Annotated in this window: 65 protein-coding genes, 4 tRNA genes and 3 rRNA genes (2 of these 72 cut by a window edge); 11 read left to right on the plus strand and 61 right to left on the minus strand. The window is 44.0% G+C overall.

Annotated elements, in window-relative coordinates; genetic code table 11:
• The 26 genes from INP51_RS13790 to INP51_RS13915 form a co-directional block, all read right to left on the minus strand.
• A 23S ribosomal RNA gene (locus tag INP51_RS13790) occupies nt 1-2,740 on the minus strand (it extends 308 nt beyond the left edge of the window).
• A gap of 447 nt (nt 2,741-3,187) precedes the next feature.
• Nucleotides 3,188-3,305, minus strand: a 5S ribosomal RNA gene (gene rrf, locus INP51_RS13795).
• A 111-nt stretch (nt 3,306-3,416) separates the two neighbouring features.
• Nucleotides 3,417-4,951: ribosomal RNA gene (locus INP51_RS13800) — 16S ribosomal RNA — on the minus strand.
• Together the 16S, 23S and 5S rRNA genes with 2 tRNA genes alongside form the textbook arrangement of a ribosomal RNA operon.
• A 379-nt stretch (nt 4,952-5,330) precedes the next feature.
• Nucleotides 5,331-5,420: transfer RNA gene (locus INP51_RS13805), tRNA-Ser, on the minus strand.
• A gap of 91 nt (nt 5,421-5,511) precedes the next feature.
• Nucleotides 5,512-5,597: transfer RNA gene (locus INP51_RS13810), tRNA-Ser, on the minus strand.
• A gap of 112 nt (nt 5,598-5,709) precedes the next feature.
• The gene (gene ispD / locus INP51_RS13815; protein WP_193735379.1) at nt 5,710-6,417 is read right to left on the minus strand and encodes a 2-C-methyl-D-erythritol 4-phosphate cytidylyltransferase; all 708 of its coding nucleotides are present in this window, start codon (nt 6,415-6,417) and stop codon (nt 5,710-5,712) included.
• Nucleotides 6,418-6,523: 106 nt separating this feature from the next.
• Nucleotides 6,524-7,549, minus strand: coding sequence for a tRNA (adenosine(37)-N6)-threonylcarbamoyltransferase complex transferase subunit TsaD (gene tsaD, locus INP51_RS13820; RefSeq protein ID WP_193735380.1), 1,026 nt, complete (start codon nt 7,547-7,549; stop codon nt 6,524-6,526).
• Entirely contained in the window at nt 7,542-8,468 is a 927-nt protein-coding gene (locus INP51_RS13825) for a ribonuclease Z (protein WP_193735381.1), read from the minus strand. Before INP51_RS13825 ends, tsaD begins: the two co-directional genes overlap by 8 nt.
• 9 nt (nt 8,469-8,477) lie before the next feature.
• A complete protein-coding gene (locus INP51_RS13830) occupies nt 8,478-9,146 on the minus strand; it encodes a GTP pyrophosphokinase (RefSeq protein ID WP_193735382.1) in 669 nt (222 codons plus the stop codon).
• A gap of 424 nt (nt 9,147-9,570) precedes the next feature.
• Nucleotides 9,571-10,572 carry a hypothetical protein gene (locus INP51_RS13835; RefSeq protein WP_193735383.1) on the minus strand — a complete coding sequence of 334 codons (1,002 nt, stop codon included), beginning with the start codon at nt 10,570-10,572 and terminating at the stop codon, nt 9,571-9,573.
• Between the two features lie 121 nt (nt 10,573-10,693).
• On the minus strand, nt 10,694-11,890 hold the full coding sequence (locus tag INP51_RS13840; RefSeq protein ID WP_193735384.1) for an N-acetylmuramoyl-L-alanine amidase: 1,197 nt from the start codon (nt 11,888-11,890) through the stop codon (nt 10,694-10,696).
• Between the two features lie 26 nt (nt 11,891-11,916).
• On the minus strand, nt 11,917-12,135 hold the full coding sequence (locus tag INP51_RS13845) for a holin (RefSeq protein ID WP_193735385.1): 219 nt from the start codon (nt 12,133-12,135) through the stop codon (nt 11,917-11,919).
• Nucleotides 12,132-12,440 carry a hypothetical protein gene (locus INP51_RS13850; RefSeq protein ID WP_193735386.1) on the minus strand — a complete coding sequence of 103 codons (309 nt, stop codon included), beginning with the start codon at nt 12,438-12,440 and terminating at the stop codon, nt 12,132-12,134. The genes INP51_RS13845 and INP51_RS13850 overlap by 4 nt, the downstream gene beginning before the upstream one ends.
• Before the next feature lie 43 nt (nt 12,441-12,483).
• On the minus strand, nt 12,484-12,678 hold the full coding sequence (locus INP51_RS13855) for a hypothetical protein (protein WP_193735387.1): 195 nt from the start codon (nt 12,676-12,678) through the stop codon (nt 12,484-12,486).
• Nucleotides 12,679-12,699: 21 nt separating this feature from the next.
• Entirely contained in the window at nt 12,700-16,443 is a 3,744-nt protein-coding gene (locus INP51_RS13860; protein ID WP_193735388.1) for a hypothetical protein, read from the minus strand.
• A gap of 1 nt (nt 16,444) precedes the next feature.
• A complete protein-coding gene (locus tag INP51_RS13865) occupies nt 16,445-17,974 on the minus strand; it encodes a distal tail protein Dit (RefSeq protein ID WP_193735389.1) in 1,530 nt (509 codons plus the stop codon).
• A gap of 1 nt (nt 17,975) precedes the next feature.
• Nucleotides 17,976-21,617: a tape measure protein gene (locus tag INP51_RS13870; protein WP_193735390.1), complete on the minus strand. Its 3,642-nt coding sequence runs from the start codon at nt 21,615-21,617 to the stop codon at nt 17,976-17,978.
• On the minus strand, nt 21,604-21,897 hold the full coding sequence (locus tag INP51_RS13875; RefSeq protein ID WP_193735391.1) for a hypothetical protein: 294 nt from the start codon (nt 21,895-21,897) through the stop codon (nt 21,604-21,606). Before INP51_RS13875 ends, INP51_RS13870 begins: the two co-directional genes overlap by 14 nt.
• A 53-nt stretch (nt 21,898-21,950) precedes the next feature.
• Nucleotides 21,951-22,364: a tail assembly chaperone gene (locus INP51_RS13880; protein ID WP_193735392.1), complete on the minus strand. Its 414-nt coding sequence runs from the start codon at nt 22,362-22,364 to the stop codon at nt 21,951-21,953.
• 47 nt (nt 22,365-22,411) lie between these two features.
• The gene (locus INP51_RS13885; protein WP_193735393.1) at nt 22,412-22,909 is read right to left on the minus strand and encodes a phage major tail protein, TP901-1 family; all 498 of its coding nucleotides are present in this window, start codon (nt 22,907-22,909) and stop codon (nt 22,412-22,414) included.
• Between the two features lie 397 nt (nt 22,910-23,306).
• Nucleotides 23,307-23,645 (minus strand): HK97-gp10 family putative phage morphogenesis protein, encoded by a 339-nt coding sequence (locus INP51_RS13890; RefSeq protein ID WP_193735394.1) that lies wholly within the window; start codon nt 23,643-23,645, stop codon nt 23,307-23,309.
• Entirely contained in the window at nt 23,642-23,947 is a 306-nt protein-coding gene (locus INP51_RS13895) for a hypothetical protein (RefSeq protein WP_193735395.1), read from the minus strand. The genes INP51_RS13890 and INP51_RS13895 overlap by 4 nt, the downstream gene beginning before the upstream one ends.
• On the minus strand, nt 23,944-24,273 hold the full coding sequence (locus INP51_RS13900; RefSeq protein WP_193735396.1) for a phage head-tail connector protein: 330 nt from the start codon (nt 24,271-24,273) through the stop codon (nt 23,944-23,946). Before INP51_RS13900 ends, INP51_RS13895 begins: the two co-directional genes overlap by 4 nt.
• Nucleotides 24,274-24,286: 13 nt before the next feature.
• Nucleotides 24,287-25,216: a hypothetical protein gene (locus INP51_RS13905; RefSeq protein WP_230406815.1), complete on the minus strand. Its 930-nt coding sequence runs from the start codon at nt 25,214-25,216 to the stop codon at nt 24,287-24,289.
• A 14-nt stretch (nt 25,217-25,230) separates the two neighbouring features.
• The gene (locus INP51_RS13910; protein ID WP_230406816.1) at nt 25,231-25,944 is read right to left on the minus strand and encodes a DUF4355 domain-containing protein; all 714 of its coding nucleotides are present in this window, start codon (nt 25,942-25,944) and stop codon (nt 25,231-25,233) included.
• Between the two features lie 78 nt (nt 25,945-26,022).
• Nucleotides 26,023-26,310: a ribosomal-processing cysteine protease Prp gene (locus INP51_RS13915; protein WP_193735397.1), complete on the minus strand. Its 288-nt coding sequence runs from the start codon at nt 26,308-26,310 to the stop codon at nt 26,023-26,025.
• Between the two features lie 101 nt (nt 26,311-26,411).
• Between INP51_RS13915 and INP51_RS13920 the strand changes: the two genes are divergently transcribed.
• A complete protein-coding gene (locus INP51_RS13920) occupies nt 26,412-26,735 on the plus strand; it encodes a hypothetical protein (RefSeq protein ID WP_331463459.1) in 324 nt (107 codons plus the stop codon).
• Here the strand turns inward: INP51_RS13920 and INP51_RS13925 are convergent.
• The 25 genes from INP51_RS13925 to INP51_RS14045 form a co-directional block, all read right to left on the minus strand.
• Complete coding sequence (locus tag INP51_RS13925; RefSeq protein ID WP_193735398.1) at nt 26,724-26,864, minus strand: hypothetical protein; 141 nt, start codon at nt 26,862-26,864, stop codon at nt 26,724-26,726. The two genes, INP51_RS13920 and INP51_RS13925, sit on opposite strands and share 12 nt — an antisense overlap.
• 277 nt (nt 26,865-27,141) lie before the next feature.
• Nucleotides 27,142-27,300 carry a hypothetical protein gene (locus INP51_RS13930; RefSeq protein ID WP_193735399.1) on the minus strand — a complete coding sequence of 53 codons (159 nt, stop codon included), beginning with the start codon at nt 27,298-27,300 and terminating at the stop codon, nt 27,142-27,144.
• On the minus strand, nt 27,290-28,615 hold the full coding sequence (locus tag INP51_RS13935; RefSeq protein ID WP_193735400.1) for a minor capsid protein: 1,326 nt from the start codon (nt 28,613-28,615) through the stop codon (nt 27,290-27,292). Before INP51_RS13935 ends, INP51_RS13930 begins: the two co-directional genes overlap by 11 nt.
• Nucleotides 28,578-29,924, minus strand: a complete 1,347-nt coding sequence (locus INP51_RS13940; protein WP_193735401.1) for a phage portal protein — start codon at nt 29,922-29,924, stop codon at nt 28,578-28,580. The genes INP51_RS13935 and INP51_RS13940 overlap by 38 nt, the downstream gene beginning before the upstream one ends.
• A 1-nt stretch (nt 29,925) precedes the next feature.
• Complete coding sequence (locus tag INP51_RS13945; RefSeq protein WP_193735402.1) at nt 29,926-31,176, minus strand: terminase large subunit domain-containing protein; 1,251 nt, start codon at nt 31,174-31,176, stop codon at nt 29,926-29,928.
• Nucleotides 31,151-31,615: a hypothetical protein gene (locus INP51_RS13950; RefSeq protein ID WP_193735403.1), complete on the minus strand. Its 465-nt coding sequence runs from the start codon at nt 31,613-31,615 to the stop codon at nt 31,151-31,153. Before INP51_RS13950 ends, INP51_RS13945 begins: the two co-directional genes overlap by 26 nt.
• Nucleotides 31,616-31,673: 58 nt before the next feature.
• Nucleotides 31,674-31,925, minus strand: a complete 252-nt coding sequence (locus INP51_RS13955) for a hypothetical protein (RefSeq protein WP_193735284.1) — start codon at nt 31,923-31,925, stop codon at nt 31,674-31,676.
• Nucleotides 31,926-31,969: 44 nt separating this feature from the next.
• A complete protein-coding gene (locus INP51_RS13960; RefSeq protein ID WP_193735285.1) occupies nt 31,970-32,356 on the minus strand; it encodes a hypothetical protein in 387 nt (128 codons plus the stop codon).
• A 131-nt stretch (nt 32,357-32,487) separates the two neighbouring features.
• Nucleotides 32,488-32,558: transfer RNA gene (locus INP51_RS13965), tRNA-Ala, on the minus strand.
• 210 nt (nt 32,559-32,768) lie between these two features.
• Complete coding sequence (locus INP51_RS13970) at nt 32,769-33,197, minus strand: hypothetical protein (protein ID WP_193735286.1); 429 nt, start codon at nt 33,195-33,197, stop codon at nt 32,769-32,771.
• Nucleotides 33,172-33,450, minus strand: a complete 279-nt coding sequence (locus tag INP51_RS13975; protein WP_193735287.1) for a hypothetical protein — start codon at nt 33,448-33,450, stop codon at nt 33,172-33,174. Before INP51_RS13975 ends, INP51_RS13970 begins: the two co-directional genes overlap by 26 nt.
• Nucleotides 33,451-33,463: 13 nt before the next feature.
• Nucleotides 33,464-33,766 carry a hypothetical protein gene (locus INP51_RS13980; RefSeq protein ID WP_193735288.1) on the minus strand — a complete coding sequence of 101 codons (303 nt, stop codon included), beginning with the start codon at nt 33,764-33,766 and terminating at the stop codon, nt 33,464-33,466.
• The gene (locus INP51_RS13985) at nt 33,763-34,206 is read right to left on the minus strand and encodes a hypothetical protein (protein ID WP_193735289.1); all 444 of its coding nucleotides are present in this window, start codon (nt 34,204-34,206) and stop codon (nt 33,763-33,765) included. Before INP51_RS13985 ends, INP51_RS13980 begins: the two co-directional genes overlap by 4 nt.
• Complete coding sequence (locus INP51_RS13990; protein WP_193735290.1) at nt 34,207-34,920, minus strand: Rha family transcriptional regulator; 714 nt, start codon at nt 34,918-34,920, stop codon at nt 34,207-34,209.
• 12 nt (nt 34,921-34,932) lie between these two features.
• Complete coding sequence (locus tag INP51_RS13995; RefSeq protein ID WP_193735291.1) at nt 34,933-35,493, minus strand: hypothetical protein; 561 nt, start codon at nt 35,491-35,493, stop codon at nt 34,933-34,935.
• Between the two features lie 12 nt (nt 35,494-35,505).
• Nucleotides 35,506-36,378 (minus strand): DUF4373 domain-containing protein, encoded by an 873-nt coding sequence (locus tag INP51_RS14000; protein ID WP_193735292.1) that lies wholly within the window; start codon nt 36,376-36,378, stop codon nt 35,506-35,508.
• Nucleotides 36,379-36,406: 28 nt separating this feature from the next.
• A complete protein-coding gene (locus INP51_RS14005; protein WP_193735293.1) occupies nt 36,407-36,724 on the minus strand; it encodes a putative PDDEXK endonuclease in 318 nt (105 codons plus the stop codon).
• Nucleotides 36,725-36,774: 50 nt separating this feature from the next.
• Nucleotides 36,775-37,506, minus strand: a complete 732-nt coding sequence (locus INP51_RS14010) for a hypothetical protein (protein ID WP_193735294.1) — start codon at nt 37,504-37,506, stop codon at nt 36,775-36,777.
• A gap of 13 nt (nt 37,507-37,519) precedes the next feature.
• Nucleotides 37,520-37,942, minus strand: a complete 423-nt coding sequence (locus tag INP51_RS14015; RefSeq protein WP_193735295.1) for a hypothetical protein — start codon at nt 37,940-37,942, stop codon at nt 37,520-37,522.
• A 100-nt stretch (nt 37,943-38,042) separates the two neighbouring features.
• A complete protein-coding gene (locus INP51_RS14020) occupies nt 38,043-39,017 on the minus strand; it encodes a recombinase RecT (RefSeq protein WP_193735404.1) in 975 nt (324 codons plus the stop codon).
• Between the two features lie 3 nt (nt 39,018-39,020).
• Complete coding sequence (locus tag INP51_RS14025; protein WP_193735405.1) at nt 39,021-39,914, minus strand: DUF1351 domain-containing protein; 894 nt, start codon at nt 39,912-39,914, stop codon at nt 39,021-39,023.
• 9 nt (nt 39,915-39,923) lie between these two features.
• Nucleotides 39,924-40,586 (minus strand): YqaJ viral recombinase family nuclease, encoded by a 663-nt coding sequence (locus INP51_RS14030; RefSeq protein WP_193735406.1) that lies wholly within the window; start codon nt 40,584-40,586, stop codon nt 39,924-39,926.
• Complete coding sequence (locus INP51_RS14035; RefSeq protein ID WP_193735407.1) at nt 40,579-40,779, minus strand: hypothetical protein; 201 nt, start codon at nt 40,777-40,779, stop codon at nt 40,579-40,581. The genes INP51_RS14030 and INP51_RS14035 overlap by 8 nt, the downstream gene beginning before the upstream one ends.
• 31 nt (nt 40,780-40,810) lie before the next feature.
• Nucleotides 40,811-41,014 (minus strand): hypothetical protein, encoded by a 204-nt coding sequence (locus INP51_RS14040; protein WP_193735408.1) that lies wholly within the window; start codon nt 41,012-41,014, stop codon nt 40,811-40,813.
• 21 nt (nt 41,015-41,035) lie between these two features.
• The gene (locus INP51_RS14045; RefSeq protein ID WP_193735409.1) at nt 41,036-41,227 is read right to left on the minus strand and encodes a hypothetical protein; all 192 of its coding nucleotides are present in this window, start codon (nt 41,225-41,227) and stop codon (nt 41,036-41,038) included.
• Between the two features lie 78 nt (nt 41,228-41,305).
• Between INP51_RS14045 and INP51_RS14050 the strand changes: the two genes are divergently transcribed.
• Nucleotides 41,306-41,653, plus strand: a complete 348-nt coding sequence (locus INP51_RS14050; protein WP_193735410.1) for a hypothetical protein — start codon at nt 41,306-41,308, stop codon at nt 41,651-41,653.
• Between the two features lie 53 nt (nt 41,654-41,706).
• Here the strand turns inward: INP51_RS14050 and INP51_RS14055 are convergent, their stop codons facing one another.
• Nucleotides 41,707-41,898, minus strand: a complete 192-nt coding sequence (locus INP51_RS14055; protein WP_193735411.1) for a hypothetical protein — start codon at nt 41,896-41,898, stop codon at nt 41,707-41,709.
• Nucleotides 41,873-42,163, minus strand: a complete 291-nt coding sequence (locus tag INP51_RS14060; protein WP_230406817.1) for a helix-turn-helix domain-containing protein — start codon at nt 42,161-42,163, stop codon at nt 41,873-41,875. Before INP51_RS14060 ends, INP51_RS14055 begins: the two co-directional genes overlap by 26 nt.
• Nucleotides 42,164-42,189: 26 nt before the next feature.
• Between INP51_RS14060 and INP51_RS14065 the strand changes: the two genes are divergently transcribed.
• Nucleotides 42,190-42,804 carry a hypothetical protein gene (locus INP51_RS14065; protein WP_193735412.1) on the plus strand — a complete coding sequence of 205 codons (615 nt, stop codon included), beginning with the start codon at nt 42,190-42,192 and terminating at the stop codon, nt 42,802-42,804.
• 269 nt (nt 42,805-43,073) lie between these two features.
• Here the strand turns inward: INP51_RS14065 and INP51_RS14070 are convergent, their stop codons facing one another.
• Complete coding sequence (locus INP51_RS14070) at nt 43,074-43,289, minus strand: helix-turn-helix domain-containing protein (protein WP_193735413.1); 216 nt, start codon at nt 43,287-43,289, stop codon at nt 43,074-43,076.
• Between the two features lie 114 nt (nt 43,290-43,403).
• Between INP51_RS14070 and INP51_RS14075 the strand changes: the two genes are divergently transcribed.
• Nucleotides 43,404-43,568 (plus strand): YjzC family protein, encoded by a 165-nt coding sequence (locus tag INP51_RS14075; RefSeq protein WP_193735414.1) that lies wholly within the window; start codon nt 43,404-43,406, stop codon nt 43,566-43,568.
• Nucleotides 43,569-43,770: 202 nt separating this feature from the next.
• On the opposite strand, the gene INP51_RS14080 is transcribed toward INP51_RS14075, so the two are convergent.
• Nucleotides 43,771-43,953 carry a helix-turn-helix domain-containing protein gene (locus INP51_RS14080; protein ID WP_230406954.1) on the minus strand — a complete coding sequence of 61 codons (183 nt, stop codon included), beginning with the start codon at nt 43,951-43,953 and terminating at the stop codon, nt 43,771-43,773.
• Nucleotides 43,954-44,162: 209 nt separating this feature from the next.
• Here INP51_RS14080 and INP51_RS14085 point away from each other — a divergent pair, with 209 nt between their 5' ends.
• The 5 genes from INP51_RS14085 (at nt 44,163) to INP51_RS14105 (ending at nt 47,963) form a co-directional block, all read left to right on the plus strand.
• Nucleotides 44,163-44,603 (plus strand): helix-turn-helix domain-containing protein, encoded by a 441-nt coding sequence (locus INP51_RS14085; protein WP_268885832.1) that lies wholly within the window; start codon nt 44,163-44,165, stop codon nt 44,601-44,603.
• A gap of 41 nt (nt 44,604-44,644) precedes the next feature.
• Nucleotides 44,645-45,049: an ImmA/IrrE family metallo-endopeptidase gene (locus INP51_RS14090; RefSeq protein ID WP_230406818.1), complete on the plus strand. Its 405-nt coding sequence runs from the start codon at nt 44,645-44,647 to the stop codon at nt 45,047-45,049.
• A 15-nt stretch (nt 45,050-45,064) separates the two neighbouring features.
• A complete protein-coding gene (locus tag INP51_RS14095; RefSeq protein WP_193735418.1) occupies nt 45,065-45,700 on the plus strand; it encodes a hypothetical protein in 636 nt (211 codons plus the stop codon).
• A gap of 301 nt (nt 45,701-46,001) precedes the next feature.
• Nucleotides 46,002-46,517, plus strand: coding sequence for a hypothetical protein (locus INP51_RS14100; RefSeq protein ID WP_193735419.1), 516 nt, complete (start codon nt 46,002-46,004; stop codon nt 46,515-46,517).
• A gap of 165 nt (nt 46,518-46,682) precedes the next feature.
• Nucleotides 46,683-47,963 (plus strand): tyrosine-type recombinase/integrase, encoded by a 1,281-nt coding sequence (locus INP51_RS14105; RefSeq protein ID WP_193735420.1) that lies wholly within the window; start codon nt 46,683-46,685, stop codon nt 47,961-47,963.
• 96 nt (nt 47,964-48,059) lie between these two features.
• On the opposite strand, the gene INP51_RS14110 is transcribed toward INP51_RS14105, so the two are convergent.
• The 6 genes from INP51_RS14110 to INP51_RS14135 form a co-directional block, all read right to left on the minus strand.
• Nucleotides 48,060-48,133, minus strand: a tRNA-Pro gene (locus tag INP51_RS14110).
• 69 nt (nt 48,134-48,202) lie between these two features.
• Nucleotides 48,203-49,471 carry a PcsB-like coiled-coil domain-containing protein gene (locus INP51_RS14115; protein ID WP_193735421.1) on the minus strand — a complete coding sequence of 423 codons (1,269 nt, stop codon included), beginning with the start codon at nt 49,469-49,471 and terminating at the stop codon, nt 48,203-48,205.
• A 120-nt stretch (nt 49,472-49,591) separates the two neighbouring features.
• Nucleotides 49,592-51,013, minus strand: coding sequence for an RsmB/NOP family class I SAM-dependent RNA methyltransferase (locus tag INP51_RS14120; protein WP_193735422.1), 1,422 nt, complete (start codon nt 51,011-51,013; stop codon nt 49,592-49,594).
• Nucleotides 51,014-51,203: 190 nt separating this feature from the next.
• Nucleotides 51,204-51,503 carry a septation regulator SpoVG gene (gene spoVG, locus INP51_RS14125; RefSeq protein ID WP_193737388.1) on the minus strand — a complete coding sequence of 100 codons (300 nt, stop codon included), beginning with the start codon at nt 51,501-51,503 and terminating at the stop codon, nt 51,204-51,206.
• Between the two features lie 19 nt (nt 51,504-51,522).
• A complete protein-coding gene (gene glgD, locus INP51_RS14130; RefSeq protein ID WP_193735423.1) occupies nt 51,523-52,638 on the minus strand; it encodes a glucose-1-phosphate adenylyltransferase subunit GlgD in 1,116 nt (371 codons plus the stop codon).
• Nucleotide 52,639: 1 nt separating this feature from the next.
• Entirely contained in the window at nt 52,640-53,911 is a 1,272-nt protein-coding gene (locus tag INP51_RS14135) for a glucose-1-phosphate adenylyltransferase (RefSeq protein WP_193735424.1), read from the minus strand.
• A gap of 285 nt (nt 53,912-54,196) precedes the next feature.
• Here INP51_RS14135 and murC point away from each other — a divergent pair, with 285 nt between their 5' ends.
• Both murC and INP51_RS14145 read left to right on the plus strand, forming a co-directional pair.
• Nucleotides 54,197-55,579, plus strand: coding sequence for a UDP-N-acetylmuramate--L-alanine ligase (murC, locus tag INP51_RS14140; RefSeq protein WP_193735425.1), 1,383 nt, complete (start codon nt 54,197-54,199; stop codon nt 55,577-55,579).
• Between the two features lie 324 nt (nt 55,580-55,903).
• On the plus strand, nt 55,904-56,005 hold the 5' end (the start) of the coding sequence (locus tag INP51_RS14145; RefSeq protein ID WP_193735426.1) for a DnaD domain protein. Its footprint extends 975 nt past the window's final position; the window shows 102 of its 1,077 coding nt (coding positions 1-102); it begins with the start codon at nt 55,904-55,906; the stop codon falls past the right edge of the window.

Here is a 56,005-nt window from a genome sequence, read left to right on the forward strand (position 1 = left end):
TTCTGAACCCAGCTCGCGTACCGCTTTAATGGGCGAACAGCCCAACCCTTGGGACCTACTACAGCCCCAGGATGCGATGAGCCGACATCGAGGTGCCAAACCACTCCGTCGATGTGAACTCTTGGGAGTGATAAGCCTGTTATCCCCAGGGTAGCTTTTATCCGTTGAGCGATGGCAATCCCACTTTCATACCACCGGATCACTAAGTCCTACTTTCGTATCTGCTCCACCCGTCGGTGTCGCAGTTAAGCTCCCTTCTGCCTTTGCACTCTTTGAATGGTTTCCAACCATCCTGAGGGAACCTTTGAGCGCCTCCGATACTCTTTCGGAGGCGACCGCCCCAGTCAAACTCCCCGTCTGGCATTGTCCCATGTCCGGTTCACGGACTCTGGTTAGAAATCCACTACTGCAAGGGCGGTATCCCAACAGCGGCTCCAAAGATACTTGCGTACCTTCTTCTTAGCCTCCCGCCTATCCTGTACATGCAGTACCGGGTCCCAGTACCAAACTGGAGTAAAGCTCCATGGGGTCTTTCCGTCCTGGCGCGGGTAACCAGCATCTTCACTGGTACTTCAATTTCACCGGATGCATTGTTGAGACAGCGCTCAAATCATTACGCCTTTCGTGCGGGTCGGAACTTACCCGACAAGGAATTTCGCTACCTTAGGACCGTTATAGTTACGGCCGCCGTTTACTGGGGCTTAAATTCAAAGCTTTGAGCCGTAGCTCTGACCTCTCCTCTTAACCTTCCAGCACCGGGCAGGCGTCAGCCCATATACTTCACCTTTCGGTTTCGCATAGACCTGTGTTTTTGCTAAACAGTTGCTTGAGCCTTTTCTCTGCGGCCTGACTTTCGCCAGGCACCCCTTCTCCCGAAGTTACGGGGCCATTTTGCCGAGTTCCTTAACAATGCTTCTTCCGTCGGCCTTAGGATTCTCTCCTCATCTACCTGTGTCGGTTTACGGTACGGGTACAATAAAAACAATAGCGGCTTTTCTTGATCCATGGCTCACACGCTTCCCTACTTTACTTCGGTCCGCTTCACGTCTTTGGATTGTACTGCGGTTTTACCTGCAGCACTCCTCCTTCGCTTGCACGCGGCTTTCCATTCCGCGCCCGTGCTCTCCACACATGTCCCCACAGTTCTGTTTTACTGCAGTGCAGGAATCTCCACCTGCTTTCCATCGACTACGGCTTTCGCCCTCGCCTTAGGTCCCGACTTACCCAGAGAAGATCAGCTTTACTCTGGAAACCTTGGATATTCGGCCGAGAGGATTCTCACCTCTCTCTCGCTACTCATTCCGGCATTCTCTCTTCTCAGATCTCCACGGCCCCTTCCGGTACCGCTTCTTCGTTCTGACAATGCTCCTCTACCAATGATCTTACAATCATTCCTGAGCTTCGGTGTCGTGTTTTAGCCCCGGACATTTTCGGCGCAGAACCTCTCGACCAGTGAGCTGTTACGCACTCTTTTAATGTATGGCTGCTTCTGAGCCAACATCCTGGTTGTCTTTGAAATCCCACATCCTTTTCCACTTAACACGCACTTTGGGACCTTAGCTGCAGATCTGGGCTGTTTCCCTTTTGACCATCCAACTTATCTCGTATGGTCTGACTCCCAGACATCGGTATCACGGCATTCGCAGTTTGATATCCTTTGGTAAGCTTTGACGCCCCCTTGGGAATTCAGTGCTCTACCTCCGTGTATCTTGTCTGAGGCTAGCCCTAAAGCTATTTCGAGGAGAACCAGCTATCTCCGGGTTCGATTGGAATTTCTCCCCTACCCACACCTCATCGCCACCCTTTTCAACGGATGTGCGTTCGGTCCTCCACGGCCTTTTACGGCAGCTTCAACCTGGACATGGGTAGATCACCCGGTTTCGGGTCTGCGTGTTCCGACTTTCGCCCTCTTAAGACTTGGTTTCCCTTCGGCTCCACACCTGACAGTGCTTAACCTTGCCGGCACCCGCAACTCGCCGGACCGTTCTACAAAAAGTACGCGGTTGATGGCTGTGGACTCACCTATTCTCATGCTGCAATGCGGTCGCTACGGCTTCGAGTACAAGGAAACTCACGCAGACGTAGTTGTCTACGTCGAGTAAGTTGACGATGTAATCGCTGTCGTAACGGCTGCAGAGCTCATGAAGATAGGTGAACCCACAGGCACATCTTCCACAGCTTGTAAACACAGGGTTTCAGGTTCTCTTTCACTCCCCTCCCGGGGTCCTTTTCACCTTTCCTTCACAGTACTATGCGCTATCGGTCACTGAGGAGTATTTAGCCTTGGGGGGTGGTCCCCCCGTCTTCCCACAAGGTTTCTCGTGTCTCGTGGTACTCTGGATCCTGCCGGTCTTTCCTTCTTTTCGCCTACGGGTCTTTCACCCTCTTTGGATGGCTTTCCCAAAACCATTCGGCTAAGTTAGAAAGTACCTCCTGCAGTCCAAAACCCCATGGTGCACGCACCATGGTTTGGGCTCTTTCCCGTTCGCTCGCCGCTACTTGGAAAATCGAGTTTTCTTTCTTCTCCTCGGGGTACTTAGATGTTTCAGTTCCCCCGGTTCCCTTCCCTACGTTATGAATTGGCGTAGGAATGCATGAGGTCTGCTCATGCGGGTTTCCCCATTCGGATATCTCCGGATCTCAGGCTGTGTGCGCCTCCCCGAAGCTTTTCGCAGCTTGCCGCGTCCTTCTTAGGCTCTCAGTGCCAAGGCATCCACCCTGCGCTCTTAATGCTTGACCTTTGTTGGTCCACCTCCCCGCTAGCGTGCGGTTCGGTTTTGTGTTTACTGATTCTGTATTGGAATCCATGTCTGACTCTCATCTTCCATGGACTTCGACTTTCTTTAAAAGCATCGATTCTTTCGAATCTATCTGGTTTCGATAACATCATGTATTCTCATACACAATGCCTCGGATGTCTTTTCTCTATCTTGCGTTTTTCACGCTTGGATATAGATATAATCTGTATGCGGTTTTCAAGGTACGTATCTGACTGAATCTTTATCAGTCATCAGGAAACAAAACAAAGAAACGAAAAACCTTGCAAGGCTCTCTCCTCTTTCGTTTTACCTTCTGATCACTGGTAAAAACCAGCTCTAACAGCACTTCCCTGCTGATAAAGGTTAGCACACTTCTTTGGGTGCCTGTTCTATTCTCATCAAGTGCTTCACCTACACTTTGTATTAGGTGCTGGCAGCCACCTGCTCTCCCACACCGTTACCAGTGTAGTACCATCGGCCGCTTAAGGCTTAACCTTCGTGTTCGGGATGGGTACGGGTGTTTCCCCTAAACGCATCGCCGCCAGCAGTTAGTTATTCAGTTTTGAGACTGACAAGCTGTAAAAGTTTCGTTTCTGTTACTTTTACACTTGATAACTAAACAGTAAAACACATCCGGTTACTCATCCGTTTCCTTAGAAAGGAGGTGATCCAGCCGCACCTTCCGATACGGCTACCTTGTTACGACTTCACCCCAGTTACCAGCTCCACCTTCGACTGCTCCGTCCTCCGTAGAGGTTCGGTCACAGGCTTCGGGCATTTCCGGCTCCCATGGTGTGACGGGCGGTGTGTACAAGACCCGGGAACGTATTCACCGCGGCATTCTGATCCGCGATTACTAGCGATTCCAGCTTCATGTAGTCGAGTTGCAGACTACAATCCGAACTGAGACGTTATTTTTGGGGTTCGCTTCCGGTCTCCCGTTCGCTTCCCTCTGTTTCCGCCATTGTAGCACGTGTGTAGCCCAAATCATAAGGGGCATGATGATTTGACGTCATCCCCGCCTTCCTCCAGGTTATCCCTGGCAGTCTCATCAGAGTGCCCAGCTCTACCTGCTGGCTACTGACAATAAGGGTTGCGCTCGTTGCGGGACTTAACCCAACATCTCACGACACGAGCTGACGACAACCATGCACCACCTGTCTCCTCTGTCCCGAAGGAAAGGTACCATTACGTACCGGTCAGAGGGATGTCAAGATTTGGTAAGGTTCTTCGCGTTGCTTCGAATTAAACCACATGCTCCACCGCTTGTGCGGGTCCCCGTCAATTCCTTTGAGTTTTATTCTTGCGAACGTACTCCCCAGGTGGAATGCTTAATGCGTTTGCGGCGGCACCGAAAAGCTGTGCTTCCCGACACCTAGCATTCATCGTTTACGGCGTGGACTACCAGGGTATCTAATCCTGTTTGCTACCCACGCTTTCGAGCCTCAACGTCAGTTACCGTCCAGTAAGCCGCCTTCGCCACTGGTGTTCTTCCTAATATCTACGCATTTCACCGCTACACTAGGAATTCCGCTTACCCCTCCGGTACTCAAGATCTGCAGTTTCCAAAGCAGTCCCAGGGTTGAGCCCTGGAATTTCACTTCAGACTTGCCGGTCCGTCTACGCTCCCTTTACACCCAGTAAATCCGGATAACGCTTGCCCCCTACGTATTACCGCGGCTGCTGGCACGTAGTTAGCCGGGGCTTCTTAGTCAGGTACCGTCATTTTCTTCCCTGCTGATAGAGCTTTACATACCGAAATACTTCTTCACTCACGCGGCGTCGCTGCATCAGGCTTTCGCCCATTGTGCAAGATTCCCCACTGCTGCCTCCCGTAGGAGTCTGGGCCGTGTCTCAGTCCCAATGTGGCCGGTCGCCCTCTCAGGCCGGCTATGGATCGTTGCCTTGGTAGGCCTTTGCCCTGCCAACTAGCTAATCCAACGCGGGTCCATCTCATACCACCGGAGTTTTTCACACGGCATCATGCGATGCTGTGCGCTTATGCGGTATTAGCAGCTGTTTCCAACTGTTATCCCCCGGTACGAGGCAGGTTCCCCACGCGTTACTCACCCGTCCGCCGCTGTCTATTCCTTCCTCTGTCCGAAGACTTTGGAAAGAATTTCTCGCTCGACTTGCATGTGTTAAGCACGCCGCCAGCGTTCATCCTGAGCCAGGATCAAACTCTCTGATCAATATGATCATCCGCTGATTTCTCAGTTGATGCAAAGTTCGTTCCAGGTCAAAATCAACTACTAGCTAATTTATCCCTTTTACTGTTTTTTAAGGATCTTTCGATCGTTCATTGTTAATTCTCAAATGGACTTTCGAGGATGTGTTTTACTGTTTAATTATCAAGGTTCCTGTTCGTTCCTGTTTTTGCAGCAACTTGATTATCTTATCACGCTGTATCTGCTTTGTCAAGAACTTTTTCTTTCTTTTTATCTCAATATGAGATGTTTTGCTGTGCAGCTTGTTTCGTCGACAGCTTGATTATCTTATCACATATTAGTATCTTTTGTCAACACTTTTTTATGATAATCTTGGATCTAATTTCTGCCCACTGATAATCAACGGAGAAGGAGGGATTTGAACCCTCGCGCCGCTATTAACGACCTACTCCCTTTCCAGGGGAGCCCCTTCAGCCAGCTTGGGTACTTCTCCACTTGCCTGAATTATATACATTCATTCAATTCGTATCCACTATATGATATCCAACGCTTACACTTGACCATTGAAAACCATATCGTGAAAACGGAGAGGGTGGGATTCGAACCCACGCGCCCTTTCGGACAAACGGTTTTCAAGACCGCCTCGTTATGACCGCTTCGATACCTCTCCATATGCAATTCACCCTCATGAACCTACATGTTTTCCTATAAGAATCACTGAATCGCGCATTGGATATCATATCATCAGCAGTGTAAAATGTCAATAACTTTTTTTCTGTTTTTTAACATTTTTCCAATTGTTGGGCAAAAATCTCTGCTATTTCGAGATCTTCCGCTGTTGTGATCTTAATGTTTTTGTAATTCCCTTCATATGTGAAGACCGGATAATTATCCATCTTCTCCACTACGGTTGCATCATCTGTAATTCCAGTCTTATCTTGTGTCTGCAGCCTGTCATAAGCACTGCGGATCACCTCATAGCGAAATATCTGAGGCGTCTGTACAATCCAGACCTCATCACGATTCGGCGTTTCCCTCACCAGACCATTGCGGTCTGTCAGTTTGATTGTATCTTTCGATGGAACAGCGGCCACACATGCTCCGGTACTTATCACCTTTTCATAGCCTCGCAAAAGAATCTCCTCTGTCAGGAATGGGCGAGCCCCATCATGAATAAACACATAATCCGGTTCATTGCAAAGCTTGAGCCCTTCATAAACAGAATCATATCTTTCGGAACCACCTGCTATGATATGTGTCACCTTTGTAAAACCACATTGTGCTGAAAAATGTTTTTCGCAGTAAGGGAGCATTTCCTGCGCCGTCACCAAAATCACCTCATTGATCAGAACGCAATTCTGGAAACATTCCAGTGAATAGTATAACACAGGTTTGTCCAGAATATTCATAAACTGTTTGGGGATTTTGCTTTCCATACGGGTCCCCTTTCCCGCAGCGAGAAGTATCGCCGTACATTTATCCCTTTTCATGCAAATTCTCTACCCCTCTTTTCAGATACTCTTCGACGACCGCAGTTCCAACATGCCTTTTGTTTTCATGATGGCTGCCTCCCTTTATCATGTGCGCCAAAGCTTTTCAGCGCTCACCGAGTTTTAAGTTCGGCACGGCATTTAGATCAAGATCGCTTCTCGTCCCTTTTTGATATTCATAATATGCTGCAACTCCAATCATAGCCGCATTGTCGGTACAAAATATTGGTGACGGATGATAAAACGTAATAGTTTCACGCTGACATGCCTCTTTCATGGCCGCTCTCAGATGTCGGTTCGAGGCTACTCCCCCTGCAATAGCGAGCTTATCAACATGAAAGTCTCTCGCACCGCGGATTGCAGTGTCCACCAGCACATCTGTCACTGCTTTCTGAAAAGAAGCTGCGACATCCGCTCTGTTTACCGGCTCATCTTTCATCTTACACTGATTCAGGTAATTCAAGACTGCCGATTTCAAACCACTAAAACTGAAATCATAAGGAGCCCCCTCTACCTTTGCCCGTGGAAATGCAATTGCATCCGGATTTCCCTCCTCTGACAGCTTATCTATCTTCGGACCGCCGGGATATCCTAGTCCTATCGCTCTGGCCACTTTGTCGAATGCTTCTCCTGCTGCATCGTCTCGTGTTCTTCCAAGGATTTCAAATTCACCATAGTCTTTGACAATCACCAGATGGGTATGCCCTCCAGATATGATTTCACACATAAAAGGTGGCTCTAGTTCGGGATATTCAATATAATTGGCGCTGACATGCCCTTCTATATGATGCACACCGATCAACGGCAGATGTTTTGCATAGGCAATCGCCTTAGCCTCAGACACCCCGACCAGCAATGCTCCGACAAGTCCCGGTCCGTAAGTTACGCCGATCGCATCAATATCATCCAACGTGACATTTGCATCGGAAAGTGCCTGTTTTATGACCTGATTAATCCTTTCAATATGCTTTCTGGAAGCAATCTCCGGTACAACGCCCCCATATAACGTATGCAGTTCTATCTGAGATGAAATCACATTCGACAATATGATTCTTCCATTTTTCACGACAGAAGCTGCCGTTTCGTCACAAGAACTCTCTATTCCCAGTATCAAGATATCTTTTTCACTCATTTTCAATTTTGCCCTCTTCAAATAACAACTCCACGGATCTGCCATCTTTTGCTGTATATGTCTCCGGAAAGATTTCACGTGCGCTGTCCAGATATTGATCTGGATGGGCAAGTGAGGGGCTATAGTGAGTCAGCCACATCTGACGGACGTCGGCTTCTTTTGCAAGGCTTGCAGCCTCCCTGAAAGTCATGTGCTTATATTCTTTCGCCTTGACATCTTTATCTGGCTCTCCATACATTCCCTCACAGATAAACAAATCTGAACCGGCAGCATGTTCCGAAATAACGGGAACTGGTCTGGTATCTGTACAGTAAGTTACTTTGATCCCTTTTCTTACGTCACCAAGTACCATATCGGGTGTGTAAGTCAGACCGTCACTCTCTATCGTCTCTCCCTTTTGAAGACAATTCCAGTACTTCACAGGTATATTCTGAGCCTGTGCCCTCTTTACATCGAACTTTCCGCTGCGTGGAATCTCAATCGTATAACCGTAACATATAACACTGTGGTTCACCCGATAAGCTGTGATATGGTATCCATCAATCTCGAACTTTTGCTCACGCTCTGCAATCTCGATACATCGAATCGGAAATGGCAGTTCCGGACAAATGACACGAAGTGCTGACACAACTCTGTTGAGTCCCTTTGGTCCAATCAGTGTCAGAGTTTCCGTCCTTTCGGCATTTCCCATCGTCAGCAGAAGTCCCGGCAGGCCACTGATATGATCCGCATGGTAGTGGGTAAAACATATCACATCAATCGGTTTGAATGTCCATCCTTTTTCTTTAATTGCTATCTGCGTTCCCTCGCCGCAGTCAATCAGTAAATTACTTCCATTATATCTGGTCATCAGAGAGGTCAGCCATCTGTTTGGCAGGGGCATCATCCCTCCGGTTCCCAATAAACATACATCTAACATCAATACTCCTTACTCAATCTTCTGTTCTATCTGATTACGTATTTCCTGCATTCTGTAATCCAGACTGCTTGTAATTTCGGCACAGTTTTTTAGTTCCCTGGAAATACTGTCATAATTCTCGACATCTTTCTTATATGCAAGTTTATGTTCAAGGCTTGCCCAGAAATCCATTGCAATTGTCCGAAACTGAACTTCTACCTTCATCATCTTTTTCCCTTCTGTAAAGAATACGGGCACTTCCAAAATCAAGTGCAGACTGCGATATCCATTTGGTTTGGGATTTTGGATATAGTCCTTTCTCTTAATAATGCGGATATCATCCTGCTTTTCAATCATTTGGGCCACATTATAGATATCCTCCGGAAAAGAGCAGATCACACGGATTCCGGCTATATCTGTAAGGTTTTCCTCTATATTCTCCAAGGTCAGTTCCAACCCTTTTCGTTTCATCTTTTCTACAATTGCAAAAGGCGTCTTTATACGGCTCTTAATTGTCTCTATTGGATTTCTCTGGAAGTTATTTTTAAATTCTTCATTTAAGACCCGGATCTTTGTCTCCACTTCCATAGATGCACAGTGATATTGTAACATCATCTTACGAAATGGTTCCATCTTCTCCATGATTTTTTCAGGGTTCTCTGCCTTCAGCACTTCATTAATCGTTTCTTCTGAACTCATGTATTAGCTCTTCCTCTCTCGGGTTCACGATCTGCATATATATTTCTCTGCAGTTTTTACTTTATCTTATCCGGCCTGGCAATGCAAGTCTTTTTATAATGCATTATAAAAAAGAATGCCCGGTTTTAAGAGAGCATCCTTTTTTTGTCATTATAAAATTTACAAAATCGAAGCGACGGGATTCGAACCCACGACCTCTGCGTCCCGAACTTTAAATTTTGCTCTTTGTAACTTTTCGTATTTTTCAAAAACGTTGATTTTAAGCCATTTTCAGGCATTTTACTTTTTCTAATTTCCGTAGCTTAATCTATCTTTTTATAACTTTGTTAGTCAAATGTTAGTCAGATCATCAACACCCATACAGGTATCCTGAATTGAAATACCCCGTAAAATGCAACTGCCTCAGGAATGTTTTATAAGCTGATTATTTTTTCTGTTTATGTGATGTTTCTTTCACTAAATCACAATCCGTTAAATAATTTTTTGCAAATAAAAAACTTATTTTTTTGTCTTCATCTTGTACATCGTATAATAGGATTCCAGTATTGGTTTCAGTATTAATCTTCTGAACACTTAGCTTTTTGAAATTCTTATCAAACTTACTTTCGTAAATATTACCTCCCATGTAGGACTCGCCTAAATTCTCTTTATCGCAGCTGTAGTACAATGAATACGTTTCGTCCCCATTCCAAAAGAAGCTTGCCGGCTCATGGTCACAGTCAGGATTTTCAAGTACCCTTCCTGTTTCCCAGTCTTTGTAATCGTCACTTTCTGAACGTGCTATTACTATGGAAGAACCCCCCTTATCAACTATCTCTTTTTCGTATACCAAGCCAAGTCCATTATCAAGTCTTATTAAATCAACATCTTCTATATTATACTGTTCGGACACAATATCAGATATGTATTCTATATTTATTAAATCAGATGTTTTATATAATTTTACGGTATATTGACCATTCTCTTGATTCACGTCGGAATTATTTATGTTCCCTATAATTTCTGTTGCAGTAAAATAATATTCCTCACCTATTTTAATAATGGCAGGGTCAATGCTCAAATTATCCGATTTCCAAAGAATATTGTTTTGAATAAGATTATACTGTTTATTGAACTGTGCTATACCTATCTCATTTTCAAAATTACCATAGATAACGACATTATCTTCCGTACATACATCAACCCAATTTGACTGAATTCCGTAATCGTTCTTAAAAAGGGTTCCATCTTCATTGTAAATACTCATTTCGCCACCAACACTGGTTATTATTTTGTCATTAAAAAACTTAGCATCTCCGTTATGTAGTTTATCTATATTAAATACAATATTTGTGCTAACGTCTTTGAGGGTATCTCCTGTGCACCCATTGCCTACTATTGAGAACAAAATGCCTACCACAATTCCAAGTGCTACCTTTCCTTTCATCCTTAGCGACTCCTTTACAAACTAATATATGTTTCAATTATCTTAGCTTATTATACTCGAAATTGCAACGGCAAAATTTTCTGTTATAGACCCCCTTGGGTTATCCCGAGGGGCTATTAACTTAAGCGATCAAACTCATGAACGTATTGACGTCCGCAATACCGTCTACAGTAAGTCCATGGTCTGCCTGGTACCTTCGCACTGCTGCGTCACATCCGCCACCGAAGCTGCCGTCCACACCATTAGGATCATATCCACGTAGCATAAGTAATATCTGTAGGGCTCTTACCATCTCCTGCGACTCCCCGATCCGGACAGTATGACCGCTCAGCGCTGCATCCGTTTTGGCTCCCGGGATACCGTCTACCTTAAGCCCGGCAGCGTAATCCATGTTAGCTGCCTGCTGGAGCACCATAACGCCGCCTCTGACCGTCGCAGCCCCCCGGATTCCATCCTCTTTTAGTCCTGCATTGCAGAAGTTATTGCAGTGTATCTGCCCGTCTCTGACAATTGGATTGTTTGTTGCAGGGACTGACTGCGCCGCTTGTGCTGGCTGTACAGCCTGCGCCTTATCCGGTACAACGTACTGTGTGGCCATCCAACCAACACCGATACCGGCAATATTGACGTGTGTCCAGCTACCAGAGGTCTGACCATCAACCTCAAACCGCTGCCCCGAATTAAGGCTGCCTACAACCGCGCCGTTGGGCTCCCTGCGTACACGCACACTATTTCCACCACATGTCGCGGTACCTGTGGCCTTCCATGCGCTTGCCTCTGCTGGATGCGGTGTCGGTGCGGACTGCTGTCCGCTGATCTGTGCCTTAAAATCTTGCCATGTATGCTTAGTATGATTATATACATATGGATTCGGGCATATCTTACCAGTTACATCGTAATGTCGGATAACATGATCTGCTGGCACTCCATACTTAGCCATAAGCTCCCGTGTCAATTGGATAGCGCTTGCAACTGTGGCATCCTCAAAATACCAATCTCGGCTTGTATCAGCCATGCTGCCCTTATTACGGACGCACAGTTCAATGCCGATGCTGTTAGCATTGCGACACTCCGGATGCTTATAAGACTTGGCTCCACAATGCCATGCGATATCCTTATCCTCAACGGACTGCCAGATTTCGCCGCCAAATCCTGCGTAATAGTGAGCAGATGCACCGACATACTGGCTTGCGTAATACTGGCAATTAGCCTTAGCGCCACCTGTAGCGCCTACATAATGAATAACGATGTACTTAATGCGTCCTGTGTTATTTGCTGACGTAAGATTGATTTTGGTTAACAGTTTATTTATTTTCATGGTCTACCTCCATTAAAATAGAGGGCTTATTCGCCCTCTGTGATTTCTGGCACCTCCGGGATGCCTGCCGTACTGGTCAATAGGGATAATACTCCGGCCAGTAGAGATGCGGACGCTACATAACGCCAATCTACTTCTCCCAGTGCTGCAGCCGCCCCGATGCTGGCGATTGCCGCCTGTGCCATCGTCTTAACCGCCCTTACTCCTGCTTTTTGTAACCATTCCTTTATATCCCTGTTCTTCATTGTTGGTAGCCTTCCTTTCTGACTGGCAGCGTCTGTATCTCCTGCCACATTCGTGTCGCCATACCATTACCCCCCAGCGTATGATAAGCCTCGTACATTTCGCAATAGTTTTGGTAGACGTAGGAGGGGATGTATCCAAGGCTCGTATACTTATCATGGTACTCAATTAACTGCACCCTTAAGAGGAGCATGGTACCCGTAGAGTTTGCGTCTCTGTCTCGTTTTTGTTGCTTTAACAGCCATACAATATACCCTAATAAAATAGGTAGGGCAATAAAATAAGACTGTGATATAATATCTTTCACATTTTCATATCTCTCTTTCTTTGCAGTAAAATAGCCCAGCCGGTTAGGACTGGACTAATGCTTTAAGTTTACTCTGGACTGTATCTACAATTGTTTGGGCGTCTAAATCCGACGCATCTAGCACAACACGCCCGTTTACATAATCATCATTGTTATTGCTCATGTCAAAACTTATACGATAGTCCTTAAGTTCTCCATCGTCATCATACTCAAACATGATATCCTGTATTTTTAACATACTTTTCCATCTCCCCTTCCCTTAAAAATATTCCAAGAATCCAGTTATTGGATTCCCGGGCGTAACATTGGTAACCTTGGCTACTACCCCCGCACTCGTTAGCTGTATTTTTTCGATGCTGCCGGTGGCTGTCCACGGAGAAATTGTATACATACCATCATTTTGTGGTAAAAAGTCTCCTGTAAGTTTTGCTATATCACCTGTACCATTGAGCACAAAATAGTTAAATCGCAACATTCTACGCCCCATATACCGTCTTGCATATATCTTACCATCGGTTCCTTTCAGCTTCGGAAATTCAACCCATCCGGTGTCGTATAACATTTCATCCGACAGATTAAGCCATTTATTGTATCTGTTAGTGTACATCATAAATGAGCCCGCGGACAACTCGATACCGGCAACCTGTTTCCCCTTACTATCTTCCAGATACATGCTATAGTACAATGGAGATAGTATCCAATAGCCTTTCTGCCCGGACGCTACATTTGTAAAGTCGTTTCTAACGAGTGCGTTGGAAATCGTAACCTGACCTTTAAGATGCTCGCCTTCATAGGTTGTATCATATGGATTAATTACAGAGCCAAGGGTAGATGAAATCGCACTCAAATTCTGGACATTCAAATTACTAACATCCAAGAACCAAATTATCCATTTACTACCATCCCAGCGCTTTATAGGGGCACCGGAGGCTGTCTGCCAGAGCTGTCCAACATAGGGGTTGGTCGGTGCAGTGTCGGATATGATAATTCCGCTATCCCCAGTATCACCTTTTTCCCCTGCGCTTCCGGTATCGCCTTTCACTCCTTGCTTAGATTTGATAACTGCAAGGATTTTTTGGACAGTAACGCCTTGATATACCGCCTTAAACATGGCGGTTCCGTAATCAGTTCTGTTCGGCATACTGGATACCGTATAGGCTCCGGTACTGCTGTTGATGGATGCCGTCACACCTGTTGCAGATACAAGGTTATATGCGACACCACTTGTTACCTCTTCGGTGCCGTCAAATAGTTTAAACATGCCTGTTGCTCCAGCATAGCTTGTTACCGCTCCGGATGCGTTTGCCGGCAGTATGATCGGGCTTAAAGATAATTCTCCAGTTATAGCATTTTCTCCCGGTGTGCCATCTTTACCGGGATTTCCGGTATCTCCTTTTTCGCCTTTGGGTCCTTGTAACCCGTCCAGACCATCTTGACCGTCCTTGCCTACATACTTGCTCCACGTATACGCACTCGCATCTGTCGGAGCCACTGGGCTGTCTGTCGTAGCAATCCCGATGTAAGGCTGTACGTAGTCTTCGGGATAGTCTTCGGGGGCAGGTGTCCAGGGAGTGGGAGTTAATCCTTTTTCAAGCTTGAGATTAGCAGTTTTTAAAACCGCTACTTTCCCGCTCTCTACGGAACCATTATTATCAATTCTTATATAGCCTGTATAGTCATTTGCCCAAGTGGTAAATGCCATCGATATTCTTACCCATTTGTTGCGTTCCGGCACATAACCGCTTAGGGGAATCCTTATATTTACATATTCACCCCCTGATTTGGGGTCAGCTTCTGTATCAGATAACCAAAAGAAATCTATGTTTTTCACGTTCTCATTTATATAAACATCACACGAAAATGTATAATTAGTAGACTGTTCAATGCGTTTTGTTCTGCATGATCCAATAAACACTTCTCTTGTTCCACTTGTTGATACTTGTACAATTTTCCCCTTCTCGTTATCCTCCACGGATGCGGCTGGCATCACCCATCCTGTTCTATCGTCCCCTTTGCTGTTTAAAAGCAGATTTCTCCCACTCGACTCCCACAAGCTAGGCTTATCCGTCATGCCTGTGCCCTGTGCGTCCATTGTGTAGCGGATGTGGGTATAGGAGGACTTTCCATCTTCTCCTTTGATTTTAGTCCAACTATATTTCGTGGGGTCTGTACTGTCTACCTGTGTGTAATCTGTGTACTGTCCAATATAGAGTTTATCGGTGGAATCAGTTGTACTAAACCCTGTCTTTCCATCTGTGGAGTTAGCATAGGCAACATGAAAGTATGGTGTCTTGCCATCTGCACCAGCTTTACCTGGTGTCCCGTTGCTCCCGTCTGCGCCTTTGATAAGGCTCCATGAGTATTTCGTTGGGTCTGTAGAGTCTGCCTGTGTAAAATCCACATACATGCCGACATACTTGCGGTTGCTGTTGTCCACACTAAAGTCTGTCTTACCGTCTGCACTGTTTGCATATGCGATATGGGTGTAACTTGTCTTTCCGCCCAGTCCTGGTGGTCCCTGGATTCCCTGGTCTCCCTTGTCGCCTTTATCTCCCTCCACACCATCATCTACATTGGTTACTGTGGCTTCGTATTGCCCGATTGCAGTGCCTTTATCATCAAATGCCGTAAACTTGTACACCGCCTTGTCTGGCACGTCTACAGCCCTTACTGTGACGCTCTTAGCAGCTGTGAGTGCGTTGCCGTCCTTATACCACTGTATAACATATTTGTCTGTTATGTCAACTGCTCCGTCCTTGACCTGGGCTGTTAAAGTTGTGGTTCCGACACCATTTTTAAAAATAGTCCCATTGTCGGTGCTGATGTTGCAAATATATAGTTTTTTATCCGCAATTAGTTTTTGCATGGCAGCCAGCAGACCGGCATTGATTTCAGATTTTAGTTCCGCTACGTTGCTATACGTAGTTTGATTTTTAGTCGGGTCTACAAAATATTCTTCCTGTTCCGTTACCCGGGCTTCTAAAATTAACATTGGGTTATACCCATCATCCACGATGGTAAAAGTGTCACCAATGTTTGCATCGTAGTAGCCGGTTATCTCATACGTCACTTGCGGGACACAATTCTTTTTTAACTGCGCAAGCCCCTGACCGTACAAGACATTTTTGTCTTCACTGTCGTAGGTCCAGTCCATTGTAATGTATCGGTCATTACTCTTATTGACGTTTGACGGAAATCGGTCTCTCGCCAGAGGTGCCCATATAATATCATCATTTGCATTCGTGTAGTATTCCAGTCTGCCTTCGCTGTCATATTCTTTTCTTTCGATTCCAACAATGTTTGCGCCCTCCTTGCCAATAATCCGGATACCTGTATATAGGCTCGTGATATCTGATGTCTTACGTATAACGTCTATCGAGGTTCCGAATCGTAATATCTGGTCTGTACGATTGGTGCCCATACCCTGATACTTGTCGGAGTGCGCCCGATATACATTAAGTGTAATCTGCTTAAGACTGTAGTTGTCGTTTAACTCCGTCATAAATTCCAGTTCCGCGTCGAACAAAGTTGCAATACTGTACAGTCTGGCAAGTACGGTCTGACTGCCTGTCCACTCATTGGCTATGCTTTTGTTTGAAACCTCATTAATTCCCAGCGTTAGTACATGCCCTCCATCAATGTAATTGAGATACTGCGCCAAAGTCATAGCGCCATTGCTTTTATAGGCCTCCCTGGTCTCGTTGGTCAGTTCCAAAAGCAGTCCAAGGCAATCTATTGTGATGTCGGTTTCAGTACGCTCCACACTGACAATATTGCACATGTAGTCCCTGTTTTTGTACACAAAAGCTATCTTATTGCCCTCAACCAGATATTGTGTATCATCCGAATAGGTGTCCGTCTCAATTTTCATCGTGTATGCAGACCCTTGCAGGTAGGTATGTAGACTGGCTTCCCGGTAATGCATCGCTTCTGGTGCCAAGTTGTCAAAAAAAGTGTAGGCTGTCTCATCCGCACTCAATACCGCTATTCTTACATTTTCCATGTCATAACCAAGCCTCCCTTATCTCTGCTGTTACATCTGGTTCCGGCACGCTAAAATCACTATGGTAGATTTGCACCTTTGATTGACCCGGAGGTGCGAGAAAATATTGACTTCCTTTAATTTCATCATCCATGCGGAGAACTCCATCTGTATAAATTTTTCCTTCTTTTCCATCAATTTCAACTTTGCTTCCATTGGGATATCGATTCGGATTATCGTTCCATTTCTGTACATTTGTCTTCTGGAAGATCAAACTACGAAAGCACGAACCTGTCACCATATCTAGCTGATCGTATCCACCGATGTAGAGCTGAATTTTACAGCATTTTTTATCTTTCAAATCAGGGACAACGGTCGAATATCGTGTTCCGTAATAATATCCGCTCAACTTGTCCCCTTCCTTTAAAACATCACAGTTGCCTCGCGGCCAGTCAAACATGTTACTGCCGAATTGGGAGTTGACCGGCTCAAAGTACTGGTCAAAATACTTATGCTCCTGCGAACCTCCTGCTCTCATCATCACATGTGCTTTGCCACTATTTAAGTCATTCTTTCCGACCATATAGCAATAGATAAGTTTGTCATTTTCATCCAAAAAGTTAATACTCATTGTGGACACTTGCTTCACTGCACCGGTTTCGAACCAAAGGTTAAAATAGCAGTAAAAATTAGTTGCACCTATGTCCCCCTCACTGTCCGGCGGTATTTGCATACTGATCATGCCACCGTTTACCCCTGACGTCCCACCTTTATCAATTAACTGTAATATTTTTCTTCCATTATAGGTGTTCATCTTCAATTGGCCATTGGTCTTTTTTGCAGAGTTTTCCGGATGGACACTTGTATCACGCGCCCAGTTGGAAAAATCATCGGTATTAATCAGATTTTCACTTTTTTTATAAGGTGTCAGATCTACCTCCTGAATTTTTCCGGTCTGCAGTACCCCACGATCAGAGACGAACCCCAAAAAACCGTTATCGTGGTTATGCACAACGGTATAATCTATCGGCACATCTGCGGTACCCTCGTTGTTGATGGTAAGCTCTAAAATGCCGTTTGCATTTTTAGCGGCTGTAAACTGCTTTGTTGCTACACTATACTTGTGCGGATCCGGGCAATAGATTGAAAAGGTTGATGCTATATTCAGCCGGCCTTTTGGAGGGGCTTCAGACGCTGTTTTTGTGCCAATGTAATATTTGTCGGGCTCATCAGCAAAACTTATCTTCGCTTCCTTAAAATTCAGGAGCCCGTTCAGGACATTGTATCTCTGTATCAGTTCTTCCGGCGTGCTTGCCTGTAATTGATATTCTACTTCGATTACCCGGCTGTTCTGATAATAGTCCTGCATATGCAGCGTATTTCCAATTCGGTACTCGGAATATTGCATATCATAAGATTCCCTGCCGGATACCGTTACTGTTCGGTACCCGGGAATTTTATCCTCGATATAGACTCCATCAATGGACAGCGCTTCGGACGGTCTTGCAATGTCCGTATCTGTCACATTTCCGGTATCCGTAAAACTGTACATATTACCGCCCTCCCGCTATTCTAGTTTTTATTTTGGCTCTTTTTTGATTTTCCAACTCCGAAAACGGAGCAACTACCCTTCCAAGTTCTCGTCCATCCACCTCCAGGACAAGTGTCATATTCCCACTGTGCCCTGTATAAGCACTGTAACCGCTCGTTGCCCCTGCGTAAGCGGGCCTTGCGACTGTATCCGGTTGCGGTACCATGACTTGTGCTACTTTGTCACTTGCCCTTTTCACCATCGATATCATGTTCAGTAGCCCAATAGCAGCTCCTTCACTGGCGTACTCACCGATTTTTGTTGTCACCTTTGACGGACTGTGTACTTGTAGCGCATTACGCATTGTAGCAGCCACAGAGTTTGCGACATTTCTTGCAGCCGCAATAGCCGCGCCGGAACCAGCATTTATACCATTAGCCAAGCCGTGTGAAGCAAACACTCCGGCGCTGTAAAAACTACTCTGCAATGTGTTGACTTGCGTAACCATCCGGGACTTTCCGGACGTAACTGCACTCACAGCAGAGTTCATGCCGGATGTAATCGTCCGCACAAATCCCGAAGTGCCGGAAGATGCTGCTGACTGTATCTGCCTCATGCCGGTGGCAACTTGTGTATTTTGATTTTTCATGCCAGTTGTGACCGACTGTGTACTCTGCTTCATGGCAGCGTCCACAATTTTCTTTGTGGAGTTCATGCCACTTGTGACTGTGGATGTCATGTCGGACATCCCGGTCTTAGCGGCTGCGTTCATGCCAGAAAATGCTTGGTTGGTGGTTTTTACAATACCTGTCATGCCGGACTTAGAAGCTGATTCTGCGGCTCTTATCCCGATCTGTATAGCAGATGACATAGCGCTGCCTATCTGTCCTTGGCTGGCTTGTACACCCATAACATATCCAGAGACTGCGTCTTGGCCAAGTCCCTCATAGACCTTGGACGGGGAGTTAGAATCCTGTTTCGCCGCTCCACCCTCTATGCCCGCTCCCACCATGTTTTCTACAGTGTCAACAACTTCTTCCGTGCCTTCATCGATGCCTTTCGCATACCCTTCTGGTACTGCGTTTCCAAGGGCAGGTATATCCGCTTCATTCAATGCGCTTTGTAGTGTTCCCAATACCCCAGCCTTACCGGAGATGTACTCCCTGACCGTTGCACGCTGACCATCATCGAGCTGCAGGGAGTCGGTGAACTTGCTGTTGATAGTCTGGTAGGCACTTTCCCATTCGCCCTGCGACGCCAACACCTCGTCAATACTCCCATCCATCATTTCCCGCAAAAGTGGAAGTGCTTCTGGCCCGGTTGCTCCAATTGCATTTAAGTAGCTTTCGCTTACCCCGGCATTTATTGCGGCAGCGTATAAATCCGCAAATTCTTGGGTTTTTTCAAGCGTATCCGTCTGGTTTTCACGCACTTTAGCCCATGTCTGTTCTGAATCTTCTTCAATCTTAGTGCTAAGGTCGGAAAGGCTTCCTGTCATTGTTTCATAGGCGCTCACCACCCTATCAAGCGTGATCTCTTGTGCTTCAGACAAGGCATTAAGACTGGTAATCTGTTTTTGCACGCCTGTATTCACGGCATCGCTGGCTATTGCGGATGCTTCGGCAGCTTTAGCGGCATTTTCTCCCATTGTGGTTTCCTGCGCCTTGATGGTTTCGGTTAATTCATCCTCCTTGAGTTTGAGGTCGCTCTTCGTGTCTATAAGGTCGCCTATTGTCTTACTCGTCTCCATAGATGTTGCAATCTGCCACCACTGCGCATCGTTATATTTTGTCTGTGCTTCCGCGAGAGCATTATCAGTTTCTTTTATTTTGGCAGCAACTTCTTGCTGTTCTTTCAGCAACTCCACATACCGTTCCTGTGATGCCTGCGCCTGTGCCTGCTCTTTATATGCCGCTATTTTAGCTTTAATGGCTCCTTCGGTCATATTCAGCATGTCAAGTTCTTCGTTGTAACTCAGGTTCAGGTCGTCCACGGAATCGTTCAGGCTCTTGACATATTGCCGTATCTCTTCCTTATCCTTTTTGGACTTCTTTTCCTTTGTTGACAGCTCCATCAGATTACTAAGCATCGTCTCGGTTGCGCCGTTTTGCGCATCTATCGCACGGATGTTAGCGTCATAGGCCTCTGCTGTGGATGCTATGTTAGAGGTGAGTTCCTGCGTTTCTTCAGACACTTTTTCCGTGGTGTCCTTTATTTCTTGCAGCTTCTTATCGTTTTTGACAATTGCTTTCGTAGCAGCAACCACAACACCGACAAACGCTGTCACAAGACCAATTACAACACCGATAGGGTTAGCGGACATAGCAGCATTCCAGAGTAGCTGTGCAGCTGTGGTCAACTTAACTTTTCCGGTAAGTACCCCCATCAAAAGAGTTTTTACGCTAATCGCTCCGGTACTGGCCAATAATGCAGCCGTTTCGGCAGATGTAGCAACTGTACCTTCTTTCGTGATAACGTTTCCTGCTTCGTCTACGGTCATACCAGCCCTTACCGCTGCGGCACGTATCAATTCAGCCTGTGCATTTTTTCCGAGCACAATAGTCAACGCTCCGTATGTGGCATCAATATTCCGGATAGCAGAGTCTGCCGCTTTGAAGTCGGCTGCAACCTTTTTTGTGACGCTCATAGCCGCCATTACCGTCTTAAATGTGGCAAATCCTCCCGCCGCCGTAAGTGCAGTAGCACCTAGCACGTCCAGATTATTAACTACCAGCTTAATCCCCGGTGCCGCAATCTTAACCGCTGCGCCGGTACCTTTTCCGACAACTTTCAAAAACTTTTCGAAGGTCTTTGCACTGTCCAGTAATCCGGTACGCATATCTGGCAATGCACCATTGGTCAGACCGCCGTCAATTTCTTGGATAATTGCCACCATGCCTCGGGCTGTAGCGGCTTTCATGTTGTCAAACGTTCCGCCCCAGCTTGCACCGGCTTCTTTTGCGGCTCCTGCTACACTCTGGACACCGTTTGTACCCTCACGCATGGCATTTTCTACAGTCGTTAAAAACTCCTGTGCACTGATACTTCCTGCGCTTAAATCGTCTTGTACGGACGCTGAATCCCTACCCACTGCCTGTGCATACATGCCAACAGCATCAATGCCGACGTCAAACAACCGGTTCAGTTGTTCCATTTCCACAGAACCTTTGGTGCGCATCTTGGCGAGTGCGTCCATGACCGTTTCTAATTGTTCGTTGGTGCCTTTGCCGTAAAATGCTACGGCATCCATCCAGCCTTCAACCGACCGGGTAGCATCACCGATATGCATACCCCTGGTCACAAAATCCTGCGTAGCTTTGGCAGCCACATCAAGACCGTAAGCGGTGCCTGTAGTGGCTCCGGACAATCTGTCCAATGCCTTATTGGCTGCATCAGAAGAACCGGTCATACGGGTCATGGTACGGTCGAACTGCTCCATGGTATCAATACGTCCAAACGCTTTGTCGAGGGATGCCCTGGCCGTACTTGCGCCCACCTGGATAAGCTTGAAAGCACCAACACCCTTAGCAATGTCCATAATGGATGTTTTAGCCTTTGCAGAGCCTTTGTCCAGGCCTTGCAGACTGGACTGTGCTTTATTCATTTGTGATGTAAATCCGTTGTCTATGGCACTTAATACCGCTTGTACGCTATAACTTTCCATCTGCTCCCTCCTCTCTCAACTGTTCTAATCGTCTGGCCACCTGTCGCAATCCGGAATCACATGCCTTAAATCCGCCGGCTTTTTTTACTTTGGAAATCCGTGCATCGTAGTCAAAAAACTTATCAAACCGTTTGTATACCAGCTCTGATTTATCCTTGCCTATCGCCCGTTCCGCTTTAATTTCTCGCATCAGCCATGCCTGCAGGTGCAGCTCGTATTCCCGGTCAACCTGTTTCAAGAGATTACCCTGTAACCGCAGGCGATATTCATACAGGCTCATCTCCTCGGCTTCGCGAAGCGTTGTTACTCCCAGCAGCCGGAAACAGTTAACAATCAGTTCTTCGTAGGTTTCTTTGGAGGACTTTTCGGCTTCTTGCCTTTCTCCTCTTCCTGGATTTCCTTCATCATGTTCAGAAGCGCCTCCATCTGTTCCACTCGGCTCCTGGTAACATTCGAGTTTTTTAGCTCACTTAACACCTCCTCGAATAACTTATCGATATCCTCGCATGCTTCAATATAGGTGTCTACCTCATCCCTGGTAGGTCTGTTGTCCTCAGTTGCGGTTGCGGAGTAGAGAAAATCAGCCAGCGTCACCGGATCGTGAGAAAATATCAAAGGCACTCTGTCCTCAAGCGTTGCGCCGAACTTCACGCCATTTTTTTCAAAATAATACTTTTCGTCCAGTTCGCGGATGAATTTAAGACCAAATCTCAAAGTATGGTCAATACCATTTATTTTAATCTGCATAGTTTCCTCCATAAAATTGGAGCGACAATACGCCGCCCCTTGCTTAATCAGCTGCCAGATTCGATTTCTGTGTCTTGGAACGCATACTGAATCGTAGCGATTTCGTCAGCCGTCAGCGTCACTTCGCCGTCCTGTAATTCACCATCGACGTTGAATGTAGTCGTGAACTGTGCAGCTTCTTCCACGTTCGCCGGGTCTTCCCATTCCGTCAAGCGTCCACGACCATATTTTGCCTTGTACTTGTTATCTGTGGTTTTATTGCCCAGGTCAATCTCCCAGACCTCAAGCAGTTCCCTTTTAAGCACGCTCTGCCGCAACATCTCGTTAACTTCATCCCTGGTGGAGATTGCAGAAATTTCAATCGATGTGGTCAGCCCGCCATCGTAGTTGATAGGACCGTCTTTTGTCATTTGACTGTCTGCATTGGTGTCATACGTGATGGTATGCTCAATTTGCAGTGCCAGCTTTGCTGCCTTTTTCGTTGCAGCATCTTCGTATCGGCGGAACTTTAAAATCTTCTCTTTGCCGAAAATAGGTGTTTGCATGTTTACCTCCTAATAAAATTGCGCAGTGACATCCAACACGCCGTGCCATAGAGCGGTTCCGGTGGACGTATCCTGCAAGATTTGTAAGTTACATTGATTCAAGGGGGTCAACCACCGTAATGACTCTGTGGTCTTAATCCCTTTAATTTCCATTAATAGCTTGTTAACTATATCCGATACCTGTTTGCGCTTGCCGCCCTCCCCCCACACATGCAGAGTCAAGGACACGCTACCCAATATCGCTGTTTTGGTAGCCCTCGGTATCAATATTGCTTCGCCAACCTCAATGAAGGGATAGGGCACATCTTCGAGCGGTTTATATGGGTATGTGTCATAGTGATTATTTAGACATAATTGAAAACAGGCATCGTAAAACTGCTGGTCTGGTTGCTTCATATCATTTCACCAGCCTTTGCATGTCGTTTTTAAATTTTGCAGACTGGATGCGAAAAGCAGGACGTACGTGTGGTGTTCCAGCCATGTATCGGGTACCATACTCTTGATAGGGCGCATATTCTGCCTCGCTGGTAACTTTGGCTGCCATACCCTGATTTTCAATATCCAGACGTATGTTACGTTTCAATGCGCCTGTATCGACCGGGGCGAAACGCTGGGTTTTCTGATGCATCTCTGCCCCATTAACCCTGACAACTTGTTTAACATCTTCTAAGGTAGCACACTTTTTAAGGTGCGCCATCAGCTTATCGATGCCCCTGATTTCTAACCCACTGCTCATTGCTTCACCTCTTCCACGATTAGGGTTTGTTTTCCCTTCAGGTCCGTGTGACTGGCGAACTGATACTTAACGTCCTTATAATACAGGTAGTCCCATGGCTCCTTGTACGGACGCAATAGTCGTATGACCTTGCGCTTTTTCTTATAGTCCCCGAAGAGTGCCTGCGCCCGATCGGTGCCTAAGTCTGTAATGCTGACATCTAACGTGGTCTTGATCTCTGTCTGTGGCTTATCCTCGCCCAGTGTCGGATCGTAGCCACCGGGTGTAAGCCGCACGAAAGTGATCCGGTCTAAATACCTCACAGAAACCTCACCACCCCTCTCTTATTACTCTCTTGCATAGTAAGCCATGCTTGAATTGCGGAGAGATACGGGGCAATATCATCCCCGTATGTAATACTCTCTCCCTCCTGGCTGTAGCTGGCCATACCTTCATTCCCGATCCGGTTAAAGCGTACAATTGCAAGCTCTGTCACGATGTACTGCAATGGATCCGGAACAGTCGTTACATCGGCTGGCAGATAAGCAAGCACCTGTCTCCCTGCATTAGCAATGATCAGGTTTAGCTTGCTGTCCATGTCGGTATCAGTAATACCCAACAGGAGTTTTACATCGTCAAGTGCTGCCATCTAATCACCTCGCTTACGGGGTTACTGGTGCTTCTGGTTCTTCCACCGTAATCACCGCAATTGCATCCTGATATTCTGCAAAGAGCCTTAAGCCCATAATTGCATAGGATTCAGACAGTGCACGGCTGTAATTGCCCTCGGTATGGAATCCAATCAGTCCAGTTTCAGAATCCGTGGTGTACGGCAGTCCTGCCTGCGCAAACTCGGAATCACCTGGATCTACATAATAACCAATGATGTTATTAATAGGCGTTGCGATGATCTGTCCTTCTTCCAATTCGGACGAAATGAATACGACATCTGCCCCTAGGAAGTTTTTCACGTAATCCATACCGAAAGCGGTCTGGATCGTGATCTGTGCGGCACCGACATACTTGTACAGGTCAAGAGTATTCACCCACACAGCAACGCCTGTGGCCGTTCTGTGTATCTTCTTAAACTTGTCCTTTACTTTTCCAATCACCATTGCGATTCCCATCTGCCAAGTCGTTTCGGTAGATGTCAGAGTTCCCGTTTTGAGGAAGTCGTAGAACCGGTTCAGTACGATATCCTGCAGCTCTGTCTTGAACTCTTCGTCTGTCATGGCAACAGCTACATCATAGCCATGCTCTGCAATAGCCTCGGCAGACACACCTTTTCGATATTTCTCAATATCAATAGAATCGTAAGGTGTCTCTTTTACTTCAAACTGGGAAAGCGGGATTTCCTCGCCCTCGGCTACCGTCCCACTCTTTAAAGTGCCGGTTGCTTTCTTTGTCTTTAAGGTGGTTCCGTTCCCTTTTTTGATAAATCTGGAAATGCCCATGATATCCGTCAGGGCTTGCAGATTTTTGGAGAAGGATGTAACAAAATCAATTTCTCTGGCTGCCACCGTGATCTGCGCTTTGCCGGTCATCCCCGCCGGCGCTGCAAATAACTGTAAATCAAATTTCTTTGTATGCATGTTCTTTATCTCCTTTACTGGAATAAATTAATATGTTCTGTGATCATTCTCTGTCTTTCGGCACGGTCTTTGATTGCAAGTATCTGTTCTTTGGTTACTGTTCCCTTTCCACCTGTTCCGGCTTTCGGGGGATTGCCCTTTAAAGCGTCCTTGACGGCACCTTGGACAGATTCTTTAAACAGCTTCGTAAATGATTCCACTGCTGTCTTTGTGTCCGCTGCATCGTCTGACACCAGATGTGACAGGAGTTCATCAGGAATCGTGATCTCCTCTTCGGAAAGCATCTTCCGGGCTGTCTTTGACATATCGGAAAGAGCATTTGCCCGCTTCAAGTCTGCGATCTCTTTTTCGAGTTTCCTGGCTTTATACTCGGCCTTCTCTTCCTTTGTCATTTTCGCCAGCTTTTCAGCCTCGGACAGCTTATCATCCGTCAATGCCTGCCACTTCTCCTGTGCGGTTGTGACCGCTGTGTTAATTGCTTTCTGCACCCGGCGATCAAACTCCGCCTGATTGCCTTCACCTTTCAGGAAATTGTCAAATGATACCGGGCCGTTGCCGTTACCACTTCTGGTCCCTGCACCACCTTCCTCTTCTGTTCCGCCACTTGCACCTGCCCCGTCTCCGTCGCCATTACCGTCACCGGCCCCAGCTCCGTCTCCCTCTGCGAATAGCTGCAGATCAAAAGGCTTCTTTGTTTCTCTCATCTCTAAATAAATTCTATTTCTCATAAAATCCTTTCCGTGCCCGCTCCATTCACTTAGTGCCCAGAGCGTTCACTGTAGTTTAATGTCAATTTCGGACAAGTTTTAAACAAGTCGCACATAATCTGGATGGGTACTTGCAACACCGCAAATGCCCAGAAAAAAAGAATCTACCAGAAGTTTTGACTTTTCTGACAAATCCTTAATTTTTAAAATGAATACGCCCGGCGCAATTGTGTAATCTGGCCTATCACCTGTCAGCCCCTCTATGGATGCGATTAAGCCCTGCGTTAACGTGGATACTGCGGCACACACGATATCTTGTCCTGGTGGGGCATATCCTGAGTGACCAAGCACTCTGATTTCGTCCTTTTGGACGCTTACATTAATCATGTTACCTCCTATTCTCTTTCATCTTGCTATTTTCTTCCGATTCCACCATAATGTACTTACAGGCTTGCTAAAGCCGAGTACATACGAAAGGAGGCCTCTCTGTGAAAATGAAGATAAAAGGGCTTGACGAACTTGAAAAACAGCTCAAGCAAATGGAAAAGGGTGCAAAAGAATTAGATGGGACTCACAGTGTACCGTTTGGTGAGTTATTTACACCATCTTTCATGAAAAAATACACATCCTTTTCTTCTATGGACGAGTTGTTAAATGCGGGCGGCTTTAAAGTTGAATCTCAGGAAGATTTTAAAAATATTCCCGAAGATGAATTTGACAAGCATATTGCTACAAGCACTAATTTTAGCACCTGGAAGGATATGCTAGGCAAAGCAAGTCAACAGTATGCCGCAAAGAAATTAGGCTTCTAATTCAGATGATCCTGAAAGCGATGTAATGGCTTGCTGGGCTTCATGCAAAAGCTCAACAAGTCTCTTCGCTTTTTCTATAGCATCATCTATTTCCTTGGTGTCAACCCTGAGATCAATTGTATAGTCCATTACAGTTACCTCCTATTCTCCGGACATTGCCCGTCCGGTGGCAGATTGCCGGATCACCGCCTTTCAAGCCTTGCTCGGTGGATAGATAATTTCAATGGATACTGCCCTTGAACCATCATCATAGTCAGTTACATTAACCTGTATGCTTTCGGTATCATCGATTTTTACACTTTTTAGGATTTTACATCCCAAGTCTAATACTTCGTTCTTTTCCGTCCTTTACACCTCCTTAAATTTGTGTACAAAAATAGCACCGGCCATTATCGACTGATGCTATCTATTGGTCAATTATCTCGAAATACTTCGGGGGATATAAATAATCCTCCCCGGAATCATCCACAATGCGGTACCAGCCCTTTTCAGTGGCCAGAACTTCATATACTTTGTCATGAGTTAATACCAAAAATTCAGTTTTCCCCAGATATTTAACTTTCATCCAACCACCTCTTTACCTTAAATTTTACTTTGCCAACAGATTCTTCCTGGAACCAATGCACTTCAGCAGGATATTCTTCTCCTGTATCTTCACCTACTAATATGCCTTCGCCTTTAGCATGCTGCCACTTCGAAACATCACCGCCGTATTCTTCTGTAAGTCCTTCTGGGACACCGCCATGAAGTGGGTGCTTTGTTCCTTTTCCGGCAAAAACCTCTGCGTTCTGTATGTGGGTACCCGGCACAAATTCATACTCAATGCCAGTTGTCCTATCAACAGCTTTATAATTTCTAGCCTTTGCTCCAACACTCCTGTGTATAATTATGTCCTTTAGTTTTATTGTATCATTTTTACCGGATTTTACAACACCTTTCGGTTGGCTTTTAATTTCCTGCGCTTCGATTTCGGCAAGTCTTGTCTCCAAGGCTTCTCGGTCAGCATGAGCTGCGGTACTGCAACGACAATGTGGATGCATGGGGCTGGCATTTGTCCCAGGCATCATCTTCTTTACATCAAATACCTTATCATCCAGAGCCTGACAGATTGGGCAGGCCGTCGGCTCCGCGATAAATACATACTTATCGTAGCCATTACGCTCATAGGACTGCTTCTGGGCTTCTGTCTGTACCCTGGCAAGCTCTGTCTGCATAAGTCTCTCCGCATTATTCCGGCTCACTCCAAACACTTTAGAGATATGCCTTGCCAGCTCCCTGGGATTTCTCCCTTGTATCAGACCAATTTTTAGCCGACTGGACAATTCTGCTTTCAACATATCCTGGTACATCCATATCCGGTCAGAGAACTTTGCATTCTGGTAAGAGGCATTCACGATGGAATGTGCTGTCTTTTCGTTGTTCAGAACCGACTTGCCAAGGATTCCAGCTTGGCGCTTGAACTCTGCCAATGTCCGATCTGTCAGCGTGGTGTCAAAATACTTCTGCAATTCGTCAAAACCATCCACCAGCTCAAGACCAATGTTCGCTTTTAAGAGTTCCAATCGGTTAATCTTCATGGTGGCGTTGTACAACCGCATCTCTTCATTGGCTTCTTTCGTGAAGGTTTTATCCTTTACATACCGCTTAGCCTTTCGCCCGTAAGCATCGATATCAAGCTGACTAACACGCTTCTTTGCCTCGCTTAAGGTTATCCCCTCTTTAGTAGCATAACGGGCATAAAAGCCATTGATTTCTTTCTGGATATTATCCAGCATGTAATCATAGGTCTCTTTGATTTTCTTGTTATATTGAATCTCATCCCTTATATTATTCTTGAGCTGTTTAGCTTCCCGCTGACTCCAATACGTTTTGCTGTTCATCCCTTAACCTCTCCAATAACCTATCCTCTGCGGCCGTCTCCTGTGCCCTCTCCTTCTCCTGCTCAATCTTCTGGATTTCAGTCTGCGCATTATCTACGACAGAAAGAACCGACAACAGCGTTTCCTGTGATACGATTCCGTCAAGGTTCTGTGCAATCTGTGTTTCCTCCAGGACATTTGCAGGGAAGTTCGGAGTGAAGCGATAATGCAGCTTTACCCAATCATCTTTCTTCATCCTTGACACCGGGTTGCTGAAAATCAGTTTATACCTGCGATTCATTCCGGATGTAAATTTCCGTTCCTTGGTCTTTTCCAGGTCGCTCATTGCTTGGAGCTTATATTTCAGAGCGATTCCAGAGCTGGTACCGAAATTCTCATCGGAAATATTGGCAACCATGCTGATCTGGAAAATTAATCGCTCCAATCGGTCAATTAAATGCTCCTGTGTGGCGTCGCCGTCCGGCTTGCTCATGAACTCCACTTCTGGAAGAATATCCCGCATCCCTTGTGTAAAATTGACAATCCGGTTATCTCGTATCTTTTTGACACTTCCATCATCTACGTAAGCCCCCAACACCTTCATGTAAGCATCGGCAAAATAATCTACATCATTTGCCTTTTCCGATATTGCCTTATTATAGGCGTTGATCATGGTCAGTACCGGTTCGAAAATCCCCAGTTGTTCCTCATTCTCGACATATTCTGTAGCAGGGACTCCGTCAAAGCCATGTATCTTTTCCTCCTCTTCCCATACAAGCCGCCCTTTTTGGGTAAAATACCGTACTTTGCTTTCATCCGATACGCTGCCGTGCAGCACATTATCAGCATCCAGGTACAGCCGTACAAAGTTCCTGGGCCTGCAAAGCACTGAATCATCGTAAATCATAAAGGCATCCATTGGTGTCAGATATGTAATTCCGATATTGGCCGCATCGTCTACGTAATACATTTCATAGCCTTTTCCATAGATGCTGCATATCTTCGACAGCTCCGCATTGTTATCATCCTGGTCATTATACTGATCCAGAAATTCCACGAACTTACCAATACTGTCCTCATCTGCTGCAATCTTGATGGGGTGTCCCATGAAAAACCCATTCATAGTGTCCACGATGTACTTTGCAAAGTTGACTGCGATACGGTTATCCGGTTTCCACTCCGGCTTTTTCTCCTGGTAAAATATCGGGTAATCCGTCTCATACGCATTTTTAAGCTGCTGATACCGGAATGTTGATTCATATGCATGCTGCCGGAGGAACTCTCCTAATTTTTCGTCTGTTAACTCTTCATCTGCTGCTAATCGAAACATATTAAATTCCTCCTTTCACTGGATTGTAATGGCTCTGTGCAACATCACGCTCTATCGAATACTCAAAGGCATCCAGCGTATCAATATCACTTGTGCCATCATCCAGACGTACATCCTCATCTGCCTTGCTGTCCCAGACGGCATCCTGCAATGCAGTGGATAATGTCTCACAATCCTCTGTCAACGAAAAAAGCCCGGCTCCCATGAGGCGGACTGTATAATCAATTCTATCTTTTATTCGTATTTTCCATGCCGGCAGCACGGCAACCCTTGGATACTTCTCCCGGCAGGCTTTTGTAATGCTCTGCCCCAGGACTGTTTCTGCATTGTCCCAGTAGACGAACCCCGGCATTCCATACTTCTCAATGACGGCTCCCACAAACTGCAGGAAGAGGTCTGACAAGAGGTTTGCATCAATACCCTGTGTATAATCCTTGTTCATGTATCGCCGGCTCATAAGAGCCTGCACTCTGCCACCCTTATATTTTCCTGTTGCCACAAAAGAATGGCCGGATCCATTGCCGCCAAAGTCAACACCAATCTCTATCCTTGCAATGTTCTCTCTGTCGGCTTTCTGCACAAAGCTGTTCGGAGCATCTGCAAACTTCCGATATATGGATCCTTCTGCCCGTTTCCACTGGCCCTCAATCAGGCGATCATAATAGACGGTTCCTTCATATTCTTTGCAGAGATTATAGACGTATTCTGACGGCAGGAACGGATTATCAAAAATCCGGTATTTCTGCAAATATATATCTGCGTCTGAATCAATAAACTGTTTTAGCCAGTGCGTAGGGCTCTCGGGGTTACACGCCCCGTCAAAACAGCTATACTGCTTATCTAGCCTTGATTTCAGCATCTGGAATACTTCTTGGTTCCACTTTGCGACCTCATCACCGTATGCGTACTTGATTGAGGAGCCTTGTATCTTTGCAACCTGGCTAATCTTCTCTGCGCCTAAACAGTAGACATCTTCTCCACATACCCTGGCAATATTACGGTTGTTAATCGTTCCGATCAGGCGGTCTGTGTATATCTCGCGCATTGGCTGCAGCACATTTCGCTCAACCGTTTCCCGGGATACACCAAGAATCACAGTCAGCCCTGGCTCTCCTGCTCTCTCCCGGATCCGTGCCGGCACTATGTATGCCGTGTCCACATAAGACTTCCCCGAACGAACAGCCCCGGATTTAATATTCCACCGGTGCGTTGCATTCACGATATACTCATTCTGTTTCCTGCTTAACTGCATTGTCACGTACCTCTTTCAATATCCTATCTAGCTTACTTAATGCCTCATCTGCTTCATTCTCGCCAGTGACAGCCTGTTTTCTGGCCTGTTTCAGCTCTGTGTCAGCCTCACGGTTGCGGATATCCTCGTCCGGCTTCGCCGTCTGCCCGGCATACTTCGCAATGGCTTCATAAGCCTTTACATTGCCCGAAAGAGCCTCCTTGATCATGGCTCCGTTAACAGCTGATTCAAGTGTACTGTCAAGCCCCAGGGCCTCCAGAATCGGTGTCCATTCAGGGCTATCTATTTCGGCGGTAAGCAGCAGGTTTAATGTCTTACGAAAGTTTGCTTTTCGACGTCTTACCTCTCCTGATTTTTTCCCACCTTTTGATGTCATTCTGCGAAGTTCTTCCGGACTTCTTTCGGAGTTTGGTATTAAGTTTTCACGTCCATTGCTCATCACCTCACCTTCCTATCTGGGTCGTTTTATATACGTAAAAAGAGGTGCCGAAGCACCTCTACATATAATATCCAAACTCTTTTTTAAATCTCTCCATATCTAAGTATGGAATTTCACCTTTCCCCACTTGATAAGAATTTGTAATGACAAAACTGTCACGCATTCTTACAACCATATTTTCAACTTCTTCATCGCTAAATCTATTAATGTGTAAAGGAATTTCTTTATTATCCCTCACATATACTGCTATTTTATATTCAAGATTTTCTCTATATCCATCTGGTCTTTCAAAACTTGTTTCAATTATCATTTTGATTTCTCCCTAAACTTCGTTTTTCAATAAACAAACTTTATTCAGACATAATAAACAGGTCCATCAGTCTCACATTTAAAAACCTCATTTTTACATTCAGGGCACCTATTATATATAGATCCTGCATTGTTATTTCGCTCAACCATTCTTACTTTTATTCTTCTAACATCATAACAAGTAGAACAGAAAGGTCCTTCACCATCAAAATAATAACAATTGTCCCTAAATTCTTTTACTTTGACATTATCAATAACCTCATGAAGCTTTTTATTCTCATCTTGTAGTTTTTGATTTTCAACTACAAGATTTTTCATTTCGGTTTCTAAATTCCAAAGATCATTTGCTAATTCTCCTTTTCCAGAATCTTTTAGAAATTTTGTTGTATCTTTTATAACTTTTCCAACAGCTCTTATTGCTTTAGCAGCCATTTATTTCCTCCTACATTTTTCTTTGATTATATCCCAATTTTTTACAATTTGCAAATATAAAAAGCACCCGGCAGCGCGTAATGTCTGCCAGATGCCAAAAAATGGGGAGGTACCTCCGCATAAGCGGAGAGTCGGAACAACAGGAATCGAACCTGTAACCACGGGCGCTACCCGTTACACCTGCCATTGGTGTTATATTCCGATAAGTGACGGCAACACGTCTCGGGGGTGTTTATTCTTAACCGCCACTGTCAGAGTTCTTACTTGGCCCCATCAACTCTAACTAAGGAGCAGACAACTGCCAGGATCTGACACCTGGCAATCGTGATCAAACATTTAGGAGAATTTCACAAGAACTATTTCCACTGTTCTCACTTTACACTATATCATAGTCCTATATGTCTTTATATGTCTACTTTTCGTCAAGTGGAAAGTTTCGCAGTGATCTTCCATGCATTCTGAGCACATAACCATATTCATAATGCATCCGTACTGAGATCTCTGCAAAGTTCATCCCTTGAATATATCTCAGCCATAGAAGAGTCTTTTGATTTTCGCAATGCATAGAGTTGATTCTTTCATTGATTTCATGCCTCAGCTCTGTCTTGTCCTCCAGCTTACATTTTAAATCAAGCATGAGAGAATCAAGCCGTGCTGCATATGCTGATAGGTCTGTCTGGTTATGACTGTGCGGCATATCGTCCAGGATGACTGACGGACACATTTTATCTAATCGCAGTTGTTCTATCTCATCTTTAATTCTCTGCTCTTCTCTAACCGCTTCCTGATAAGATTTCAAATACTCTTTTTTCCTGTCATTTTCCTTTCTTACTGCTTCCATAGTCGCCTCCTGATGTCCCTGACAATATTCCGAGTAACTCCCCGTATGTAAAGCTTTCATACCCACCTCTCTTGCAATCTCGAAAGAAAACATAACTAGGATAAAATGTCAGCGGCTGCATAGGTCTTTTACTATCGTCATTTGTGTCCGCACATCCAGATCGGATCATATAAGTCTTCCCTGTATTCAATCGTTTAGTAACCCATGCCTTCGCATCTTCTCTTGTAATCCCTGTCAACTCTTCACTCGTCATCTGCTCATCCCCCTTATATGTTATATGTTGCACGCCACATAGGCACCCATGCAATTACTTCATCTCTTGGTTCTGACAGGATCTCCACGCCGTTCCATGTACAACTTACAACTTCATACTCGCAATCCCCATCCCTGTAGGTCCATTCTCCATCTAAGAAGACTGCCTCGCAGATTTCTACATACTCCTCATGGTATCCCTTTTGGTCATCGGGTAAAAGCGAATCAAAATCCGATACCCACGCATGGTGCCTGATCTTTGCAAGTACTCTTTCTCCAGTGTTCGGGATCCGCTCGTCTGTTGATATCCATTTCATTGCTCTTCCTCCTCTGGTCTATATGGATCTGGTAGTTGCATCCACGCTACAACCCCACTCATGCTTCCGGACCCATGCCAACACCCGGCACTATAATAAGCGCGATTAACAGATTTGAGCCCCTTTTTCGTCTTGCAAGACACAAGCATTATCTTGTCCTCAGGTGGAAGCATCTCCGACACTGGAGTCCACCTATGCTTCCGTTTCTCCGCCTGTAATTTCACTGTTGCCTGCACCGCCTGGCTCCCGTCCCATTCATTTAACCGTTCTACCTCTTCCGGGCTAAGATCCGTATCCTCATAATCCTTTAGCTTGCACAACGCACCATATATCCTCTGTCTTGTGTGCTCGGATAGTGCTTCCCCCACATGCAGATCTTTCCACTGCAAGCCCTTTAATCTCCAGTTGCCCTGATCATCACATTCTATCAATCGTCCCATTTACGCCACCTCCCTGTTATTCTTCCATATCTCCATTTTCAGATTTGTATCAGGGGCCCATGTTCCCAGGTACTCAATAGCTTCATCAAACTGAGTTGTAGGAGTATCTTTATACGACGCGATCTCAAAGTAATCCTTGTAATCCCTCCAGATCGTACGGAATACCCTGTCTCTGAGCTTTCTGTTCTTATATGCTGCGGAACGTTTGCCTCCCATTGCCTCAATGCCTACACAGTGATGTTTGTCGTTGATAGCCTTCTGTTGACCATAATCAATGGTCATTGTATTTTCCAGGTGATCAATCCGCCGCTCATGTGTCTCCATGTGGCCCATAACCAGCTGAATCTTCTTGTCATGGGCAAATATAGCCTGAAGCTCCGGAGATAGCTGTGAGAGGTCAAATCCGTGCGATATTGTATCCTCCATCTCATGGAAACGATCGATGTACTTAGCCGTGAACTCTGTACCTTTGATTCCGGTCAATTTATGTGCTATAAATTCACAACCTTTCTTCGTGATCCTGTAGCACGGACGCTCTTCACCTTTTCCATCTGTATACGACGAAGCAGCGAAGAAATCAACGAATCCAATATTGGACTGGTTAAATTGATCAGTGTAATTCCTTATATCCCGCATCAGTTTGCTATGTTCTTTTCCTACCATTTCAGCCACTTCTCGGCTGTCAATATATTTGCTCTCTAATCTCTTAACCATAATCTTTTCCTCCTAAATAAAATCAAAAATACTAAGCTGGCCTAGTTTCTCAGGCTCTTCCGACTTTTCTTTTGTCAGCAGTTTCTCTAACTCTTCACGGCATTTTATAAATGACTCCTGATAAATCTGTGGACGTTCATGCCTACGCATCCCCACCAGGTCATCGCTAAGGATAAACATCAACAGTCCATCCACATAGTTAATTACATTTGTCAATCTTATATCACGGGCATCGTTACTTGAAATATCATTACGGTGCTTAACAAGAAACTGGTAATTTTCATCTGCCTTATAGATCTCAAAAGACTTTTTTGCATGCGCTCTAATCTCATCTGCCCTTGCCATATATTTGCTATCAATCTCAGGCGGAAGTTCCTTGTTATAGATCTCAGGAAAATAATCAAGTTTTTCCATGTCCCTTTTATAACTGATAATATGATTCCGAGTGAGATCTAAATTGATACCATCTTCATAAAGGGGATCTTGTCCACCATATCTATATAGATTTCTCCAATGTTCGTACTCATTGATGCATTTCATTTCGAGTTCTTTTCTCTCGTCTTTTTTTTTCATTATCTGCATCCCCTATTTGTTCAACAACTGAGACTCCAATTTTTCATAGTCATAGTCTCGCTGATGAAAGTTATTGAATTTATTATTTTTTGATGGCTGCTTCTTTCCGGATGACTTTTTCTTCTTTGTAGGTGGATAAAATTCCTTCCATCCTTTGAGTGCTGCCTTATTGACGATTGCAATCTGCTCTTCCGGGTTGTCAGTCAACCCAAGTAATTCATTCTTTAATAACTGAATCTGCTCTTTACAAAGTGTAGTACCATTGTTCTTTCTGACAGCCAGATAAAGCTTGAAAGCATCATTCAACTTCTTATCCTCAAAATAGCTGTCCGGCGGAGCCATATATATATCTTCTTTAGTTTCTTTTTCTTTTAGGGTGCTTCTTTCCGAAGTTATTCGATTTAATTCGGAATTAATTTGATTTTCTTCCGAAGTAATTCGATTTTTAGGTGAATTTAATACAGGATCGCCCTTTTTCTTTTTTTCGAGGATCCAATACTGATCACTATAGAGTTGTCTCTTCATCAGCTTCAGAGCTATCTTCTGATAACGTTTTTGAATTCCTTCAGAGGTGATAACATCTCGCTGCAGGAGGTCCTTATCTATAAGTCCTAAATCCGCACAATAATGTATCACTTGCACGACAACCTTTTGATTCTTTATCCATCTATTACCTATTTTACGAGTGACCATTCTTGACAGCTTGGCTTCAGATAGTTCGGCATAATAGCCCTGGCTGTAAACGATGGTCAGGATCACATCATAGATCGTGACTCCCAGCGGGCCATATTCATCCATCAGGTCGAATATCTTGTCATCTTCGTAAAAGTTTGTCATCTTCGGAAAGTAGTCCAGTCCTTTTTTGTTCGGGGCACCTCGTCCCACTTGTGACCACCTACTTTCAATTCAATCCTTAATGCTGAGCTTTCTTGTACAATGTAACGAAATCATCCAGCAGAAGGGTTACCTTCCATTTTTTCCGGTCCTGCCTATGAAATACTGCGGGGATCTCATCTTCTCTTGCATCGTTGATTGCCTGCTGCATAGCATTTTCAAGATTCAGCTTTTGAACTCTCTTACACTCGATATGTATGCCTTGCAGGCCTACTACATCAGCGTCACCGTTGCTTCCACAATACTGCTGCCCTCTGCGGCAGTCTGTGAATCCTTTTTCTTTTAGTATATTAGATAATTCTCGTTCTCCTTTTGCACCTTTATTTCGACTGTTCATGTTATTTCCTTTCAATTCCCTGCCACCCAAAGGAAGCAGGGAAACAATGTTTATGCAATAATCGTGATTCTCTTCTTTAAATCTTCTGGGATCCGTTCTTCAAAGTAAGTTTTGATGTTCTGCATAGCCTCATTCTTCCAGAGACCGCCTTCTGCTTCTACGATCTTAAAAACTGGTTGTCCATTCTGATCTTTTATCCGAAAAACAAACTGGCTGGAAGGCTGCTCAACCTCCAGGAAGGTTCGATAAGGGACAAGAGTCACTGGGTTAGGAACGATAACATCAGCTTTCGAAGCAATACCTTGATGGATCGTGGTTTTCTGGCTGACGCCATCGTCTCCATAGTTTGCTGTTGCATTGGATTCTACGTTGCCGGCAACCTGTAAAATAATATTCATATCTCCGGCCATTTCAAAGTTCGCCTGGGCTTCAATTAGAAAACGTTCCTGATCATACCACTGGTCAAATTTAAATCCAGGAAGCATCGCACCGCATTCAAACAGGCATTCTCTCCTCCGCTCTTTTGTAAGACAGGAGTATAATTCTACTCTTGCCGGACCTTGTACATGTATAATCATGCGATCCCGTAACTCAAAGCTGCAATTCTTAATATAGTCAATCAAGCCTGAGAGTGTATTGGAACAAATCCCTCTAGCCATTGGCTCCTCATCATAGCGAATCAAATCCTTATTACAATAAGTTTTTTCGTTAATTTCAACTACCTTTGGATCCATCGACATTTCTTTTAACTTTGCCACATACTCCATTGCTTCTTTAATCATCTTTCTTATCCTCCTATGCTTGTTTTCTATCTCTCAAATTAATAACGTCACTGGTTGTTTCATAGATCTCACCCGTAGATAGATCCACCTTTTTAACATCTTCTGTCTGATCCGATTCGACATCTTCAATTGACATCTGCCCAGGGATCTGACTCCCAATTTCAACAGCTTCCACTTCTCCCGTCTTGATATCACGTCCCATACTTATCGCAGTGACAGCACCCAGAGCCGGTGCAAGCGTGGCTTTTGCCTGTACTCCCGTGGTAACAAAGTTTCTATCATCATTTGGTTTAAATTCGATTACAACTGTAATTTTGCGTTTCGCAGTAGCATCCGTATTTGGATCCTGAATGTTCTCGGTCACTTTCTTTAATTCACGATTAATTTGTGTTGTAAAAGCTCCTCCTGCGAAGTTCTCCATATTAATATGTTTCATAAAACTCCTTTCCGCCTGCCGGCACTCGTGATCCGGCAGACATAAGTGTATTTTCCATGATATATAAAGAATGATCTTAAAGATCAATTACGAGTCTGAATCAACCAAAGAACGCGTCTTCCATGCTTACCTGCTGTCTCTGATTTTCTCCCTGTGGTGTCTGTACGGACTGTTTCTGTGCTTCCTGCGGCTCTGATTCCTTGTATTCCTGATCTTCTACCACATCATCCTGTGGTTCATTGTCGACGTAATCAGGCTGCCCATCATCTTTGATCACTGCCATATCCTTTTCAAATGCGTTCTGGAGATCAATACTCATAATGCCCCATTTACTGATCAATTGTCTCAACATCGTTTTCTTTGCCATTCCATCAAAGTCCTGGTACCAGAACGATGAATACTTCCATTCATCACCATCCGGATACGTTCCGGATTCAAAATCTGCAAAGGAGACGCGATCCCATTTCGGGTTCCGGCTGCCAGTTACTGCATTTAAGTGGAATGCCTGGCTGTAGCGGTCCGCATGTGCCAGCATCTTTTTCTTTGACCAGTACATCGTCTTTCGAAACCCATTCGCATACTCGAACATCGCATAATATCCGACAGTTGGCGTTTCCTCGCGAATCACATCATCCTCGATCAAATCCACCTCAATTTCTTCTTCCAAGGGATCATACCGAATCAGCTCCCCTTCCTTAATCTCCAGAACATTCAGTTTTTTGTAGTATCCGGATCTCTCGGCCAATTGCAGATAGCCTTTATAGCCAAGCTGGAACTGCGCTTCTTTCTGCCCGGTTTTACGGTTATTGTATGGCACCATGTAGAATTGCCCCAGCTGCGGGGAAGGGGAAAGGTTTAATGCCTCTCCCAGAAGTGCTGCTGATAAGATACTGGGGTTCGTACACTCCTGCAAAGCCGGTGTGGTCTGCACTGCTGATACGATGCTGGAAATGAAGCGTGTCCCGTTCTTCCCACCTACCACACTGTTGATCTGTTTCTTTACCGCATCCGTAGTCAGATATGCGGTCATGCCCATCTTCTTTGGCCTGTTGGCCAAACTGTTTCCTACTGCCATGTTCTACTCCACCTTTCCAAATCTGATATGGTTATCAATCATGTACTGTCTTAGATTCATCAGCTGTTCTCTTGTGCCCCATGCTCTGAAATCAATGCTCATAATTGGATCTGCTTTCTGATGCTCTGGTTCTACCGGAGGCTTTTCTTCCATCTCCGGAGCTTCAGCAATTGTTCCCTGAGATTCCTGTTCTGCAGCCCTCTGTGCTGCTTCTTTCTGTCTCAGCTCTTCCTGACGCTTTTGTTCCTCGACCTTTGCCTTTTGTTCGGCCTCATACGCAAGCTTCCGTTTCTGTATCTCTGCCAGCCTCTGGCCTTCCTGGATTGCCTGATTCATATCCAGTGTTTTCTTGTATAGTTCCTTTGCTTCAAAAGCAAAATCTGGAAGCTTCCGGATAGTTTCAAGTTCATGTCCGATCTGAAACATCTGGCTCTTCATCTGTTCTTCAATCTTTGACATTGTCATTGAAGCATTCAACCATTTCGGATCAAATATTTTATCCAGAGTAACAAAGTTTTGAAAACCAAGGGATCCAAACAACTCTTCAATATTTTTCTGCTTTTGAGCTTTCTTCTGGTCGTCAACTTCTTTGATCTGTGAATCAATTAGAGCAATAGGTTCATCGATCAATGCGACAATCTCTTTTACCTGTTTTTCAAACTTGGTGTATGGTTCCATGCACTGCTTCTTGATCTGTTTACGCTCGTTCTCAAATGCAGTTCTCAGCTTGTTTAACTTGGCCCGGTCTGCTTTTGCATCCTTGATATTATCTTCCGTAAAAGCAAGGCTCTTGTATTCCTGCATCGTTGCAGTGATTTCCTGTTTCAGTTCCTCATTGTTCCACTGGATTTCTTTTACAAATCCATCTTCCTGGGGACTCATAATTCTAAGTTCCATATAATCCTCCTAAATTTCCGGTAGTATCAGCGGCGGTTTTCTGCCGCTCTCCACACAGTTCCAAAATTTCTGCTCCGCTTCCAGGAGCATATCCAGATCATCTTTGACCTCTGACCGTTCGATAAAGTAATGCCGGACGGATGTCTGCCGATCGGGAGACCCCCAGTCCGTTTTCAGGTGAGCTCGCAGGACTACAAATTGATAATCGGTAACAAGCAGGTAATGTAAAACCTGTATGTAGTAGTTATCCGGTATCCTGTTCTTCCACTTATCGAACATTCTTCCATTCATGATGTTGCTGGTTTTAATCTCCAAAATACCCCGGCGGCCGTCCTGATCGGTAAGTTCTCCGTCCAGTGATGCCTGCATAAAGGGATATTTGTTACTTCTCAATATTCTGTTCTCATGATACTCAACCTTGTATTCCGGATAATCCAATGAAAACAGTTCCCGGATCAGCGGTTCTGCCATAGTGCCATACTTGACATAGGGTTTGTCCGAAATATCTTCCGGAGTCCACTGCCCTGTCTTCTCCTCATACAATTCTGTGTTTGTCTTGTATGGAGTAAGTCCCAGGACAGCTGCAGCATCGGATCCACCAATTCCAAAGGTACGGGCTTTTAGCCAGGCATCATGATTCCTCGTGTCGATTAAGGTGTATGCATCAGACATTTGGCGCCACAATCACTTTCGTTTCCGGATCTAAAACAAATGTCTCACTTCCTACATTAGAATCTGTCAGGACCATAGTTTTGCTGTCCGTAGAAAATACCGCTCTGACTTTAAAATTCACGAAGTTGTCTGGTGCCCCGTATTCGATGCAGAGGGTATCCCCTGCCTTGATATCACACGCTTTCTTGTTCATTTTTTGTCCCTCCTTGGCTAATTTCATTTTCTTAAACAATCTGTCCAATAATGTCTCGGATCATTGCAATCCCGGAATCTGCCGCCACATTCACTATTTTGTGCCCTCTTGTTGTAAATGTTGCACGCACTGTCTCTGACTGGGGGTTATATTCCAAACTTTCTAAGTCGTATAAAGCTCTGGTCAATTCTAGGGCTGTTACCAGCTGATCACATATTTTTTGCTTATCTTCCATTGATTTTCCCTTTCTAATCCCCTATAATAAGGGTGTGAAATTATTTTTCTTTACTTTGCTCTGAGAGTTGCCGCTCTCAGGGCTTTTTTCTTCGATATCACACAGTGCGTGATAGATAGCCACCTGCCAACCGTCTTCCTCTTCCGGCTGTATCGCATATACCCTGGTATTGATGGACTCCATGATTACTGCGGTTTTCTCTATGAGGGTCATATCTTCCTCCTTTCTTCTTGTGCCTTCTTACACAATTTGATATAATTCCCTTATTAAACAACAAGGATGGATGTTGCCATGTACGAAAATAATTTTCAAGGAATCTCCGAAAGCGATATGAGGTACCTTGTTTATCTATCTCAAAACCGCTTTGAGGGCTTCCCAAAATTAGGCATAGAGACAGATTTATCAGCCGAATACCGAATTAAAGAACTTGAAAAACAAGGATACATCTTATTTAAAAACGGAGATATTTGTTTTAGTTTCAAAGCCATAACTGCTTTGACCGATTATAAAGACTACATTAATCAACAACTCAGTCATAAAAAGCAAGAACATTTTCGATTCTGGATGCCTATTTTTATAAACGCAGTTTTGGCTATCGTTGCAATAATCATCTCAATAATTGCACTATTAACGCCGTAACTGCCGCCACTACTGCGCCTATGGACAGTCCTGTATTAAACCACAGCGCTTTTTCAATCTTCTTCATGAACTCTCCTTTCTTCAATCACTGCCAAAATACTAAAATATCCAATTAAAAATACAATCAACATCCAGAAAAATACATCCAATACCTCCATGCCGGCATACAGCAGAGACACCATTATAAGCAACGCTGCGGCACCAGATAGGATGGCTGCTTTAAGGTATAGGATTATCTGCTTCATTGGCTCCATCTCCTCCATCTCCTCTGTTTAGATATTCTACGAATTTCTCCATGTTGACTAAAATCTTGGTGCCCATCCGAATGTGGACGATTTTCCCCTGCAAGCACAGTTTCCGAATCCGGTCATAGCTGATGCCGGTTGCGTTGCTTGCCTCCCGGATGGTCTTCATTGTCGGGATTGTCATGGCTCTCACACCTCCTTCTCCTTTTATAGTTCTTGTAAATATCCTTGTATTAATTCCACCGCTATGATAAAGTTCTTTCATCAAACATATATATGGGGGTACTTTTTATGAATGTATTTATTGCTCTTGTTTCTTGCTTACTTTCTACGATATCTGTATCCATACTTGTTAAAAACGAAGTTGCTCGATGCAAAAATGAGAAAATGAAATTAATCATCACTCCACAGAAGAAAATTTCAAACAATGCAGATAAATTGTTTTACTTGTATCTGACATTTTTAAACGAGTCCGCCCTCCCAATATCAATCTTGAATTTGAGACTTTATGAATCCGGAGACTATTCCTCCACTCATCTTTCTGAAGGCTATAGTGACGGGTTCCTTACCATTGATTCTGCCAATGTAGCATCAACCAATCGAATATCCAGGAAATATGAAATTGATTACGATGCTCTTTCAATCACCACTCCTTTTGTCATAGAGCCTTATAGCGCATTTGGCGGTTATTTTGCTTTCCATGAAGGCGGAGATGATTCATTTATCATTGGAAATAAAGACGTGGAGCGCTTTGTAACCACTTCACGAAAAACATACAAAATTGAAATGGATTTAGGATCTGGCAACTTTTATGACATCTCCTATCAGGATAATGGTGATATGTTTGGTCTTGCAGTTGGCGGTAAACGCCATCAAGACACTTCCATCCCAGACAATTATCGGTAATTATAACCCACGTTGTATTTCTTTTTTTTATACTTGACGTCAGCCCCGCAATATGGGCATTTTCCAGTTTTGGGTTTTATAATTATGTACCTTCGAAAATGTCCATAGTTGCATTTAGGGCAAACCGCCTTTACTGATCTGTGAGTCTTGTACCTTTTTTTTCGGGCTCTATCTTCTTTGAAATTCCCTGCTGTCATCTGAATTATTGAAATCAATATGAATACCTGCATTACCAAAGTCCAAATTTGAATAATAATAAGAGTCATCTCTCACACCTCCTTTTCTGGCTCATAGCCTATTGTTATGCTGATTCCTAGTGCTTTAAAAATCTTATCTGCACTCTCAATTGACATTACCTTTTGCTTTGCCTCCCAGTAATCAATCGCTCTTGTAGTAACCCCCGCCTTTTCAGCCAGCTGCTTAATTGTAAGTCCTTGATTCGTCCTTTCTCTTCTTAGAATTTCAGATAATTCATATTTATCCATTGATTTCCTCCTATCTATGTGATACCACATATTGTATAGCGAACGCACATTCGCACAATATCATGTATTATCGACCGATGTTCCAGCACCAGTCGAAGAAAGGAGGTATTACTTATGTCGGAACCGATTAACCCAGGCACTGATAATCAGGCTCCTGGAACCTATAAGGAAGTTGGTCCTCGTGGCGGTCAGGTAACTGATCCTCGCCTGGTTCATATTGATAAGGGCGATCGTTTGCCACCAACTCAAGAAAAAGGTCACAAATGGGAGAAACAGTGATTTCTCCGGCCACTGTCTTAGGATGGTGGCTTTTATATTTCAATTCTTTTCTCTGAAAAGCAAAAGCATTTCCCCAAAATATTGAACTGTAGCCAAGATTCTGCATATTGTTTTCCATTTTCTCTATATTTCGTTATAAAATGTCTTAACATCTCTTGCACCTCCTTTCCTGTCCTTTTTATCGGACAGCTATTGTGTTATTCTAAGAAATATTCGATTGTTTTCTTGTAGTTCGATTATTTTCCTCGAACACTTTAAGGTCTTCCTCAGAGACTCTGTAATCCCTTCCAATCTTTATTGCAGACAGTTTCTCTTTGCGAATCCAATCCCATACAGTAATAACCTTCACGCCGTAACGCTGGGCTACATCCGCGCAAGTGTACATTTTAGACAAAACTACACCTCCTTTTTATTATAAATTTATACTTGTGTTTGGTTCGGTTTAGTGATATAGTATGTTTGTCGAACGAACTATATTATTCAACCGAATTACTTCTTGATTAAAAGCTGTTATCTCGTTTAACCAAGCTATGAGCATACTATAGCACGTTATACCGAGTTAGTCAATAGCTTTTATCTCGTTTTGCAGAAATAATTTTAGAAGGGAGCATTATGTACGAGATATTTGAGAAATTACTAAAAGAAAAGGGGATAACTGCATATAGATTTTGCAAGGATACAGGGGTAAGCTCATCAACGATCAGCACATGGAAAAAGAAAGATTCTAAATGTGGAACTGAACTTGCTGAAATTATCGCTGACTATTTTGGGGTAACGATCGACTATGTATTGACTGGAAAAGAAACTGATAAAAAAGAACTAGTGCTTACGCCGAAAGACGAAAGAGATATTAAAAAGAAACTGGATGTTATAATGAAAGATATCAAAGACCAGAATGACGGGCCGTTGTATTATAATGGTGAGGAGGTAGATCCGATGTCTTTGTCTTTACTGGAAAATGCTCTGGAATCTGCTATGAAGCAGCTAAAAATAATTAACAAGGAGAAGTATAATCCTAATAAGAATAAAAAGTGACAGGGGTGACTTTGTTGGACAAGAGAATTAAAAGACTTATAATGTATTATTTGAAGCATTTTGAAACTAATGACCCATTCAAAATTGCTGAAATATTGGGGATTAAAGTGTTCTTTGAGCCGCTGGGAAAATACTCTGGAATGTATAAGTATCTGGCGCATACCAGATGTATTTTTCTGAATTCGGGCATTGAAGACGAAGTGTTTTTAAGTGTTGTAATGGCCCATGAGCTTGGACATGCTGTCCTGCACTGGAAAGAAAACTGCTGCTTTATGGCGCACCATACCTTAATGTTGACGAGCAAGACCGAAAGACAAGCAAATTGGTTCGCAGCATATCTTTTAATCACGCAGGACATGTTGAATGATTTCGCCGGGTGCACCAAAGACCAGTTTTGCAGATGTACCGGATATCCAATGGAACTTATTGACCTAAGATTAAAATAAAAAGGAGGAAGCTCAATGAAGAAGAAATTATTAATATCTGGATGCATAATACTTTTGGGAATAATGCTTGGTGGATGTGGCAAAAGATCAGATACCGGAAAAGAAGTGGAGATTGAGAAATTGCCAGCCAATATGGAATTAAACAAATCCACTATACAATTAAATGGCGTAAATTTATATCAATCTTTTCGGGATAACGAATGGAATATCTACGGGACAATTTCTATCAATATTAGGGGTCTAAACGAAACCGAAAAACATTGGATAGATAAAGATAAGACGGAAACTACATATAACGGCACCGTCATCAATCCAGACTTGTATTTGTCATGCGGCGATAATAGTATGGATTTTGAAACACTTGTTAATTATGGTTTCTCGGACATAGGTGGAAATCGAATTTATTTTTTTGGAACAAGTGAAGGAAACAAATATGAATTTTCTGAAGCTGAACTATCAAGCAGTGTTAGAATAAAGCAAGATGATACCTATAAAGTTTCACCAGACAAAGCAGCCTTGCACAAAGAAAACCATTATTCCTACAGAATTAAATATTCGAGTGAAAACAAGATACCTGATATTACTGAGATGCCCAAAAATATACTTGAAGCATTTAACGAGAATCTTCAAAATATTTACAATAATTTATAAATAGATTCCGTGCCGGATAAACAACCTGACTAATATTGTAATTAAGATGAAAACAGGGGGTATTTAAATGGGCTTTCTAAATTTTTTATCAAAATCAGGGAAGGGTTCCCTCAGGAAAAACTTATTTCTACAAAAATATTATTTTGATTATGAAGTAAAGCCCTATATCTCTGATGATAGAGATATGAAGGATTGGGCTGAAAAAGTTAAGATGTTTCCAAAACAAAATATTATACAAGGGGTGACAATGACCAGGTACGATGATGGACTCTTGCCCGGGCATGTCTACATGCTATATTGGTTGGGAAAATATGCAAACAAGAAAGTTCCGGCGTATTTTGAATATAAATATGGTATAAATTTTGAGGCTGAGAAAGACTTTCTAGCAAAGAATGGATATCTTGAAGATGCAAAACCCACAGGAAAAGGAGATGCAATGATTGAAAAACATCAATCCGTCATCGTTTCGCATTCTAAAAACTCAGGGCACAATAAAGAAATTAAAAAAGTTATGGAGGAAATCAAAAACGTACCTCCCTCTTCTGACCCTGTTAATAACAATCTGGTAGGCATGAATCTCGAAAAGGATGGGAACGTAGATGCGGCCGTATCTCTTTATGAATATAATGTCACTCACAGATTTGAGGGCAGTCATCCATATAAACGTCTGTGTATTATATATCGTAAGCGTAAGATGTATGATGATGAAATACGGGTTGCCGATAAAGCCATTCAAAATTTAGCACAGTCGAATAGAAAAGAATATTTTAGAAATAGAACTGTAAAGGCAACTAATTTAAAAAATAAGGCAAAATAATCTACAATAAGCAAAACAAAAACCGCCCCTGCGCCAACAGGAACGGCTTCACATAGATACTGTACAGGCGCAAGGCCGATACATATACTCAACACATATATTGTACCACAAGCCTCCCGCACCTGTACAGGTGTATTTTTTATACCCATTTTAAAGGAGGATATTATGGCCAGTATAAGAAAACGTGGAAAAGGATATCAAATAACCGTCAGTAACGGCAGAAAATCGGACGGCACGCAGATTATAGAGACTGCTACGTTTATTCCGGATCCGGACAAGACCGAGCGGCAAAACCGAAAAGCCCTGGAAAAATTTGTAGTTGAATTCGAAGATAAGGTTATATCCGGGCAATATCTTAATGGCGGTAAAATGCTTTATAAAGATTACGTAGAGCTTTGGCTTAAAGACTATGCGCAAAAGCAAATGGAACAGACCTCCATCGAACGTTGCGAAAGTTCGCTAAGTAATCTTATCGTGCCAGAGATTGGTCACATGAAGTTAAGTCAAATACGTCCGCTGCACATTCAGGATTTTTATAACAAACTGTTAAAAGACGGATATACCGTTCAGGGGAAGAAAAAATCCTACAAGGCAAACACAATCAAGCGGATCCATCAAATCATCAGCAGCAGCCTAAATACCGCCGTACAATGGCAGCTGATAGAGTCTAATCCGTGCAAAAGGGTTAAACCGCCCAAGCCGGATAGATCAGTTGCGGACATAAAATACTTTACGCTGGAGCAAGCAAAAACATTCCTGGATTATCTGGACGAGGAATATACGACATCCAGTGGCGGAAGAATAAGAAAAGATGGTTCGCCATCAGCTAGACACTTTGAAACGCATACCGTCCCATTACAGCAAAAGATATTTTTCTTTCTCGCGCTGTTTGGGGGATTCCGGTTAGGCGAATCGATTGCCTTAACATGGAACGATGTAGACTTTAAAAATAACGCAATCAGCATTACAAAGTCAGCCGCAAGAACAAAACAAGGACAGATTACGAAGGCACCTAAAAATTATTCATCCGTCAGAACGGTCTCAATGCCCCTAGATGTGATGAAAATGCTTAAACAATATAAATCTGCGCAGAACGTGGAAAGGCTGTCCCTGGGGTCATATTGGCAGGGTGAAGGGCATATATTCACAAAAGATAACGGAGCACAGATGGATATCAGCACGCCCAATCATGCGTTTAAGAAAATTATAAAACGATACAACGAGGATCCAGACCACAAAGAGAAACTACCAGAAATAACCTTGCACGGGCTTCGGCACACATCCGCTACCTTGCTGATTGCTGACCGGGTAGACTTGAAAACGGTATCATCCAGATTGGGACACTCGGAGATTTCTACCACGATGGACATCTATGCGCACGCCCTTCGCAAAAAAGATGAGGCGGCCGCAGATGCGCTTGGCGGGATGTTTAAAAGTGCAAAATAAGAAGCGTTAGTCAATTGTTAGTCAAGACATAAAAACAGGTCACCCCACAAAATGGAGTGACCTTCGTTTTTCCTTGTATTTACAGGCTTTTTTAAATCGAAGCGACGGGATTCGAACCCACGACCTCTGCGTCCCGAACGCAGCGCTCTACCAAGCTGAGCCACGCTTCGACATTGCGATGCGAATTCGCATCAGCAATATGTATTATATAAAATAATATAGAAAATGTCAACAACTTTTTAGTTCAGTCTGTAAACATCCGCATGCCGAACTCCAAATGCAAGCGCATCTGCATGACTTCCCGTAAAGATATCCACATGGCCATACTGTGTTCCGCGGTCTTCTACGGTGTAGACATGACCATTGATTGACAGTTTTGTCCCAAATGGAAGTCCCGCCATGGCAATCGTTCTTCCGGCCGTCGGAGTTGTTCCGCTGGCTGTCGCACCGCCTGCCCATTTCCCGGTACAGATCTCACAATTACAGTAAGAAGTGAGCTTGAAGTTTCCAAGATAGGTCCCCTGTCCGTCAGACTGACTCGGAGCAGTCGGGTTTACCTTTTGACTTTTTCCGGTACTGGCATTGTTATTCGCCCCATTGTCCGAACCAGAAGGACGCTGTACAACAGATGATCCGGCATTGACAGGTGTGTTTTTCTTCGCCTGCGAAGAAACCGCCTGTTTCTTCTGTGTCTCTCTGGCCGCTTGTGTCTCCAGGGCTGCCTGTGCTGCTGCCGCCTCACGCTGCTGGCGTTCTACTTCTTCATTCTTTGCCTGTACCATCAACTGTGTAAGCGTATCTTCCTGGGAATTGATTCTCGAAAGAAGATCCCCTTCCTCGGAATGTGACTGATCCAAATCTTCGTTATAGGTTCTTACCTGTTGGTATGTAGCTTTGTAGAGTTCCTGGACTTGTTCTTGTTTTCGGGAACTCTGCTCCTGAAGAGCTGCAATTTTCTTTTGCTCGTCAAGAACTTTATTTTCTTTTTCCTGCACCTCTTCCTTAGCTGCCTGATAGTCATCCAGCATTTTTCTATCATATTTGCTGATCTCAGCCATGTTTTGTGCACGACTTATGAAATCTCCAAAATTATCGGATGAAAAAAGCATCTCTAGGTAACCGGAATTGGAATTCTCATACATGTACTGAATACGAAGTTTCATATCCTCATACTGCTTTGCTTCCTGATCCTTGGCACTTTCCAGTTCCGTCTGAACCTGTTCCAGTTCTTTTTCTTTGCTTTCAGATTGTGTCTTCAGCTCTTCCAGACTCTTTTGTAAATCTGTAAGCTGCCCACTCAGATCTGACATATAGGATTCAGACTGATCTTTCTTTGATTTAAGACCTGCGATTTTGTTTCTGGTATCTTCAAGCGTAGACTCCATCGTCTTCTTCTGTGCCTGAATATCGGATATTCTTTCCTGTGTTGTTGCCGCATAAGACGGCACAGCTGAAAACGTTAAAGACAAAGCCACAAGCATCAAACCTAATCGTTTCTTATCTCTCATCTTTACACCTCGTAGTCCCCTTGAACATGTTTTTCTTCCCCATAGGAGCAGATTATACCACAAGTTTGTAAAAAATGAAAGCTTTATTTAATTTTTCTTAACATTGCTGTAACATCAGTGTCATTTTTTGCGCCATGCCGACAAGTATTTATTCTTTACGACATCATTTTGCAATTTCCCCCATCCGAGTGGATACTGATCCACACACATTAACTTCCATCCTTTTTTCAGAGAGCAGGCCTCTTCCGGTACCTGAATCGTCTCACCCTTGAGGTATCGAAGTACTCGTTCATCATTCCTTTGAAGACATATAGACTCACCGCAAAGTTCAGGTGTAAGAGACATCGCAAATGCCTGCGAAGGCTCAAAGCGATTCTTCTTAAATTCGCCGAGCAGCAGACCATACCGCAGGAAATGCAGGCTGCCGCTTGCATCCGGGAGTTTTGGAATAAGATAAGCTCTGCCGCCTCTTGATTCTACATGGTCCGACTCAAGGCAGATCTTTGCGTCGCTGATCCTAGTCTCACGCAGAAATTCTCCCAGCAACCGTCTCTCTTCTTTGCTAAGACCTCTTGAGGGCGACAGTGCCTTTTTCCTGCTTCTCTTTTCAAAAGTCTTCTCCTGTAACTGCTGCCCTTTCTTTCTAAGAAGTGCCAGAAAATGTCCCTCGCCTTCCATGTGGTGAGGCCAAATATGGACACACTTTTTCAGTTCTTCGTTTCCGTCTCCCCAGTCGGGCACCCCCGGACGAAAGCCTTCGTATGAAGCAATATCCGCAAGTTCCATCTCTGGATACTTCCAAAGCAGCCAGGAGATTGTCCCTTCGTTCTCCTCCGGGGAAAATGTACAAGTAGAATACAACATCATGCCCCCGGGCTTTAGCATCTTAACTGCATTTGAGACTATGTCTTTTTGAATTTTTGCAAAATACCAGGGTCTTTGTTCATCCCATGTTTTTGCAACATCGCAAGCTTTTCGAAACATCCCCTCACCAGAGCAGGGGGCATCCACCAAAACCTTATCAAACCACCCCTCAAAAACCTCCGAAAGTTTTCCCGGTATTTCATTTGTCACAAAGATATTACCCGCACCGAACACTTCGAGATTATAGAGAAGTGCCTTGGCCCTGGAAGCACTGATGTCATTCGCAACGAGAATTCCTGTGTCATATAGCCTCGCCGCCAGATGCGTTGATTTTCCTCCCGGTGCCGCACAAAGATCAAGGACTTTATCTCCTTTTTCAATTGGCAGCCGGCTGGCAGGAGTCATTGCAGAAGGCTCCTGAAGATAATAGAGTCCTGCAGTATAATAAGGATCTGATGCAGGATGCACATCTCCCTCATAGTAAAATCCATCCTTCACCCATGGGATCGGCTTTACTGAGAATGGAGAAATCTCTTCAAATCTTTGAGGCGTTATTTTCATGGTATTCACCCGAAGTCCATGAAGACGCGGCTTTCCATAACTGGCAAGGAAATCCTGATATTCACCTTTAAGCATATGTTTCATGCGATCTAAGAACGGTCCCGGTAAATCTGTCATAATTATATGTTCCTTTCTTTTCACCTACCCGTGAATTGCTCCGCACTTTTGTGCTTCTGGTATCGACAGATTATACCATACAGAAGACAGATTGTGAACATACCACAGTCGATCAAAGCACGAAAACCAGCGGAAGCCAGGTCTTTTTCCCGGACTTCCGCCGCTTTTTACAGCCGTTATTAAAGCATCTTTAAACAAGTGCATCTTCTGTTACATGCTCTTCTGCCATATGATCATCTTTGATCTGGTCATACTTTTCCAGAACAATATTCTGAATCAATTCTCTAGTTGCCGAATTGATCGGATGAGCAATGTCACGATATTCACCATCTGCCGCCTTACGGCTTGGCATAGCGATAAAGAGCCCTTTTTCACCCTCAATCGCTTTAATATCATGCACCACGAACTCATTATCAATTGTTATGGATACAACTGCTTTCATCTTACCGTCTTTGGCTACCTTGCGTACTCTTACGTCTGTAATGTTCATCATGTCATCCCCCTGTTATTTAGATTACATATCTTGCGTTTTTTTCTATTACAATTTTAATCTCGTCTTCACCGCAGTAGTAGCTGTCTGCCTTTATTGTACCGCGGCTTTCAACAATACAGTTTTCAATATGGGTATTATCACCCAGATATACATTGTTCAATACAATAGAATTCTTAATCACACAATTATTCCCGACATACACATCTTTAAAGATCACTGAATTCTCAACCTGTCCGTTGATGATACATCCGCTGGAAACCAGACTGTTCTTCACCATGCTTCCCGGATTATATTTTACCGGCGGGAAATCATCAATTTTGGAATAGATACCCGGATAATCCTCAAAGAAGAATTTTCGAACTTCAGGCTTTAAAAAATCCATGTTTGTCTTATAATAAGATTCAACTGTTGAAATATTACTCCAGTATGTATCGATCTTATATCCGTAGATCCTCTTAAGGTTCTTATATCGAATCAGGATATCTTTTACAAAGTCATGACGGTCTTCCTGTGCACACCGTTCAATCATCTCAATCAGCTGCCTTCTTCGAATCACGTAGATGCCAGTCGATATGATGTTAGAATCCGAAACCATCGGTTTCTCCTCGAACTCTTCAATTCGAAAGTCTTCATTCATCTTGATGACACCGAAACGGCTCGGATCTGCTTCCCTGCACTCCGTGCATACAACCGTGATATCAGCTCGCTTTTGAATATGATATTCCAACACTTTATTGTAATCGAGTTTATAGACACCATCGCCGGAGGCAATGACGACATATGGCTCATGACTGTGTTTCAGCCAGGATAAATTCTGATTAATCGCATCCGCTGTGCCCCGATACCACCAACTGTTTCCTGTTGTGACTGTCGGCGTAAACACATACAGGCCACCCTGTTTGCGTCCAAAATCCCACCACTTGGAAGAGCTCAGATGTTCGTTCAGAGACCTCGCATTATACTGGGTCAGCACTGCTACTTTCTGTATATGAGAATTTGCCATATTACTCAGTGCAAAATCAATGCTTCGATAACTTCCTGCTACCGGCATAGCAGCAATCGCCCTCTTATTGGACAGTTCTCTCATCCTGTTGTTGTTTCCGCCTGCTAATATAATACCCAGCGCTCTCATATCATTCACCGCCCTTCTTTAATATCGCACCGCCTGAGGGCAACTCACCGTCTGGATAATCATCTGATGTTGTTTCACCTAAGATCGCTGTATTCTTCCCGATCTTCACATCTTCAGGAATTACGGAACACTCACCAATCGTCACAAGTCCAAAAGAATAAACATCCGGATTCAGCTGATTTAAGGTTTCCTCTCCATACCCTAGTACCGCATGATTTCCTATCGTGACATTCTCTGCAATAACAGCCTTGTCCACCACGGCTCCTTCACAGATCGTCGTGTGTCTCATGATGATAGAATCTCTGATTACAGCACCCGGCTCAATATGTACATCTGCTCCTATGACAGAATTATGGACTTCTCCGAAGATCTCTGCACCATCTCCGATGATGCTTCGCTCAATCACTGCCTCCCCCGATATAGATTGGGGACGAATTACATCCCCTTTGGTGTAAATCTTCCAGAACTCTTCATATAGATTAAACTCCGGGATAATATCTATCAGCTCCATGTTTGCTTCCCAATAAGATCCAAGCGTCCCCACATCTTTCCAGTAGCCATTGAATTCATACGCAAACAGACGCTTTCCTTTATCCCGGCAATATGGAAGAACGTGTTTTCCAAAATCACACCCTGCCTGATCCTTTAAATTGGTAAGTGCTTCTTTTAACACCGGCCAGCTGAAAATATAGATCCCCATGGACGCTAGATTACTTCTTGGGTGTTCAGGTTTTTCTTCAAATTCTGTAATTCTCCCATTTCCGTCTGTAACCATAACACCAAAACGGCTTGCTTCTTCTATGGGTACCGGCATACAGGCTATAGTGACATCAGCGTTATTCGCCTTATGGAAGTCCAGCATTACTTCGTAGTCCATCTTATAGATATGATCTCCCGATAATATCAAAACATAATCCGGATTAAAGTTCTCCATATAAGCCAGATTTTGGTAGATTGCATTTGCCGTTCCGGAGTACCACTCGCTGCTTGTACTTCTCTCATATGGAGGCAGTACGGTCACCCCGCCCACATTCTTGTCAAGATCCCACGGAATACCAATTCCAATATGTGTGTTGAGTCTCAGCGGCTGGTATTGCGTGAGCACCCCAACGGTATCAATACCGGAATTAATGCAGTTACTGAGTGGGAAATCAATAATTCGATACTTCCCGCCAAATGCAACTGCAGGTTTGGCCTCATTCTGTGTAAGTACCCCCAGACGACTGCCCTGACCGCCCGCAAGCAGCATTGCTATCATTTCTTTCTTAATCATGCAATCACCTCTTGTAGTATATGATATACGATTATACCATAGTTTCGCCGTATTGTGAACATTATTTATAGTATTTACGCGTTATTTTTCCATATATTATTTAATATTACCTAAAAATTTTTCAGATGTTTTACATCTTTTTTTATAATTCTACAGATTCCGACAAAGAAAAAATATTTACAGTTCAAAGAAGGTGCCCATTTCTTCTGTTATTTACTTTTATCCGGAAACAGCGTATAATAAACTAAAAAAATAAAAATCATTTTCTATAAGAAGAGGACTACTATGTATACAATAGATTTTACAAAACCCATACACGTACACTTTATAGGGATTGGCGGCATCAGTATGAGCGGTCTGGCCGAAATCCTTTTGACGGAGGGATTTACTGTATCCGGCTCAGATGCGAAGAAAAGCAAACTCACCAGCCATCTCGAAAGCCTCGGTGCCACCGTACATTATCCGCAGCTGGCATCTAATATCACAGATGATATTGATCTTGTCGTTTATACTGCCGCCATCCATCCGGATAATCCAGAATACAAATACGTAAGGGAAAAGGGGGTTCCCGTGCTGACCCGTGCGCAGCTGCTTGGTCAGATGATGAAAAATTACAGTATGCCAATTGCTGTATCCGGTACTCATGGAAAGACTACCACAACTTCACTCGCATCCCATGTTCTGATGGCTGCAGGATGTGATCCGACGATATCAGTCGGAGGAATCCTTCCCTCTATTCACGGAAATATAAGGGTTGGTAACTCTGGAGTCTTTATTACAGAGGCGTGTGAATATACTAACAGTTTCTTAAGTTTCTTCCCAAAAATCAGTTTGATATTGAATGTTGACGCAGACCATCTGGACTTTTTTAAGGATATTGATGATATCCGTCACTCATTTCATGAGTTTGCAAAGCTTCTTCCTTCCGACGGCACACTGATCATCGATGCAGATACACCAAATTACGAGACCATCGCAAACGGTCTTGACTGTGAAGTTATCACATATGGTCTAAAAAACAAGGATGGAGATTATACGGCCTCGGATATTACCTTTGACAAGATTGGTCATCCCACCTTTACCTGCTCATATCACGGTGAAAAGATTGGAACATTCAGCCTTCTGATACCAGGAACCCACAATGTGTCAAATGCACTGGCTACAATAGCACTGGCACGCAAACTAGACATTGACGTGGAAACTATTAAAGAAGGATTTAAAACTTTCATGGGAACTGACCGCAGATTCCAGTATAAGGGAAAAGTAAATGGTGTGACCGTAATTGATGATTATGCCCACCATCCGACAGAGATTACCGCAACATTGAAATCCGCGGTGAACTATCCACATAAGGAAACCTGGTGCGTATTTCAGCCCCATACTTATACAAGAACGAAAGCCCTGCTCGACGATTTTGCCAGAGCGCTGACCCTTGCGGACAAAGTGATCCTCGTCGACATCTACGCCGCAAGGGAAAAGAACACACTTGGAATATCTTCAAGGGACCTGCAGAAAAAGATACAGGCTCTCGGAACAGAATGTTATTATTTTCCTTCTTTTAAAGAAGTGGAAAGCTTTTGTTTAGATAAATGTCATCCGGATGATATGTTGATAACTATGGGAGCCGGAGATGTTGTCAAAATAGGGGAAACACTGATTACGATGTAAGTTATCCACATTTTCCACACGATTATACACAATCCAGTCCCTGTAATCATGTGGATTTTTTATGCCTTCCTTGTTTACATAACATTTTCGACATAATTCTCACTTTTTTTCGGAAATTCAACATTTTTAGAGTTTCAGGTTTACAGATAATATTTTTTTATATTTTTTATCCACATTATCCACACTTTTCTCCACCTTTTGTCAGAATGTGGATCCGAAAACTTACTATTCTCATAAATGTAATACTGTGTTATACTTAAGTCTCAGTAACAATGAAGGGGCAAGTTCTATTTGCCCCCTTATGTTGAAAGGTGTGTTATATTCATGAGCAGTACGCTGACCATTTCCGATTCCAGATCAGATTCTTCGACTCTGGTTCCGGATATCTTCATTGATGAATATATGGCAAAGGCCAATGGTGAATTC

This window comes from Blautia liquoris (assembly GCF_015159595.1).
Lineage (GTDB): Bacteria > Bacillota > Clostridia > Lachnospirales > Lachnospiraceae > Novisyntrophococcus > Novisyntrophococcus liquoris.

What these genes read in the sequence shown, in the direction of transcription:
- ispD (WP_193735379.1), bottom strand. Translation starts at nt 6,417, where the DNA reads ATGAAAAGGGATAAATGTACGGCGATACTTCTCGCTGCGGGAAAGGGG.
- tsaD (WP_193735380.1), bottom strand. Translation starts at nt 7,549, where the DNA reads ATGAGTGAAAAAGATATCTTGATACTGGGAATAGAGAGTTCTTGTGAC.
- INP51_RS13825 (WP_193735381.1), bottom strand. Translation starts at nt 8,468, where the DNA reads ATGTTAGATGTATGTTTATTGGGAACCGGAGGGATGATGCCCCTGCCA.
- INP51_RS13830 (WP_193735382.1), bottom strand. Translation starts at nt 9,146, where the DNA reads ATGAGTTCAGAAGAAACGATTAATGAAGTGCTGAAGGCAGAGAACCCT.
- INP51_RS13835 (WP_193735383.1), bottom strand. Translation starts at nt 10,572, where the DNA reads ATGAAAGGAAAGGTAGCACTTGGAATTGTGGTAGGCATTTTGTTCTCA.
- INP51_RS13840 (WP_193735384.1), bottom strand. Translation starts at nt 11,890, where the DNA reads ATGAAAATAAATAAACTGTTAACCAAAATCAATCTTACGTCAGCAAAT.
- INP51_RS13845 (WP_193735385.1), bottom strand. Translation starts at nt 12,135, where the DNA reads ATGAAGAACAGGGATATAAAGGAATGGTTACAAAAAGCAGGAGTAAGG.
- INP51_RS13855 (WP_193735387.1), bottom strand. Translation starts at nt 12,678, where the DNA reads ATGTTAAAAATACAGGATATCATGTTTGAGTATGATGACGATGGAGAA.
- INP51_RS13860 (WP_193735388.1), bottom strand. Translation starts at nt 16,443, where the DNA reads ATGGAAAATGTAAGAATAGCGGTATTGAGTGCGGATGAGACAGCCTAC.
- INP51_RS13865 (WP_193735389.1), bottom strand. Translation starts at nt 17,974, where the DNA reads ATGTACAGTTTTACGGATACCGGAAATGTGACAGATACGGACATTGCA.
- INP51_RS13870 (WP_193735390.1), bottom strand. Translation starts at nt 21,617, where the DNA reads ATGGAAAGTTATAGCGTACAAGCGGTATTAAGTGCCATAGACAACGGA.
- INP51_RS13875 (WP_193735391.1), bottom strand. Translation starts at nt 21,897, where the DNA reads ATGAGCCTGTATGAATATCGCCTGCGGTTACAGGGTAATCTCTTGAAA.
- INP51_RS13880 (WP_193735392.1), bottom strand. Translation starts at nt 22,364, where the DNA reads ATGCAGATTAAAATAAATGGTATTGACCATACTTTGAGATTTGGTCTT.
- INP51_RS13885 (WP_193735393.1), bottom strand. Translation starts at nt 22,909, where the DNA reads ATGCAAACACCTATTTTCGGCAAAGAGAAGATTTTAAAGTTCCGCCGA.
- INP51_RS13890 (WP_193735394.1), bottom strand. Translation starts at nt 23,645, where the DNA reads ATGAGCAGTGGGTTAGAAATCAGGGGCATCGATAAGCTGATGGCGCAC.
- INP51_RS13900 (WP_193735396.1), bottom strand. Translation starts at nt 24,273, where the DNA reads ATGGCAGCACTTGACGATGTAAAACTCCTGTTGGGTATTACTGATACC.
- INP51_RS13905 (WP_230406815.1), bottom strand. Translation starts at nt 25,216, where the DNA reads ATGCATACAAAGAAATTTGATTTACAGTTATTTGCAGCGCCGGCGGGG.
- INP51_RS13910 (WP_230406816.1), bottom strand. Translation starts at nt 25,944, where the DNA reads ATGAGAAATAGAATTTATTTAGAGATGAGAGAAACAAAGAAGCCTTTT.
- INP51_RS13915 (WP_193735397.1), bottom strand. Translation starts at nt 26,310, where the DNA reads ATGATTAATGTAAGCGTCCAAAAGGACGAAATCAGAGTGCTTGGTCAC.
- INP51_RS13925 (WP_193735398.1), bottom strand. Translation starts at nt 26,864, where the DNA reads ATGGACTATACAATTGATCTCAGGGTTGACACCAAGGAAATAGATGAT.
- INP51_RS13930 (WP_193735399.1), bottom strand. Translation starts at nt 27,300, where the DNA reads ATGAAAGTTAAATATCTGGGGAAAACTGAATTTTTGGTATTAACTCAT.
- INP51_RS13935 (WP_193735400.1), bottom strand. Translation starts at nt 28,615, where the DNA reads ATGAACAGCAAAACGTATTGGAGTCAGCGGGAAGCTAAACAGCTCAAG.
- INP51_RS13940 (WP_193735401.1), bottom strand. Translation starts at nt 29,924, where the DNA reads ATGTTTCGATTAGCAGCAGATGAAGAGTTAACAGACGAAAAATTAGGA.
- INP51_RS13945 (WP_193735402.1), bottom strand. Translation starts at nt 31,176, where the DNA reads ATGCAGTTAAGCAGGAAACAGAATGAGTATATCGTGAATGCAACGCAC.
- INP51_RS13950 (WP_193735403.1), bottom strand. Translation starts at nt 31,615, where the DNA reads ATGAGCAATGGACGTGAAAACTTAATACCAAACTCCGAAAGAAGTCCG.
- INP51_RS13955 (WP_193735284.1), bottom strand. Translation starts at nt 31,925, where the DNA reads ATGATAATTGAAACAAGTTTTGAAAGACCAGATGGATATAGAGAAAAT.
- INP51_RS13960 (WP_193735285.1), bottom strand. Translation starts at nt 32,356, where the DNA reads ATGGCTGCTAAAGCAATAAGAGCTGTTGGAAAAGTTATAAAAGATACA.
- INP51_RS13970 (WP_193735286.1), bottom strand. Translation starts at nt 33,197, where the DNA reads ATGGAAGCAGTAAGAAAGGAAAATGACAGGAAAAAAGAGTATTTGAAA.
- INP51_RS13975 (WP_193735287.1), bottom strand. Translation starts at nt 33,450, where the DNA reads ATGACGAGTGAAGAGTTGACAGGGATTACAAGAGAAGATGCGAAGGCA.
- INP51_RS13980 (WP_193735288.1), bottom strand. Translation starts at nt 33,766, where the DNA reads ATGAAATGGATATCAACAGACGAGCGGATCCCGAACACTGGAGAAAGA.
- INP51_RS13985 (WP_193735289.1), bottom strand. Translation starts at nt 34,206, where the DNA reads ATGGGACGATTGATAGAATGTGATGATCAGGGCAACTGGAGATTAAAG.
- INP51_RS13990 (WP_193735290.1), bottom strand. Translation starts at nt 34,920, where the DNA reads ATGGTTAAGAGATTAGAGAGCAAATATATTGACAGCCGAGAAGTGGCT.
- INP51_RS13995 (WP_193735291.1), bottom strand. Translation starts at nt 35,493, where the DNA reads ATGAAAAAAAAAGACGAGAGAAAAGAACTCGAAATGAAATGCATCAAT.
- INP51_RS14005 (WP_193735293.1), bottom strand. Translation starts at nt 36,724, where the DNA reads ATGAACAGTCGAAATAAAGGTGCAAAAGGAGAACGAGAATTATCTAAT.
- INP51_RS14010 (WP_193735294.1), bottom strand. Translation starts at nt 37,506, where the DNA reads ATGATTAAAGAAGCAATGGAGTATGTGGCAAAGTTAAAAGAAATGTCG.
- INP51_RS14015 (WP_193735295.1), bottom strand. Translation starts at nt 37,942, where the DNA reads ATGAAACATATTAATATGGAGAACTTCGCAGGAGGAGCTTTTACAACA.
- INP51_RS14020 (WP_193735404.1), bottom strand. Translation starts at nt 39,017, where the DNA reads ATGGCAGTAGGAAACAGTTTGGCCAACAGGCCAAAGAAGATGGGCATG.
- INP51_RS14025 (WP_193735405.1), bottom strand. Translation starts at nt 39,914, where the DNA reads ATGGAACTTAGAATTATGAGTCCCCAGGAAGATGGATTTGTAAAAGAA.
- INP51_RS14030 (WP_193735406.1), bottom strand. Translation starts at nt 40,586, where the DNA reads ATGTCTGATGCATACACCTTAATCGACACGAGGAATCATGATGCCTGG.
- INP51_RS14035 (WP_193735407.1), bottom strand. Translation starts at nt 40,779, where the DNA reads ATGAACAAGAAAGCGTGTGATATCAAGGCAGGGGATACCCTCTGCATC.
- INP51_RS14040 (WP_193735408.1), bottom strand. Translation starts at nt 41,014, where the DNA reads ATGGAAGATAAGCAAAAAATATGTGATCAGCTGGTAACAGCCCTAGAA.
- INP51_RS14045 (WP_193735409.1), bottom strand. Translation starts at nt 41,227, where the DNA reads ATGACCCTCATAGAGAAAACCGCAGTAATCATGGAGTCCATCAATACC.
- INP51_RS14050 (WP_193735410.1), top strand. Translation starts at nt 41,306, where the DNA reads ATGTACGAAAATAATTTTCAAGGAATCTCCGAAAGCGATATGAGGTAC.
- INP51_RS14055 (WP_193735411.1), bottom strand. Translation starts at nt 41,898, where the DNA reads ATGAAGCAGATAATCCTATACCTTAAAGCAGCCATCCTATCTGGTGCC.
- INP51_RS14060 (WP_230406817.1), bottom strand. Translation starts at nt 42,163, where the DNA reads ATGAAAGAACTTTATCATAGCGGTGGAATTAATACAAGGATATTTACA.
- INP51_RS14065 (WP_193735412.1), top strand. Translation starts at nt 42,190, where the DNA reads ATGAATGTATTTATTGCTCTTGTTTCTTGCTTACTTTCTACGATATCT.
- INP51_RS14070 (WP_193735413.1), bottom strand. Translation starts at nt 43,289, where the DNA reads ATGGATAAATATGAATTATCTGAAATTCTAAGAAGAGAAAGGACGAAT.
- INP51_RS14075 (WP_193735414.1), top strand. Translation starts at nt 43,404, where the DNA reads ATGTCGGAACCGATTAACCCAGGCACTGATAATCAGGCTCCTGGAACC.
- INP51_RS14080 (WP_230406954.1), bottom strand. Translation starts at nt 43,953, where the DNA reads ATGTACACTTGCGCGGATGTAGCCCAGCGTTACGGCGTGAAGGTTATT.
- INP51_RS14090 (WP_230406818.1), top strand. Translation starts at nt 44,645, where the DNA reads ATGTATTATTTGAAGCATTTTGAAACTAATGACCCATTCAAAATTGCT.
- INP51_RS14095 (WP_193735418.1), top strand. Translation starts at nt 45,065, where the DNA reads ATGAAGAAGAAATTATTAATATCTGGATGCATAATACTTTTGGGAATA.
- INP51_RS14105 (WP_193735420.1), top strand. Translation starts at nt 46,683, where the DNA reads ATGGCCAGTATAAGAAAACGTGGAAAAGGATATCAAATAACCGTCAGT.
- INP51_RS14115 (WP_193735421.1), bottom strand. Translation starts at nt 49,471, where the DNA reads ATGAGAGATAAGAAACGATTAGGTTTGATGCTTGTGGCTTTGTCTTTA.
- INP51_RS14120 (WP_193735422.1), bottom strand. Translation starts at nt 51,013, where the DNA reads ATGACAGATTTACCGGGACCGTTCTTAGATCGCATGAAACATATGCTT.
- spoVG (WP_193737388.1), bottom strand. Translation starts at nt 51,503, where the DNA reads ATGAACATTACAGACGTAAGAGTACGCAAGGTAGCCAAAGACGGTAAG.
- glgD (WP_193735423.1), bottom strand. Translation starts at nt 52,638, where the DNA reads ATGAGAGCGCTGGGTATTATATTAGCAGGCGGAAACAACAACAGGATG.
- INP51_RS14135 (WP_193735424.1), bottom strand. Translation starts at nt 53,911, where the DNA reads ATGATTAAGAAAGAAATGATAGCAATGCTGCTTGCGGGCGGTCAGGGC.
- murC (WP_193735425.1), top strand. Translation starts at nt 54,197, where the DNA reads ATGTATACAATAGATTTTACAAAACCCATACACGTACACTTTATAGGG.